Source organism: Allofournierella sp. CML151, from assembly GCF_027853465.1.
GTDB lineage: Bacteria > Bacillota > Clostridia > Oscillospirales > Ruminococcaceae > Allofournierella.
Window position 1 is genome coordinate 1 of sequence record NZ_JAPNNW010000023.1, and the last position, 49,673, is coordinate 49,673.

The 49,673-nt window shown below is 61.6% G+C and carries 49 protein-coding genes and 1 other RNA gene; 24 read left to right on the top strand and 26 right to left on the bottom strand.

Translation table 11 applies throughout. The features are described 5' to 3' along the window. The first annotated feature begins 169 nt into the window (after positions 1–169). A complete protein-coding gene (locus tag PH256_RS13215) occupies positions 170–2,440 on the top strand; it encodes a serine/threonine-protein phosphatase (RefSeq protein WP_270914545.1) in 2,271 nt (756 codons plus the stop codon). A gap of 67 nt (positions 2,441–2,507) precedes the next feature. Here PH256_RS13215 and PH256_RS13220 read toward each other — a convergent pair whose 3' ends face one another. Next, positions 2,508–2,822 carry a hypothetical protein gene (locus tag PH256_RS13220; protein WP_270914546.1) on the bottom strand — a complete coding sequence of 105 codons (315 nt, stop codon included), beginning with the start codon at positions 2,820–2,822 and terminating at the stop codon, positions 2,508–2,510. Positions 2,823–3,148: 326 nt separating this feature from the next. On the opposite strand from PH256_RS13220, the gene PH256_RS13225 reads away from it, so the two are divergent. From PH256_RS13225 to PH256_RS13240, 4 genes are all read left to right on the top strand, one after another. Further along, positions 3,149–3,505: a BlaI/MecI/CopY family transcriptional regulator gene (locus tag PH256_RS13225; RefSeq protein ID WP_087291973.1), complete on the top strand. Its 357-nt coding sequence runs from the start codon at positions 3,149–3,151 to the stop codon at positions 3,503–3,505. Between the two features lie 9 nt (positions 3,506–3,514). Further along, positions 3,515–5,344, top strand: coding sequence for a M23/M56 family metallopeptidase (locus PH256_RS13230; RefSeq protein ID WP_270914547.1), 1,830 nt, complete (start codon positions 3,515–3,517; stop codon positions 5,342–5,344). 128 nt (positions 5,345–5,472) lie between these two features. Then, positions 5,473–6,486: an ArsR/SmtB family transcription factor gene (locus PH256_RS13235; RefSeq protein WP_270914548.1), complete on the top strand. Its 1,014-nt coding sequence runs from the start codon at positions 5,473–5,475 to the stop codon at positions 6,484–6,486. Between the two features lie 174 nt (positions 6,487–6,660). Next, entirely contained in the window at positions 6,661–7,887 is a 1,227-nt protein-coding gene (locus PH256_RS13240) for an MFS transporter (RefSeq protein ID WP_270914549.1), read from the top strand. Positions 7,888–7,944: 57 nt separating this feature from the next. On the opposite strand, the gene PH256_RS13245 is transcribed toward PH256_RS13240, so the two are convergent. The 5 genes from PH256_RS13245 to PH256_RS13265 all read right to left on the bottom strand — a co-directional run bounded on the left by PH256_RS13245 (position 7,945) and on the right by PH256_RS13265 (position 12,093). Next, positions 7,945–8,721 (bottom strand): hypothetical protein, encoded by a 777-nt coding sequence (locus PH256_RS13245; RefSeq protein WP_270914550.1) that lies wholly within the window; start codon positions 8,719–8,721, stop codon positions 7,945–7,947. Continuing rightward, complete coding sequence (locus tag PH256_RS13250) at positions 8,718–9,260, bottom strand: RNA polymerase sigma factor (RefSeq protein ID WP_270914551.1); 543 nt, start codon at positions 9,258–9,260, stop codon at positions 8,718–8,720. Before PH256_RS13250 ends, PH256_RS13245 begins: the two co-directional genes overlap by 4 nt. Positions 9,261–9,385: 125 nt before the next feature. Beyond that, on the bottom strand, positions 9,386–10,132 hold the full coding sequence (locus PH256_RS13255) for a 4Fe-4S binding protein (protein ID WP_270914552.1): 747 nt from the start codon (positions 10,130–10,132) through the stop codon (positions 9,386–9,388). A 134-nt stretch (positions 10,133–10,266) separates the two neighbouring features. Continuing rightward, positions 10,267–11,130, bottom strand: a complete 864-nt coding sequence (gene fba, locus PH256_RS13260; RefSeq protein WP_058963812.1) for a class II fructose-1,6-bisphosphate aldolase — start codon at positions 11,128–11,130, stop codon at positions 10,267–10,269. Positions 11,131–11,247: 117 nt separating this feature from the next. Beyond that, entirely contained in the window at positions 11,248–12,093 is an 846-nt protein-coding gene (locus PH256_RS13265; protein WP_242956185.1) for a DNA-3-methyladenine glycosylase family protein, read from the bottom strand. Positions 12,094–12,611: 518 nt separating this feature from the next. Between PH256_RS13265 and rlmB the strand changes: the two genes are divergently transcribed. The 10 genes from rlmB to PH256_RS13315 all read left to right on the top strand — a co-directional run bounded on the left by rlmB (position 12,612) and on the right by PH256_RS13315 (position 26,164). Beyond that, complete coding sequence (gene rlmB / locus PH256_RS13270) at positions 12,612–13,472, top strand: 23S rRNA (guanosine(2251)-2'-O)-methyltransferase RlmB (RefSeq protein ID WP_270914553.1); 861 nt, start codon at positions 12,612–12,614, stop codon at positions 13,470–13,472. Between the two features lie 44 nt (positions 13,473–13,516). Beyond that, complete coding sequence (locus PH256_RS13275; protein ID WP_270914554.1) at positions 13,517–16,492, top strand: hypothetical protein; 2,976 nt, start codon at positions 13,517–13,519, stop codon at positions 16,490–16,492. Between the two features lie 260 nt (positions 16,493–16,752). Continuing rightward, positions 16,753–18,837, top strand: coding sequence for an elongation factor G (fusA, locus tag PH256_RS13280; protein ID WP_087185010.1), 2,085 nt, complete (start codon positions 16,753–16,755; stop codon positions 18,835–18,837). A gap of 298 nt (positions 18,838–19,135) precedes the next feature. Then, on the top strand, positions 19,136–19,624 hold the full coding sequence (gene greA / locus PH256_RS13285; protein ID WP_087185009.1) for a transcription elongation factor GreA: 489 nt from the start codon (positions 19,136–19,138) through the stop codon (positions 19,622–19,624). A 150-nt stretch (positions 19,625–19,774) separates the two neighbouring features. Next, positions 19,775–21,772 (top strand): lysine--tRNA ligase, encoded by a 1,998-nt coding sequence (lysS, locus tag PH256_RS13290; RefSeq protein WP_270914555.1) that lies wholly within the window; start codon positions 19,775–19,777, stop codon positions 21,770–21,772. Positions 21,773–21,852: 80 nt separating this feature from the next. Then, positions 21,853–22,281: a Holliday junction resolvase RuvX gene (ruvX, locus tag PH256_RS13295; protein WP_058963683.1), complete on the top strand. Its 429-nt coding sequence runs from the start codon at positions 21,853–21,855 to the stop codon at positions 22,279–22,281. Positions 22,282–22,464: 183 nt separating this feature from the next. Further along, positions 22,465–23,157 (top strand): VanR-ABDEGLN family response regulator transcription factor, encoded by a 693-nt coding sequence (gene vanR / locus PH256_RS13300; RefSeq protein ID WP_270914556.1) that lies wholly within the window; start codon positions 22,465–22,467, stop codon positions 23,155–23,157. Next, on the top strand, positions 23,150–24,259 hold the full coding sequence (locus PH256_RS13305) for a sensor histidine kinase (RefSeq protein WP_270914557.1): 1,110 nt from the start codon (positions 23,150–23,152) through the stop codon (positions 24,257–24,259). Before vanR ends, PH256_RS13305 begins: the two co-directional genes overlap by 8 nt. A gap of 176 nt (positions 24,260–24,435) precedes the next feature. Continuing rightward, on the top strand, positions 24,436–24,861 hold the full coding sequence (locus PH256_RS13310; protein ID WP_270914558.1) for a MarR family winged helix-turn-helix transcriptional regulator: 426 nt from the start codon (positions 24,436–24,438) through the stop codon (positions 24,859–24,861). A gap of 7 nt (positions 24,862–24,868) precedes the next feature. Next, positions 24,869–26,164: a cytidylate kinase family protein gene (locus tag PH256_RS13315; RefSeq protein ID WP_270914559.1), complete on the top strand. Its 1,296-nt coding sequence runs from the start codon at positions 24,869–24,871 to the stop codon at positions 26,162–26,164. Between the two features lie 52 nt (positions 26,165–26,216). Here PH256_RS13315 and PH256_RS13320 read toward each other — a convergent pair whose 3' ends face one another. Next, positions 26,217–27,494, bottom strand: coding sequence for a chloride channel protein (locus PH256_RS13320; RefSeq protein ID WP_087185003.1), 1,278 nt, complete (start codon positions 27,492–27,494; stop codon positions 26,217–26,219). Positions 27,495–27,646: 152 nt separating this feature from the next. Here PH256_RS13320 and PH256_RS13325 point away from each other — a divergent pair, with 152 nt between their 5' ends. Both PH256_RS13325 and PH256_RS13330 read left to right on the top strand, forming a co-directional pair. After that, positions 27,647–28,189, top strand: coding sequence for a DUF1836 domain-containing protein (locus tag PH256_RS13325; RefSeq protein ID WP_270914560.1), 543 nt, complete (start codon positions 27,647–27,649; stop codon positions 28,187–28,189). 13 nt (positions 28,190–28,202) lie between these two features. Continuing rightward, entirely contained in the window at positions 28,203–28,988 is a 786-nt protein-coding gene (locus PH256_RS13330; protein ID WP_270914561.1) for a 4Fe-4S binding protein, read from the top strand. A gap of 74 nt (positions 28,989–29,062) precedes the next feature. Here the strand turns inward: PH256_RS13330 and PH256_RS13335 are convergent, their stop codons facing one another. From PH256_RS13335 to PH256_RS13350, 4 genes are all read right to left on the bottom strand, one after another. Continuing rightward, complete coding sequence (locus PH256_RS13335) at positions 29,063–29,221, bottom strand: rubredoxin (RefSeq protein WP_087180730.1); 159 nt, start codon at positions 29,219–29,221, stop codon at positions 29,063–29,065. 119 nt (positions 29,222–29,340) lie between these two features. Then, positions 29,341–29,745 carry a DUF3842 family protein gene (locus tag PH256_RS13340; protein WP_270914562.1) on the bottom strand — a complete coding sequence of 135 codons (405 nt, stop codon included), beginning with the start codon at positions 29,743–29,745 and terminating at the stop codon, positions 29,341–29,343. A gap of 22 nt (positions 29,746–29,767) precedes the next feature. Next, positions 29,768–31,333 carry a cardiolipin synthase gene (gene cls / locus PH256_RS13345; RefSeq protein ID WP_270914563.1) on the bottom strand — a complete coding sequence of 522 codons (1,566 nt, stop codon included), beginning with the start codon at positions 31,331–31,333 and terminating at the stop codon, positions 29,768–29,770. A 223-nt stretch (positions 31,334–31,556) separates the two neighbouring features. Continuing rightward, complete coding sequence (locus PH256_RS13350) at positions 31,557–32,390, bottom strand: peptidylprolyl isomerase (protein ID WP_270914564.1); 834 nt, start codon at positions 32,388–32,390, stop codon at positions 31,557–31,559. Between the two features lie 213 nt (positions 32,391–32,603). Here PH256_RS13350 and PH256_RS13355 point away from each other — a divergent pair, with 213 nt between their 5' ends. The 3 genes from PH256_RS13355 (at position 32,604) to PH256_RS13365 (ending at position 33,434) form a co-directional block, all read left to right on the top strand. Then, positions 32,604–32,927, top strand: a complete 324-nt coding sequence (locus PH256_RS13355; protein WP_058963670.1) for a DUF1292 domain-containing protein — start codon at positions 32,604–32,606, stop codon at positions 32,925–32,927. 21 nt (positions 32,928–32,948) lie between these two features. Next, a non-coding RNA gene (ssrS, locus tag PH256_RS13360) (6S RNA) lies at positions 32,949–33,149 on the top strand. 78 nt (positions 33,150–33,227) lie between these two features. Further along, entirely contained in the window at positions 33,228–33,434 is a 207-nt protein-coding gene (locus tag PH256_RS13365; RefSeq protein WP_087184998.1) for a hypothetical protein, read from the top strand. Between the two features lie 60 nt (positions 33,435–33,494). On the opposite strand, the gene PH256_RS13370 is transcribed toward PH256_RS13365, so the two are convergent. Further along, entirely contained in the window at positions 33,495–34,130 is a 636-nt protein-coding gene (locus PH256_RS13370) for a lactate utilization protein (protein WP_087184997.1), read from the bottom strand. A gap of 280 nt (positions 34,131–34,410) precedes the next feature. Here PH256_RS13370 and PH256_RS13375 point away from each other — a divergent pair, with 280 nt between their 5' ends. Further along, positions 34,411–35,382: a redoxin domain-containing protein gene (locus PH256_RS13375; RefSeq protein ID WP_270914565.1), complete on the top strand. Its 972-nt coding sequence runs from the start codon at positions 34,411–34,413 to the stop codon at positions 35,380–35,382. Positions 35,383–35,464: 82 nt separating this feature from the next. On the opposite strand, the gene PH256_RS13380 is transcribed toward PH256_RS13375, so the two are convergent. The 6 genes from PH256_RS13380 to PH256_RS13405 form a co-directional block, all read right to left on the bottom strand. Next, positions 35,465–36,064: a lysine exporter LysO family protein gene (locus PH256_RS13380; RefSeq protein ID WP_270914566.1), complete on the bottom strand. Its 600-nt coding sequence runs from the start codon at positions 36,062–36,064 to the stop codon at positions 35,465–35,467. 7 nt (positions 36,065–36,071) lie between these two features. Beyond that, positions 36,072–36,359: a hypothetical protein gene (locus PH256_RS13385; protein WP_270914567.1), complete on the bottom strand. Its 288-nt coding sequence runs from the start codon at positions 36,357–36,359 to the stop codon at positions 36,072–36,074. Between the two features lie 87 nt (positions 36,360–36,446). Continuing rightward, entirely contained in the window at positions 36,447–37,514 is a 1,068-nt protein-coding gene (locus PH256_RS13390) for a CPBP family intramembrane glutamic endopeptidase (protein ID WP_270914568.1), read from the bottom strand. Positions 37,515–37,542: 28 nt separating this feature from the next. Then, positions 37,543–38,304, bottom strand: a complete 762-nt coding sequence (locus PH256_RS13395) for a DUF3169 family protein (protein WP_270914569.1) — start codon at positions 38,302–38,304, stop codon at positions 37,543–37,545. After that, positions 38,301–38,513 (bottom strand): helix-turn-helix transcriptional regulator, encoded by a 213-nt coding sequence (locus PH256_RS13400; protein ID WP_270914570.1) that lies wholly within the window; start codon positions 38,511–38,513, stop codon positions 38,301–38,303. Before PH256_RS13400 ends, PH256_RS13395 begins: the two co-directional genes overlap by 4 nt. A 181-nt stretch (positions 38,514–38,694) precedes the next feature. After that, positions 38,695–39,684 carry a glycosyltransferase family 2 protein gene (locus PH256_RS13405; protein WP_270914571.1) on the bottom strand — a complete coding sequence of 330 codons (990 nt, stop codon included), beginning with the start codon at positions 39,682–39,684 and terminating at the stop codon, positions 38,695–38,697. 151 nt (positions 39,685–39,835) lie between these two features. Here PH256_RS13405 and PH256_RS13410 point away from each other — a divergent pair, with 151 nt between their 5' ends. Beyond that, entirely contained in the window at positions 39,836–39,997 is a 162-nt protein-coding gene (locus PH256_RS13410) for a hypothetical protein (RefSeq protein WP_270914572.1), read from the top strand. A 70-nt stretch (positions 39,998–40,067) separates the two neighbouring features. On the opposite strand, the gene PH256_RS13415 is transcribed toward PH256_RS13410, so the two are convergent. From PH256_RS13415 to PH256_RS13430, 4 genes are all read right to left on the bottom strand, one after another. Next, positions 40,068–40,622 (bottom strand): DUF4358 domain-containing protein, encoded by a 555-nt coding sequence (locus PH256_RS13415; RefSeq protein ID WP_270914573.1) that lies wholly within the window; start codon positions 40,620–40,622, stop codon positions 40,068–40,070. Between the two features lie 124 nt (positions 40,623–40,746). Then, on the bottom strand, positions 40,747–41,187 hold the full coding sequence (locus tag PH256_RS13420) for an Lrp/AsnC family transcriptional regulator (protein ID WP_270914574.1): 441 nt from the start codon (positions 41,185–41,187) through the stop codon (positions 40,747–40,749). Between the two features lie 322 nt (positions 41,188–41,509). Next, positions 41,510–42,772, bottom strand: coding sequence for a GTPase HflX (gene hflX, locus PH256_RS13425; protein WP_270914575.1), 1,263 nt, complete (start codon positions 42,770–42,772; stop codon positions 41,510–41,512). Between the two features lie 33 nt (positions 42,773–42,805). Beyond that, positions 42,806–43,390 (bottom strand): GNAT family N-acetyltransferase, encoded by a 585-nt coding sequence (locus PH256_RS13430; protein WP_270914576.1) that lies wholly within the window; start codon positions 43,388–43,390, stop codon positions 42,806–42,808. Between the two features lie 233 nt (positions 43,391–43,623). On the opposite strand from PH256_RS13430, the gene PH256_RS13435 reads away from it, so the two are divergent. Next, complete coding sequence (locus PH256_RS13435; protein WP_058963656.1) at positions 43,624–44,175, top strand: hypothetical protein; 552 nt, start codon at positions 43,624–43,626, stop codon at positions 44,173–44,175. A 78-nt stretch (positions 44,176–44,253) separates the two neighbouring features. On the opposite strand, the gene PH256_RS13440 is transcribed toward PH256_RS13435, so the two are convergent. The 4 genes from PH256_RS13440 to PH256_RS13455 form a co-directional block, all read right to left on the bottom strand. Beyond that, on the bottom strand, positions 44,254–45,015 hold the full coding sequence (locus PH256_RS13440) for a hypothetical protein (RefSeq protein ID WP_270914577.1): 762 nt from the start codon (positions 45,013–45,015) through the stop codon (positions 44,254–44,256). Between the two features lie 13 nt (positions 45,016–45,028). Beyond that, positions 45,029–45,814, bottom strand: a complete 786-nt coding sequence (locus PH256_RS13445; RefSeq protein ID WP_270914578.1) for a hypothetical protein — start codon at positions 45,812–45,814, stop codon at positions 45,029–45,031. Between the two features lie 112 nt (positions 45,815–45,926). Continuing rightward, positions 45,927–47,342, bottom strand: coding sequence for a sensor histidine kinase (locus tag PH256_RS13450; RefSeq protein ID WP_270914579.1), 1,416 nt, complete (start codon positions 47,340–47,342; stop codon positions 45,927–45,929). Between the two features lie 13 nt (positions 47,343–47,355). Further along, the gene (locus PH256_RS13455) at positions 47,356–48,009 is read right to left on the bottom strand and encodes a response regulator transcription factor (protein WP_270914580.1); all 654 of its coding nucleotides are present in this window, start codon (positions 48,007–48,009) and stop codon (positions 47,356–47,358) included. A gap of 231 nt (positions 48,010–48,240) precedes the next feature. Here PH256_RS13455 and PH256_RS13460 point away from each other — a divergent pair, with 231 nt between their 5' ends. Further along, positions 48,241–49,620: an MATE family efflux transporter gene (locus PH256_RS13460; protein WP_270914581.1), complete on the top strand. Its 1,380-nt coding sequence runs from the start codon at positions 48,241–48,243 to the stop codon at positions 49,618–49,620. The last annotated feature ends 53 nt before the right edge of the window (positions 49,621–49,673 follow it).

Consider the following 49,673-nt stretch of genomic DNA (forward strand, 5'->3'; position numbering starts at 1 on the left):
TGCCCGCTTTCCCTTTGGAAAGCGGGCTTTTTGTTTGTTTCTGCCCTTTTTTGCAAAAGCAAGGCCCTGCGGCATTTTTTGCCGCAGGGCCTTTTTATACTGATTTTATGCAGGCACGGGGCGGATTATGCCCCGGCGGCAAAAATCAGAAAAAACGAGGTGGAATGTTATGGGTGAAAAATTGCGGCTTTTGCCCCTGCGGCAGCTGGCCGGCTGGAGGCCTGGGCTGCAGCAGCTGGCCAGTGGTGCGCTGGGCGCGCTGATGGCCGCGGGCAGTGTGTTCGGGGGGCTGCATCCCTTTGGCCTGGCGCTGCTCATGGGGGCGGGCACGGCCCGGCTGTGGGCGGCGGGCGCGGGCGTGCTGGCCGGGTATCTGATCTTCCTGCCTCTGGCCGACGGGCTGCGCTATCTGGCGGCGGCCGCGGTGGTGCTGGCCGGGCGGGCCATGTTTCCAAAACAGTTCTGGCCCGCCGCCGCGGGGGGCTGCGGCACCCTGCTGGCTGTGCAGCTGATGCTGGCGGTGAGCGGCCTGGCGGGCCCGCCCCAGTCGGTGGCGGCAGTGGGTGACGCGGCCCTGGCTGCCGCCTGGGGCTGGGGGCTGTTCCGGGCGGGAGCAAAAGCAAGGCGGGGCGGGCCGCTGGGGGCCGAGAGCCTGCTGCTTTGCTGCGCAGGGCTTTGCGGCCTGCAGCGGCTGCCCGCCATGGGGCTGCAGCCCGGTGTGGTGGTGCTGGCGGCGGGCGGGCTGGCCCTGGCCTTCCGGGGCAGGCTGCGGGACTGCGCCATCTTCTGTCTGTGCGGGGCGGGAGCGCTGGCCGCGGCGGACCCGGACCTCTGCTTTGCCGGGCTGGCGGTGGCGGTGGGCTGCCTGGCGGCGGCCTACTTCACCCCCGGGGAGCGGCTGGGCTGCGCCACCCTGTTTTTGGCGGGTGGGCTGCTGGGGGTGCTGGCCGCGCCGCAAAGCAGCCTGGCGGTGGGCTTTCTGGGGAGCGCCGCACTGGGCGAGGCGGCTTTCTTCGCACTGCCTGCCCGGCTGCTGGCCGCACTGCCCGGTCAGACCGATCCCGCCGCCGCTCAGCGGCCCCGGGTGGCCGGAGCGGTAAGCCAGCTGGAAAGTGTGGCCAACGCCCTCACCGGCATTGCCGATACCGTGAACCAGGTGTATGAGACCCTGCCCCGGCGGGGGGAGAGCTACAACTGGGTGGTAGACTATGTGGCTGAGGAGCTCTGCCGCACCTGCGGCAGCCGGGAGCGCTGCTGGGTGCAGGACTACAGCACCACCATGGACGGCTTCTACCGGCTAAAACCGATTCTGGAGCAGCAGGGGCGGGCGGCGCTGGAGCAGCTGCCCGGGCAGTTCTGCCGCTGCATCCATCCCACCGAGCTGTGTAGCTGCTCCAGCCGGGGGTATGCGCTGTACCGGGGCAGGCGAGAGAGCCGGGTCAAGGCCGGAGCCATGCGGGCGGCCCTCACCGAACAGTACAGCGCCATGGCCCAGGCCCTGAGCCAGATGGCCGGGCAGCTGGGCCAAAGCATTGTGCCGGATGTGGGCAAGACCGAGCAGCTGGGGAGACTGTTTGCCTCCATCGGGCTGGAGCCGCTGGAATGCCAGGCAGGCTTCGACGCGGCGGGTCGCCTGCGGGCAGGGGTCACGGTGAGCCGCACCCCCTTCAGTCAGCAGGAGCTGAGCGAGATCACCGAGGAGGCCCAGCGCATTTTGCACCGGCCACTCACCCTGCCCCGGGTGGACCACTGCAGGGCGGTGACCACCATCACCTTCAGCGAACAGCCGCTGTATTTTCCCCGGTACGGGCTGGCGGCCCGTCCGGCCAAGGCGGGGGCCTGCGGCGACGCGGTGGAGCAGTTCTGCGACTGCTTCGGCAACGCCCATCTGCTGCTCTGCGACGGAATGGGTGTGGGCCGCCCCGCCGCCATTGACGGAACCCTGGCAGCCACGCTGGCGGCAAGGCTGTTGAAGGCGGGCTTCGGGGCGCAGAGCGCCGCCCGGCTGGTGAATGTGGCCCTGGCGCTGAAAAGCGATGAGGAGAGCGCCGCCACCATGGATCTGGTCACGGTGGACCTTTACACCGGCCGGGCCAGCCTGTTCAAGGCAGGGGCCTGCCCCACCCTGCTTTTGCGGGGCGGCAAGGCCCAGGCGCTGGAGGGCAGCAGCCTGCCGGTGGGCATTCTGGAACAGGTGGTGGGCCAGCAGGATTCTGTGGCCCTGAACGAGGGCGACTGGGTGGTGCTGGTCAGCGACGGCGCACTCACCGACGGCAGCGGCTGGCTGTGCCAGCAGCTGGAGCTGTGCGCCGCCAGCGGCAACACGCCCCAGCAGACCGCAGAGCTGCTGGCGGACATGGCTCTGAAACGGGCAGAGGGCCGCCGCAGGCCGGACGACATTTCGGTGGCAGTGCTGCGGCTGGAACGGGCGGTGGACTGAACTGTGGGCCTTGAGCAACAAAAAAACGCCCAGCCGGATGGCTGGGCGTTTTGCTGTTTCAGATCGATTAGGCCTCGGCAGAAGCAGAAGCAGCCTCGCTGGAAGCAGCCTCAGAAGAAGCGGCCTCGGAAGCAGCAGCCTCGCTGGAAGCAGCCTCAGAGGAAGCGGCCTCGGAAGAAGCAGCCTCGCTGGAAGCGGCCTCAGAGGAAGCAGCCTCGGAAGAAGCGGCCTCGCTGGAAGCAGCCTCAGAAGAAGCAGCAGTGCTGGTAGAAGCAGCAGCGCTGGAAGCGGTGCTGGTGGTCTCGCTGCCACCGCAGGCAACCAGAGACAGGGCCAGAGCGGCCACGCAAGCAACGGCGATGATCTTAGAAGACAGTTTCATGATGTCATTCTCCTTTTCGTTTTGATTCGGAAAATCGCCCCATAAACCAAAGGGCGCCGTATCGTTCCGGTGGGCACGTTTGCGCCACTGCCTCGGAACGTTTTCCTATCATACCCTCAATATATGAACAATCTATGAAGAAACAACATCAAAAAAGTAACAAAATATACAAAAAACCAAGGAAGTTTTGTAACAAAATGGCTACAGAGCGGTAACAAGTATGGGGTACAAGGGCTTGCGGCTTTGCTCTACATCTGTTAGAATAAAAGCGAAACTACAAATTGTAGAAAGAAAATTTGCCTCAAAAAAGGGAAGGAGCGCTTGTTATGCGACTGTCGGAAGCGGAACTGGAGATCATGGAGCAGATCTGGAAGCTGGGGCGGCCGGTCACAGCTGCCGAGCTGGCCGGTCCGCTGCAGCAAAAGGGCTGGAAGCCCACCACCTTGCTTACCTTTCTGGCCCGTATGGCGGCCAAGGGGGCGCTGAAGGTGGAGAAGCGGGGCAAACAAAATGTGTATACCGCCTGTGTGAGCAGTGAGCAGTACCGGGCTGCCGAGGCGCAGGAGCTGCTGACCAAGCTGTACAGCGGCAGCGTGAAAAGTATGGTGGCCGCCCTTTACGACGGCAAGGCCCTTTCCGGCGACCAGCTGGACGAGCTGCGGGACTGGCTGGAAACGAGGTGAGCGGAGCCGATGTATGAATTGTTCTACACCTGGCTGCTGCCCACCAGCCTGGCAGGCGCGGTGGCAGCGCTGCTGGGGTGCGCCCTTACTCCGCTGCTGAAGCGGCTGAGCTGGCGCGGGCAGCGGCGGGCGCTGGGGTGCATCACGGGCTTTTTTCTGCTGCCGCTGGGGCCGTTGCTGGCCCTTGCGCCGGGCTTGAAGCGTTCCACCGGGCTGGAACCGGTGGGGCAGGCGCTGGAGCAGGCAGCCCAGGCGGCGGTGCACACGGTGAACATCAGCACTCAACCGGTAATGACCGCCCCGCTGGCCCAGCCGGTGGAGCCGGTGCAGCCTCAACTGGCGGGTCAGCTGCTGGCGGTGCTGCCCTGGCTGTGGGCACTGGGGGCCGTGCTGTTCACTCTGTGGCAGCTGGCTGGGTACTGGCGTTTTTGCCGGGCGCTGCGCCGGATGCGCGGCCCGCTGAGCGAAGCGGAACAGAGCCTGCTGCGCCGGGTCAGCCTGGAAAGCGGGCACATCGCTCCGCCCAAGGCCTGGGTGTGCCCGGGCATGAGCACTCCGCTGCTGGCGGGAGTGCTGCGGCCGGTGCTGTATCTGCCCCAGGGCATGGACGAGCAGGCGCTGGAGCTGGCGCTGCGCCACGAGCTCGCCCATCTGAACAGTGGCGATCTGTGGGGCAAGGCCGCGCTGCGGCTGGCCTGCCGCATCCACTGGTTCAACCCGCTCTGCCACTGGCAGGCCGCCCGAATGGAGCGTCTGTGCGAGCTGGCCTGCGACGAGGCTGCGGTGCGCGGCTTGAATACCGAGCAGCGCAAGGCTTACGGTCGGGTGCTGCTGGCGGCCGCGGCGGGACCGCTGCCCGCCGGAGCCTCGGGCATGAGTGCCGGGCCGGAGAATCTGAAAGCACGGCTGTTTGCCCTGTTTGAGCAACGCAAGGCCAACCGCCGCCAGATGCTGGCCGCTGCGGCGGGGGTGCTGGCTGCCGTCTGCCTGACCGCCTGCGCAGCGGCAGGTCTGTCGGCGGGGGTATCTGCCGAGCCGGAAAGCCTGGCCGCAAACGGGCTGGAGCAACTGAGCTTTTTGCAGCAGCAATCCCAGCCGGCCACACGGGAGGCGGTGCCCGCACCCATGCCGGAGCCGGAGGAAAAGCCCGCCCTGGCTGAGGGGCAGGCCAGCGTGCAATGGGTGCGCGAGGAACAGAGCGTGGCCGGAGAATATGAATATGAACAGGATGAGAGTCTGGCCGACGGGCAGTACGTGATCGAGCGCAGCGCGGCGGACGGACTGGACGAGGTGAGCGGCTGGGCCTTTTACGACGAGCAGGACATTCTGATGGATTACCAGGAGGTAGACCGCATCACCCTGCAGGCCCCGGTAAAGGGCATTGTGCGGTACAACGGCGATTTGAACTTGGTCAGAAGTGCGGTGGAGAGCAGTGAGGCCGGGCAGCAGAATGCAGTGGACAGCGAGACGCAGGTGTCGCTGATCTGGCCGGTGCCCGGCTACACCTACGTGAGCCGCTGGATGAGCGACTACCACAAGGGCGCGGATGTGATCGCCCCCAGTGGGACTCAGGTATGCGCCATGGCGGCCGGTATGGTGACCGCCGCAGGCTACCATTATAGCTACGGCAATTATGTGATCATCGACCATGAGGGGGGCGTGCGCACTCTGTATTCCCATCTGAACGACCTGAACGTGGGCGCAGACACCCAGGTGAAGCAGGGCGCGGTGATCGGTACCGTGGGCAGCACCGGAAACTCCACCGGAAACCATTGTCATGTGGAGATCTACGTGAACGGTGAGCGCCGCAGCCTGCGGGAGTGGTTCCCGGAGTATTGATCGGAAAAAGACAGAGATTTGCAGGGGCGGCACTTCGGAGCCGCCCCGTTTTTGTTGCGCCCGGGCAGAAAAACGGCTATACTGAAAGCAGGATTTGACCAGGGTCGAACATGCGAGGAGGAGAACGGATGAACGCGGCAAAGGCATTGAACCCGATATTCGAGATCATCGGCCTGCTGGCTCTGCGCAGCTTCGGGCAAAAAAGCATGGAGCCCAGCTGCCGGGCGCTGCGGGAGCACGGGGTGGATGAGGAAACGCTGTGGCGGTTGTGTGAGCCGGTGCACAGCCGCTATCTGGCCGCCTTCGCCAAGGCGGCACCCGCGCCGGATGCGGAATGCTGCGAGATGTTTTTCTCCGAGCCGGACCAGGATTTTCTTTTGCTGGTGCAGACGGTGTGCGCCGAGCATCCCGAATGGTTTTCCGGCTGCGCCCCCGAAGAACAGGCCGTCCGGCTGGCTTTTGGTCAGGCCATTGCCGAGCGGGTGTTTGACCAGGCCCCGGATCTTGCCCGGCTGGTGGAGACTCTGCAGGATGCAGGCCTTTCTTCCAGTGCCTGCTGGCGATTCATCCGGCTGCTGGAGCGCCCTTCGGAATGGATTGGCCGGTTGGCAGAGGCAGTGCGGAACAGTGAACATGCCTATCAAAAGGCACTGGAGGCGGTGCAGCGGCAGCTGCCCGGTCTGCTGGAGGAGTTTGCCTGTGGCGAATGCCTGAGTGCCGGGCTTTCCCCCGAGGCCCCGGTGCAGCCGGTTCTGGTATACCCCATGGTGGAAATCGTTTCCACCGGCCCCTCGGCGCCAAGCGGCTATGCGGGGCTTTACATCCGGCAGGCTTACCGGCTGCTGGAGCAGCAAAAGGCCAGCGAAGGAGAGCTGATGGCCTGTTTGAAGGCGCTGGGGGATGCCAGCAAGTTCCAGATCCTCACCCGACTGCGGGAGGGGGACAAATACAATCTGGAGCTGGCACAGGAGCTGGGACTTTCCGCCGCGACCATGAGCCACCACATGAGCGCGCTGCTCACCTGCGGTCTGGTTCGTCTGACAAAACGGGAGGGCCGGGTTTACTACAGCCTGGAGCGGCAGGCGGTGCGCCGGATGCTCGCCACACTGGAACAACACTTTTTGCAGGAACAATTTGATTGAGATCAAACACCGCCGGACAGCTGAATCTGCTGTCCGGCGGTGTTTTTTGTGTATTTTGGGGCTTAAAATTCCGTTGACAGGGGGAAAAGACTATGCTATATATTAGATATACATCGAATATAAGCGTTCTAAATTTGATGAATAACGAATACACAAAGGGGGGTCAGGAGGACGATGAAACAAAGGAGCTTTGATAGAAACCTTGCACTGCTGGCGGCAGGGCAGGGAGTGTCGCTGCTGGGAAACAGCGTGCTGGATCTGGCGCTGTCCATGTATGTTTTGGAGTGCACCGGCTCGGCTGCGGTTTACGGGAGCATGCTGGCGGCCGCGATGCTTCTGGCGGTTCTGCTGGCTCCGCTGGGAGGCGTGCTGGCCGACCGGGTGGACCGGAAAAAGCTGATGATATGGCTGGATCTGCTGAACGGCTGCACTGTGCTGCTTGCCATTCCTTTTCTGCGAGGGGAGGGTGGCATTTGGGCAGCAGGGGTGCTGATGGTGGCGCTGGGCATAGTGGGAGCGGTGGAAACGCCGGTGGTGCAGGCCGCCTTGCCTCAGGCTGTGGCGCCCGGCGCGCTGGAACATGCCAATGCGGTGGTGCTGCAGATCAGTATGCTCAGTGCCATGGCGGGTCCGGCACTGGGCGGGGTGATGTTTGGTATGTTTGGCGCTGCGCCCATGCTGCTTGTATGCGGTCTTTGCTTTCTGGCCACTGCCGGACTGGAGCGCCTGATTCGGCTGGACCCGGTGGAGCAGCCTCCGGCTGCCGGAGGAGTGCTCCGAACGCTCCGGCAGGATCTGGCCGCAGGTGTCCGTTTTTTGTGCCGGGAGCAGCCTGCGCTGCTGGGGCTGGTGGGGCTGACGGCTGTGCTGGTGATGCTCTGCAATGGTGTGGCGGGCGTGGGTGCGCCCTTTTTGATCCGGACCCGCCTGGCGCTGGATGCGGGCTGGTATGGAGCAGCCGGCAGCGCGCTGGGAGCGTTTGGAATCCTGGGCAGTCTGACCGCAGGCCTGCTGGCAGGCAAGCTGCGAGGCCGTCTCCACTGGGTGATGGCGGCCATGGGTGTTTGTCTGCTGCCTGCCGGAGCTGCCTTTCTGGCGGATGCCGGGCAACTGGCCTGTTATGGGGCGCTGGTGGCGGCATTCTGCGGGATGCAGCTGTGTGCGGTGGTCTTTTCGGTGTTTGCCCGCAGCGAGATGCAGCGCCGGGTGCCGGGGCAGATGCTGGGCAAGCTGATGGCGCTGGGCGCTGCACTGGAAACCTGCGGCCAGCCGGCAGGCCAGCTGCTTTATGGCTGTTTGTTCGATGTCTGTCCGGCCGGTTGGGTACTGCTCTGTACCGGTCTGCTGGTGCTGGCGCTGGGCCTTGCGGGCCGCCGCAGCCTGGCCCGGCTGGGACTGTGAATGCAATAAAAAAAGGCGGGGCCATATGGCCTCGCCTTTTTTTGGGATAAAACGATTTTAACTCGTGACTGCCGCGTCCTCGATCACAATCGGCCCGGCGGAGAAGTTTTGTACATAAAAATATATCTCTCCAGCCTCGCTTGCGGTGTAGATATACTCCAGATTCTTCTCCTTGCCGCAGGTGAGCTCGCAGGGGATTCCGTCCACGATCACACCCAGCGCAAGACGGTCACCTCCGGGGCTGGCCTGGGGATTGTCTTTCGTATTCTGCCGCAGCGAGAGGGTGAGGGAGCTGCCTTCTTCCAGGACCCAGCCGCTGCCGTCCTCCTTTGTGAGAATGGCAATTTCGCCGTTGTCGAACACAAAGGCCGGAAATTCCATGCCGTCGCTGTTCGCTACGCCGCAAACCGTGCCCACCTCGTCGAAAAAGAGTACGTCGCTTTTCTCCAGCCAGTCCACATCCAGAATTTCTGCGCTGAACCCGGCAAGCAGCCGTTCGCCCGATTCCTCACCCGGCTGGCTGGCACTGGTGCTTACGGCGTACAGGGGCTTTTGCAGCTGCTGCTTTTCCTGCCGGTCAAACAGCCGGACGCCCCAGACCCGGGCCGAAACCGCACAGGTGCAGGCGGCCAGCCCCACGGCCAGTACCGCTGCCAGTCCGGTGAGAAAAAATTTGCGGGGGAGCCGGTGCACCGGCCGTTCTCCCCGGTCCCCAAGAGCGAGCTGTTCCAGCGTCCGTTTTTGAATCGTCTGCGCATCCGCGCCTTTGGGGTCGATCTGCCGTACATCGTCCAGTGCTGCAAAAAGTTCGTGCAGTTCCATGGGCTCCTTCATTGCGGCTCCTCTCCTTCCAGACTTTTCTTCAGCTGTGCCCGCAGCCGGAACAGGCGAACCCGCACGGCACCGGGGCTGATTGCAAGCTCCCGGGCGATGGCGGCGGTGCGCTGGTTGTAATAGTAGAAGCGAAGCAGCAGCTCCCGGTCCTCAGGGGACAGCGCCGCCAGATGCTCGTTCAGCCTGCGCACCGCTTCCTTTTGCTCCAGCCGGGTCTCCAGTGGGGTCTCCTGCTCCAGAATCTCCTCCACAAGCGGCAGGCAGTCCGATTTCCGGCTGCGCAGGGTGTCCACCGCCAGGTTTCGGGCGATCCTCACCAGGTAGCCCTTCAGCGAACGCTCCGGGTCCAGGTCCTGCCGGTGGTGCCAAAGGCGGACAAAGGCATCGGAGACGATCTCCTCCACGTCCTGCGGGGTGAGCGGCGGAACCGCCAGATTTGCCGCAACGGTGCACAGATAGGGAGTGTAGAGCGCCATGAGCTCCTGCAGTGCTTTGCTGTCGCTCTGTTTGAGCCGCCGGACCAATTGCTCCTGTTCCATGGATCATCCACCTTTTCGATCGATCTTACCTTTTCCATACGGAAGCCGGCAGTTTTTGTTACAAAAAAATATCGCCAGCTTTCCCGAATCGGCACACGGGAAAGCTGGCGATCAAATTGCGCCGCTCACAGATACAGTTCGTTCTCCTTGCGGTCCGCGCAGACCTTGGCCAGCTTGTTGCTCAGAACCTCCAGCATTTCCGGGGGCAGCTGCCGGGCGGCATGGGGACACACCGCGATGCAGCGCATGCAGGAGATGCAGGCATCCTTGTTCACTTTGCTCACGTCCTGCGGGTCAATGGCCTGCGCCGGGCATTCCCTTGCACACACGCCGCAGGAAACGCAGCCGCCGGTGGGGGCGGGGAGCATGGGCAGAACGCCGAAGGTCTTGTAGGGGCGGTTGCCGGGCAGCTCCGGCTCGGTCAGCTCGCCGCGGTCCAGCTTTGCCCGGATCGCTTCGCCGAATGCCGAAAGCTGGTCCAGGTCCTGTGCATCCGGCCGCCCGGCGGCAAACTGGCGCGCAATGGAATGTTCCGCAATGGCCGCGGCAGCCGCCACCACTCGGAATCCGGCCTCGACGGCCAGGTCATGCAGCTCCACCAGGGTGTCTTCGTAGGCGCGGTTACCGTACACGCAGAGCAGCACCGCGGGGGTTCCACCGCCCTGCAGCTGGCGGATGCGCTGTGCGGCCAGAGGGGGCACCCGCCCGCCAAAGGAGGGCACAGCGATCACGGCGGCGTCGGCGGGGGCCGCCTGGGCCGGGTGGACCGTCAGGTCGATGCAGACGGTCTCGCCGCCCAGTGCACCGGCCAGATGCTGCGCGGCCTTTTTGGTGCCGCCGGTGGGGCTGAAATAGAACACATTGATCTTCATGGTGCAGGTTCCTCCTTTATGGATTGCATCGCAGCGGCTCCGGCCGCCGCGGGTACAAAAAAACGATGGCAGGCGCGGCGGCCTGCCATCGTTTGCATTCTGCGGGAAAAAGCCCGTGGAAAAGGGGAAAAGGCTTAGGCCTTGTTCACGCTGCCGAACAGCTCCATCTTCTCCTTAACGGTGGCCTTGATGGCCTCGAAGCCGGGGGCCAGCAGCTTGCGGGGGTCGAAGCCCTTGCCTTCCAGATCCTTGCCAGCCTCGATGTACTTACGGGTGGCGTCGGCGAAGGACAGCTGGCACTCGGTGTTCACGTTGATCTTGGAAACGCCCAGGCTGATGGCCTTCTTGATCATGTCGGCGGGGATGCCGGTGCCGCCATGCAGAACCAGAGGAATGCCGTTGGTGGCCTCGTGGATCTTCTCCAGAGCCTCGAAGTCCAGACCCTTCCAGTTGGCGGGGTACTTGCCGTGGATGTTGCCGATGCCGGCAGCCAGGAAGTCAACGCCCAGGTCGGCGATCTTCTTGCACTCAGCGGGGTCAGCGATCTCGCCGGCGCCGATCACGCCGTCTTCCTCGCCGCCGATGGAGCCAACCTCGGCCTCGATGGACAGACCCTTGGAGTGAGCCAGCTCAACCAGCTCGGTGGTCTTGGCAACGTTCTCGTCGATGGCGTAGTGGCTGCCGTCGAACATGATGCTGGAGAAGCCAGCCTCGATGCAGGCCTTGGCGCCCTCGTAGCTGCCGTGGTCCAGGTGCAGGGCAACGGGAACGGTGATGTTCAGGGTCTCGATCATGGCCTTAACCATAGCGGCCACGGTCTTGTAGCCGGTCATGTACTTGCCGGCGCCCTCAGACACACCCAGGATAACAGGGCTGTTCAGCTCCTGCGCGGTGAGCAGGATGGCCTTGGTCCACTCCAGGTTGTTGATGTTGAACTGGCCAACGGCATAGTGGCCGTCGCGGGCTTTGTTGAGCATTTCGGTTGCGCTTACCAGCATGATAATGATACCTCCATTTTCTCTCTTAAAAAACCGCACCGTGAGCGGTGCGGGGGAATAAAAACATGATGTTAAGTTTTTATCCTGCCAACAGTATAACCCAACTTGGCCGCAAAATCAATTCCCGCTTGATTGTTTGGCATGCATTTTTCGTGCGGATTTTTGTTTTTGGCCGCTGGGCAGATGGTGACGGGCATAGTCGAAGATGAATTGCTGGGCAATTCCCTCGTGGCCGCGGCAGCTCACCGGCACCCCGCGGGGGAACAGCTGGCACATGGCTTTTTTCATCCACACGTCCATGGGGAAGGCCTTCCAGAAGGAAAGGCTGTACAACAGCACGCAGTCCGCCACCTTGGGCCCCACCCCCTTTATGGTGCACAGAACGGCCCGGGCGTTTTCCATGGGCATGGCGCGCAGGGCGGTTTCGTCGATCTGGCCCCCGGCTACCCGGCGGGCCGCGTCGATCAGGTATTCCGCCCGCCAGCCCGCCCGCAGAAAGGCCAGGTCCTCCGGCTCCAGCGCCGCCAGCGTTTCAGCGCTGGGAAAGCCGTAGCCGCCGCCCTCCAGCGGCTGGCCCAGCCCGGTGCAAAGCCGCTCCACAATGGCCTTGATGCGGGGAATGTTGTTGTTCTGACTGATGATGAAGGTGCACAGCGTCTCAAAGAAGGGCTGGCGCAGCACCCGGATGCCCGGGTTCCACCGCACGCACTCGGCCAGCCGTTTGTTGCCGGAACAGAATTTTTCCAGCAGGGCGGGGTAGTCCACATCCAGCGCAAAATAGTGCACCCAGAAATCCCGGTCGGTCTCCGACGCGCCCTCTAAAATCAGCGCGTCGCCCTCCATCCGGGCGGTGACGGAGCGGTTTTCCACAATGCCGTGCCAGGCCGCTCCATCGGCCTGCCATCGGAATGCCTGGCCGCAGTCCAGGGTGGCGGCCAGGTCCATGCCGCCGCAGTTTTCCACAATAATCAACGGGTTCCCTCCTGACGGGTAAGAATTTTGCGGCTTTTGGCCGCTTTCTGGTAAAAAAAGAGAAAAAATCCGGCCTCATCCACCGGGTTTTGTCGAAAAAGAGTAGGACAAATTTCATGTTCAACAGCCTGTTAAGAAGAAAACTTTCCACTGCGATGTTGAAAACCCGTTGGGAATTGTGAGAAAATGGCTCAAAACAGCCACTTGTCAACACTTTCAACAGGGTTTTCAACATGTGGAAATCTTTTTGCGGTTTACAACTGGTATAACCGGCGAAAAAGAACATGTGAAAAAATTCCCCTTGCATTTTACCGCGTTTTGTGCGTTTGGAAAAGCCCCGCTCCGCCCAAACTCCAGCGGGAAGGGGGACTGTTCGTGCCGAAAAACTTGGCGTCAAACAGTGGCAAAAAACGCAGTATAGTGTTATACTTTAATTTACATGCGGGAAAAAACGCAAAGAATAGCGATAACACGGCCCGGTCCACGGGCTTTGACAAAGGAGACGGCCCATGCCTCAGAAGTTTGATAAAAAGTTCAGCCCCAACGCCCAGCGCCCCGCCCGGCGGCCCGGTCCGGCCCGCCCCGAAGGCGAGCGGCGCGCCCCCCGCGCGGAGGCTGAGGAGCCCTCGTCCAGCCTGGTCTACGGCAAAAACCCGGTGACCGAGCTGCTGAAAAGCGGCGCGGGCGTGGATACGGTGCTGCTGGCCGACACCCTGCCCGAGGCGGTGGCCGCCTATTACACTGCTCTGGCCAAGGAGGCCGGTGCGGTGGCCAAGCGGGTGCACGCCAACAAGCTGCGCCTGACCTGCGGCACCGACAGCCACCAGGGCGTGGCTGCTTTTGCCAGCGCGGTGGAATACGCCAGCCTGGAGCAGCTGCTGGACCTGGCCAAAGAGAAGGGCGAGCCTCCCTTCCTGGTTCTGTGCGACGGCGTGGAGGACCCCCACAACCTGGGTGCGATCATCCGGTCGGCGCTGCTGTGCGGCGCTCACGGTGTGGTGATCCCCAAGCGGGGCGGTGCGGCCATCACCCCCACGGTGCTGAAGAGCAGCGCCGGCGCGGCGGCCCGCCTGCCGGTGGCCCGGGTGGCCAACATCGGCGAGAGCATTCGCCGCCTGAAGGACCAGGGAGTCTTCGTCTACTGTGCAGACATGGACGGTGTGCCCCTGCACCAGAATAATCTGACCGGTCCGGTGGCCCTGGTCATGGGCAGCGAGGGCCGGGGCGTGAGCCCGCTGGTGAAGAAGCTGTGCGACGGTGTGGTCAGCCTTTCCATGGCGGCCCGCGGCACCGGGGTGGACAGCTTCAACGTGAGTGTGGCGGCGGGCATCATCCTGTATGAGATCGCCCGCCAGCGCGGCCAGGGCTGAACAGTGCGCCCGGCCAGCAACTAGCATACGGAGGAACAAAGAGCATGGCGGATCAAAGAAATTCCAGCTCGGTGGATGATATCCTGGAGACCTTGAAGCAGGGGCAGAGCGCCCCTGCGGCAGGCGGCTCAGTGGAGGACATCCTGGCGGATCTGGGGCTGGAGCAGAAGAAGACGGCTCCGGCAGCGCAGGAGGAGCCGGAGACTCCGGCCGCCCCGACGCACCGGACGGTCCAGAGCTTCTGGCAGGAGCCGACGCCGGAGCCTCAGAAGCAGCGCAGCCAGAGCCGGGCAAAGCAAAAGCCCGCCAAGGCGGCGCCCCCGCCCCAGCAGGAGGAGCCCAAGGCGCCCCGCCTGTCCGACACCATCCAGATGGACAGCGACTTCCAGAAGTTCTTCAGCGAGAGCGTGGCAGTTATTCCCGACCTGGAGCAGGAGCAGCATCCCGGCTTTTTCGCCCGGTTCGTGGGCCGCAAAAAAAACGCGGAGTTCCAGGACGATGAGGAGGGCGTGGACGCGGAGGATTACTCCACCGAACTGAACGCGGAGGAGGACGAGCCGGAGGAGCGGGCGCCCAAACGCCGCCGCTTCGGCTTCTGGCATAAATGGAACGAAGACGACGAGGACGAGGCCGAAGAAGAGACCGGCGAAGAGCCGGAGGATGGCGGCCCGGAAGAGGACGAGGAACCGCCGGCCCGGGAGCATGAACCATTCCGTCTGTTTCACCGGGAGCGCAGGGCCGAGCCTCAGGAGGAACCGGCCTCCGGTACGGTTGAGCTGCCGCTGCCGGACCAGACCCCGGCCCGCCCGATGGTCGAGTCCGCAAAGCCCGCCCGGCCCCAGCCGGTGGGCGCGGTGAAGATCGAGCCGGTGGAGAGCCCCACGGTGGAGGCAGAGCCCGCAAAGCCCGCCCGGCCCCAGCCGGTGGGTACGGTGAAGATTGAGCCGGTGGAAAGCCCCACACTGGAGGCAGAACCGGTAAAATCCGCCCGGCAGCCGGAGGCGCCCGCGGTGGACGATGCGCCCACCCGGCCTGCTCCGGAGCCTGAAAAGAAATCCAGGTCCGCAGAAGCGGATCAGCCGACCATGGTGCTCCGGCCCGAAGAACTGGAGCTGGAGGAGCATCCCACCGGTTCGGTGCAGCTGGATGTGGAATGGGAAAACGAGCCCGGCCCGGATGCCACCCGGGTGATGGAGAAAGACGATGCGGACCAGGGCGGCGCGCCCCGTCTGCTGGGCGATGAAGTGCCCGGCGAACCCTTTGCGGAGGAGCCCGGTCCGGAATATGTGGAGGATTACGAAAACCCGGCGGACGCGCCGATTGTCCAGCAGGATCTGGACCGGCTGCGCCTGACCACTGCCATCCGCACCGGCGTTAGTGCCGCGGCGGGCCTGGTGCTGCTGTATCTGGGCCTGGCGGTGGGCGACAGTCCGCTGCCTGCCATCGGCGCGGTGGACCCGGCGGTGGCGCCCATGGCTTATCTGGCGGTGAACTTGATGCTGTTGGCTGTGGCCTGCGCTGTGAACTGGCGGGCGTTCTGGAACGGCATCCGCGGCCTGTGGGGCGCCCCCACGCCGGACAGCGTGCTGGCGCTGGCGGGTGTGGGCGGACTGGCTCAGCTGCTGGTGCTGATGATGAAGGCTGACTCTTTTGAGGCCGACAAGATTACCCTGTTTGCTGCCCCGGCGGCGCTGCTGCTCTGCTTCGGCGCGCTGGGCAAATACCTGATGAGCGGTGTGATCAGCCGCAACTTCGCGCTGGTCAGCACCGGAAACGAGCATGTGGCCGCCTTCCGGCTGGACGATGAGGAGCTCTGCACCCGCCTGGCCGAGGGCCTGGGCGAGCCGGAGCCCTGCCTGGTAGCCAGCCGCCCCACCACCCTGGTGGAGGGCTTTTTGCGCCGCAGCTTCTCGGTGCGCGCCAGTGACCGGATGCTTCAGCGCATGAGCTGGGTGCTGGCCGGTGCGGCGCTGCTCACCGCGCTGATCGCCCTGTTCTCCAAACAGGGGCTGGCCATGGCCTTCACCGCCTTCGCGGGCACTTTGTGCCTGGGCGGCCCGGCCAGCGCCACCCTGCTGGCAGCGGTGCCCGGCATGCTGATGCAGAAGAGTGCCGCTCGTGTGGGCGCGGTTGTACCCGGCTGGAGCTCCATCGAGGAGCTGAGCGGCGCCAACATGATCGTAGTGGGCGCGAAGGATCTGTTCCCCGCCAAAAGCGTGCGGCTGCACGGTATCAAGACCTTCGAAAAGGAGCGCATTGACCTGGCCATCCTGTACGCCGCATCGGTGCTCATCGCAGGCTGCGATACCCTGCGGGATGTGTTCATGAACATCATCCAGGGCAAGACCAATATCCTGTTCCCGGTGGAAAGCCTGGAAAATGATCCCGGCTTCGGCTTCACCGCCTGGGTGGGCGACAAGCGGGTCATCATCGGCAACCGGGCCATGATGGAAAAGCAGGGAGTGGAGATTCCCTCCCTGGACTACGAAAACCGCTACACCAAGGGCAAAAAGCAGGCCATCTATCTGGCGGTGAGCGGCCGGCTGTTCGGCATGTTCCTGGTCAGCTACAAGGCCGACGAACAGGCCGCCCATGTGCTGGAGGCTCTGAACCGTCAGGGTGTGTCGGTGCTGGTGAAGAGCGACGACTTCTCGCTGACCACCGAGCTGATCAGTCAGATCTACGGCCTGGAGGAGGGCAGCATAAAGGTGCTCAGCGGCGCCGAGCGGCATGCCCTGGCCCCGGCCACCGAATACCGTCAGTACAGCCCCGGCTGCATGGCCCACATCGGCAGCTTCACCTCCTTTGTGGGTGGTCTGCTGGCGGCGGCGGGCGCAGCCTCGGCCGAGCGCACCTCCTCTCTGGTGCAGGCGGCGGGCATTCTGGTCAGCGTGGTGCTGGCGTTGCTGCTGGCCTTCACCGGCGGCATGGCGGCGCTGGCCTTGCCCGCGCTGGTGCTCTACCAGGCGGCCTGGGCGGTGCTCACCCTCATGATCCCCATGCTCAAGCGATACGAGTAATAGAACGCGTTTTAAAAACTACCAAAAGGCGTGTCCCAGGCGGGCGCGCCTTTTGTGCGTTTTGGTGCAAAAGTGTGGCTGCTTTTTCCGTCAATAGGCAATCTGCACAAAGCTTACAGTGGATTTTGTGCAGGGAAACCAGGCTTTTTTTAGAACATTATCTTTAAAAAGCTCATGGATTGTGATAAGATTTTTGTATAGATTGCTGCCGCTGCAATTTCTCGTGGCAAAACAGGCGGCAGAAGAGAGGGTATTAACTTATGAATTACGCCAACAAAGACATCCGAAACATCCTGGTAGCCGGTCACGCCGGCTGCGGCAAGACCACCCTGATCGAAGCACTGCTGTTCAGCACCGATTCTGAGATGCAGCGCGCCGGTACCGTGCAGGACGGCAACACCGTGTGCGACTTTGATCCCGAGGAGCAGAAGCGCCACGCCAGCCTGGCAGCGGCCGTTGCCCCCGTGGAGTACGACGGTGTGAAGCTGAATTTCATCGACGCCCCCGGCCTGTTTGATTTTGAGCTGGGAATGTACGAGGGCATTCAGGCGGCAGAGAGCGTTCTGATCACTGTGTCGGCCCGTTCGGGTGTGACCGTTGGCGCGGAAAAGGCCTTCCATCTGGCCGAAAAGCACGGCAAGAGCAAGATCGTGTTTGTGAACAAGACCGATCTGGAAAATGCCAATTACTACAAGATCCTGGAAAACCTGAAGACCAAGTTCGGCCCCAGCATCTGCCCCTGCGTTGTGCCTGTGCGGCAGGACGACGGCACCATTCTGTATGTGAACCTGTTCAGCCAGAAGGCCTTCAAGTATGAGAGCGGCAAGCAGGTTCAGGTGGAGCTGCCCGAGATGGGCCACCGCCTGGAGGGCCTGGTCGCCGCCATGAGCGAGGCCGTGGCCGAGACCGACGACGAGCTGATGGAGAAGTTCTTCTCCGGCGAGCCCTTCACCACCGAAGAGATCGTGAACGGCCTGGCCAAGGGCTGCCGTACCGGCGCCATCACCCCCGTGTTCTGCGGCAGCGCCGTGAACCAGCAGGGTCTGGACATGCTGCTCTACAACCTGAAGGTCCTGCTGCCCAGCCCGGCGGACGTACCCGCTGTTGTGGCCGAGGATGCCGCCGGTGAGCCGGTGGAGGTTACCTGTGACGAGGCCGGCCCCCTGGCTGCCTATGTATTCAAGACAGTGGCCGATCCCTTTGTGGGCAAGCTGTCCTACGTGAAGGTGGCCAGCGGCACCCTGAAGAGCGACAGCGCCTTGGTGAATGCCCGCACCGGCGAGGCCGAGCGCATGGGCAAGCTGCTCTATGTGAAGGGCAAAAAGCAGACCGATACCACCGCCATCGGCGCGGGCGACATCGGCGCAGTGACCAAGCTGCCCACCGCCCAGACCGGCGATACCCTGTGTGAGGCTGGCCGCGTGGTCAAGCTGCCCGCCCCCACCTTCCCCACGCCCACCCTGTCCATGGCCATCCGTGTGGCCAAGAAGGGCGACGAGGGCAAGATCGGCGCGGCTCTGGCCCGCCTGATGGAAGAGGACCCCACCCTGACCTACCGTATGGATACCGAGACCGGCCAGCAGATCATCAGCGGCCTGGGCGAGCAGCATCTGGACGTGGTGGTTGCCAAGCTGAAGGCAAAGTTCGGCGTGGACGTGGAGCTCACCGTGCCCAGAGTGGCCTATCGCGAGTCCGTGCGCAAGAAGTGCAAGGCCCAGGGCCGTCACAAGAAGCAGACCGGCGGCCACGGCCAGTTCGGTGACGTGTGGATCGAGTTCGAGCCCTGCGACAGCGAGGAGCTGGTCTTTGAGGAGAAGGTGTTTGGCGGCAGCGTGCCCAAGAACTACTTCCCCGCAGTGGAAAAGGGCCTGCGCCAGGCAGCCGAGCACGGCGTGCTGGCAGGTTACCCGGTGGTTGGCCTGAAGGCCACCCTGCTGGACGGCAGCTACCATCCGGTGGACTCCAGCGAAATGGCCTTCATCATGGCCGCCAAGCTGGCCTATAAGGCCGCTCTGCCTGAGGCAGGTCCCATGATTCTGGAGCCTGTGGGCACCCTGAAGGCCCACGTTCCCGCCGACAACACCGGCGATGTGATGGGCGATGTGACCAAGCGTCGCGGCCGTGTTCTGGGCATGAACCCGGACGAGGACGGCCTGCAGGAGGTTGTAGCCGAGGTGCCCATGGCCGAGATGCAGGACTTCACCACCTTTATGCGCCAGCTGACCCAGGGCCGCGGCCACTTCACTCTGGAGTTTGCCCGCTATGAGCCTCTGCCCTCCAACCTGGAAGGTAAGGTCATCGAGGAAGCCAAGAAGCTGCGCGGCAACACCGACGACGAGGAATAAATCCGTTGCCCCTGGCATAACAATGAATTGAAAACGGGACCCGCGGAAAGCCCCCTTTCCGCGGGCCCCGTTCCGTTTGCCAAAAAGAAAGAGAGTTTTTTGGTCATTCAGCCAAAAAAAGGGGGTTCGGTTGACAAATCCCCCAGAACTCGTTATACTATCAAAATTAAATGGAAGCAAACCGCGGCCCATTGTGAGTTGTGAACAAGCATACCCCCCTTGGGCACCGCCGGCCTCACAGGACCGGCAGGGCATTTGGCGGCCGCGGCTTCCCACAGATTAAGGAGTAAACAGAACCATGAGCAATGCAAAAGAAGTTGTTGTGACCGTCGCCGGCCTGAAGGCCCTGGAGGACGAGCTGGAGGAACTGAAGACCGTCCGCCGCAAGGACGTTGCGGAGAAGATCAAGGTGGCCCGTGGCTTCGGCGACCTGTCTGAGAACAGCGAGTACGATGAGGCCAAGAACGAGCAGGCCTTCATCGAGAGCCGCATCGCCCAGCTGGAGGCTATGCTGAAGAACGCCCGCGTGATCGATAACGACGAGCTGAACCTGGACACCGTCTCCGTGGGCACCCATGTGAAGATTGAGGATGAGGACGGCGAGGTGGAGGAGTACGACATCACCGGCTCCACCGAGGCGGACCCCCTGAACGGCAAGATCAGCGACGAGAGCCCCGTGGGCGCTGCCCTGATGGGCCAGAAGGTCGGCCAGACCGTAACCGTGAGCCTGCCCAACGGCGGCACCATCGATTTCAAGATCCTGGAGATCAGCCGCGCTGCCCTGTGATCGGCAAAAATCGCAAAAAAGAAGATCGTTTTTCCGCAAAAAGAGGTGCCACGGCGCCTCTTTTTGTGCTATAATAAGGCAGTATGCCCGCCGTGTGCGGGCCAAACTATCATATCCGCGCCAATCGGCGCGTTTTTTGGAGGGAATAGCATGGAGCTGAACGAGAACAAGAACCCCAACCCCCAGCAGGATCAGGAGCTCAGCGAAAAGGCTTACAACGAGCTGGTCGCTGTGCGCCGCGACAAGCTGAAAGCCCTGCAGGAAGCGGGCAACGACCCCTTCCAAAAAACCAAATATCCGCAGGACGCTTTCGCCGCGGACATCAAAAAGGAATACGACTACCTGGCCGCTGAGGAAGAGACCGACCGCATGGTCTGCATGGCCGGCCGCATGATGAGCAAGCGCGTGATGGGCAAGGCCAGCTTTGCCGACCTGCGTGATGCCTCCGGCAACATCCAGCTGTACGTTCGCCGCGATGTGATCGGCGAGGAGGAATACGCCGGCTTCAAGAAGTTCGACATCGGCGACGTGATCGGCATCAAGGGCCAGGTGTTCCGCACCAAAATGGGCGAGATCAGCATCCGCTGCACCGAGGTGGTGCTGTTGGCCAAGAGCCTGCTGCCCCTGCCCGAGAAGTTCCACGGCCTGAAGGACCAGGAGCTGCGTTACCGCCAGCGTTACGTGGACCTGATCATGAATCCCGAGGTGCGCCGCACCTTCGAGATTCGCTCCCGCTTCATCCGCTTTATGCGCGCCTACCTGGATCAGCGCAACTACATGGAAGTGGAGACCCCGGTGCTGAACACCATCGCCGGCGGCGCGGCGGCCCGCCCCTTCATCACCCATCACAACACCCTGGATCTGGACATGTACATGCGCATCGCCACCGAGCTGCCCCTGAAGCGGCTGATCGTGGGCGGCATCGACCGGGTGTATGAGATCGGCCGTATCTTCCGCAACGAGGGCATGGACCCCAAGCACAACCCCGAGTTCACCACCGTGGAGCTGTACCAGGCCTACGCCGACTTCCACGACATGATGGACATCGCCGAGGGCATTCTGTCCGGCGCCGCCAAGGAGATCTTGGGCAGCTACCAGGTGAAGTGGCAGGGCGAGGACATCGACCTGACCCCCGGCTGGCGCCGCCTGACCATGGTGGACGCCGTGAAGGAGTACACCGGCGTGGACTTCGGCGCTATCACCGATGACGCTGAGGCTGTGGCTGCTGCCAAGGCCATCGGCGTGGAGCTGGCCGACACCGCCGACAAGACCTGGGGCAACGCTCTGTACGCCTGCTTCGATCAAAAGGTTGAGGAGCAGCTGATCCAGCCCACCTTCATCACCATGTACCCGGTGGAGGTCTCCCCGCTGACCAAGCGCAGCCCCGAAGATCCCCGCCTGACCGAGCGCTTCGAGCTGTTCATCTGCCACAGCGAGCTGGCCAACGCCTACTCCGAGCTGAACGATCCCATCGACCAGCGCGCCCGCTTCGAGAAGCAGCTGGAGCTGCGCGACCGGGGCGACGACGAGACCGAGATGATGGACGAGGACTTCCTGACCGCTCTGGAGTACGGCATGCCTCCCACGGGCGGCATGGGCATGGGCATCGACCGCTGCGTCATGATGCTCACCGGCTCCGACACCATCCGTGAGGTCATCCTGTTCCCCACCATGAAGCCGCTGGATACGCCCAAGAAGCAGGAGAAGGCTGCCGCCAAGGCTGAGCCCGCTGCTGCTGTGGCTGAGCCTGCCGCTGCCGTGGCCGAGCCCATCGACTTCTCCAAGGTGGAGATCGAGCCCCTGTTCGCCGATATGGTGGACTTCGAGACCTTTGCCAAGTCCGACTTCCGCGCGGTGAAGGTGAAGGAATGCACCGCCGTGCCCAAGAGCAAGAAGCTGCTCAAGTTCGTGCTGGACGACGGTACCGGTGTGGACCGCGTGATCCTGAGCGGCATCCATGACACCTACGAGCCCGAGGAGCTGCTGGGCAAGACCCTGATCGCCATCACCAACCTGCCTCCCCGCAAGATGATGGGCATCGATTCCTGCGGCATGATCATCTCCGCCGTACACCACGAGGAGGGCGTGGAGAAGCTCCACTGCCTGATGGTGGACGAGCACATCCCTGCGGGCGCGAAGCTGTATTGATTTCGCGAAACTGAAATGACCGATAAGCCCCGACTTTTCGCTAAAGTTGGGGCTTATTTTGAACAAGGAAAGGAAGACCCATGAAGATCCTAGCTGTGGACTACGGCGACGCCCGCACCGGCCTTGCCATCAGCGATGCCAGCGAGCTGCTGGCCACCCCTCTGCCCCAGATCGAGGAAAAGAGCATGAACAAGGCGGCCGCCGCCATTCTGGAGGCCGCCCGCGCCCAGAAGGCCGAGATGATCGTGGTGGGCCTGCCCCGCAATATGGACGGCACCGAGGGCTCCCGCGCCCAGAAGACCCGCAAGATGGCGGCCATTCTGGAACGGGACGGCCAGCTGCCGGTTCGCTTTTGCGACGAGCGCCGCACCACCGTCACCGCTGCCGCCCAGCTCAGCGAGGTGGGCACCTTCGGTAAAAAGCGCAAGGAGATCCTGGACTCGGTGAGCGCCGCGGTCATTCTGGAAAGCTTTCTGGCCTGGCGCAAGCATCACCCGGAGGAGGCTTAACGCTCGGAGGGCTTTGTGAGAAAATCGTAAGATTTCCGCAAGCAAAAAGAAAGGCACATCCGCGCCCTGTTCTGGTAGGATAATACCGGAGCAGGGCGCTTTTTTTGCGGGCGCTTGCGCCGGATGGAGGTTTGCCGTATCATAAAAGGCGAAGCCAAAAAGGAAAAAGGGGGATGGGCAGGAATGAGTGCGAAAATCCTGCTGGTGGATGACGAGGCCGCCATTGCGGACCTGGTGGAGGTTTATCTGACCAACGAGGGCTACACGGTATACAAATGCGAAAACGCCGCCCAGGCGCTGGAATGTGTGGCCCAAAAGCCGGTGGACCTGGCCATTCTGGACGTGATGCTGCCGGACCTGAGCGGCTTTGAGCTGTGCCGCCGCATCCGGCAAAAACACCTGTGGCCCATCCTGATGCTCACCGCCCGGGTGGAGGATCTGGACAAGATTCAGGGCCTGATGCTGGGGGCGGACGACTACATCACCAAGCCCTTCAACCCGCTGGAGCTGCTGGCAAGGGTCAAGACCCAGCTGCGCCGGTATACCCAGTATAACCAGTCCGCCCAGCCGGAAAAGAGCGGGGAATATGAGTTCAACGGCCTGTGCATCAGCGAGGTCACCCACAAGTGTACCTTGTATGGCGAGGAACTGGCCCTCACGCCGCTGGAATTCTCGATTTTGTGGTATCTGTGCAGCCACCGGGGGCAGGTGGTGCCCAGCGAGCAGCTGTTCCAGGAGGTGTGGGGCGAAAAATACATCGACGGCAACAACACCGTGATGACCCACATCGCCCGGCTGCGGGAGAAGATGCACGAAAAGAGCCGTCAGCCGAAATTTATCAAAACTGTCTGGGGAGTGGGGTATACCATTGAGTGAACTGCGTAAAAACTGGGCCCACCGGCGCACCGCTCTGCGCTTTACCCTGCAGCTGGCGGTGACACTGGCGGCGTTCTGGGCTCTGAGCTGGCTGCTGCAGGAACTGGTGTTCTTTGTGTATTTCAGCCTGGACCTGGACTGCTTCTGGTGGATTTTTCTGTTCAAGGAGATTTTCAAGCATTTTATCCCGGCGCTGCAGGTGCTGTGGCTCGGGGTGGGCACGGTGCTCATCACCGGCTGGGTCTTCTGCAAGCCGCTGCGCTATCTGGACGAGGTGACCGAGGCTGCCGGCCGGCTGGCCCGCCCGGGAGAGGACCCCATCCGGCTGCGGCCCCAGCTGAAAACCGTGCAGGACCAGCTGAACCAGGCCCGGGAGCAGGGGCTGCGGGCAGCGGCTGCCCTGCGCCAGGAGGAGCAGCGGAAAAACGACCTGATTGTCTATCTGGCCCACGATTTGAAAACCCCACTCACCAGCGTGATCGGCTATCTGAACCTGCTGGTGGACGAGCCCAACATCAGCCCGGCCACCCGGGCCCGCTACACCGGCATCGCCCTGGAAAAGGCGCTGCGGCTGGAGGAGCTGGTGAATGAGTTCTTCGAGATCACCCGGTTCAGCCTGAGCCATCTGGAGCTAGAGCTATCCCGGGTGGATCTTTCGCTGATGCTGCGCCAGATGGTCAGCGAGTTTGCGCCGGAGCTGGCAGCAAAGCGGCTGGACTGCCGGGCAGACCTGCCGCCCGAGCTGCCCGTTCGCTGCGACCCGGCCAAGCTGGCCCGGGTATTCGATAACCTGCTGCGCAACGCGGTGAGCTACAGCGACCCCGGCACCACTCTGCGGGTGCAGGGCAGGCTGGAGGGGGAGACGGTGGTGCTGCAGTTTGTGAACCAGGGCCGCACCATTCCGCCGGAAAAGCTGGCCCGCATCTTTGAAAAGTTTTTCCGGGCGGACGAATCCCGTGCCAGCGCCAGCGGCAACGCCGGTCTGGGCCTGGCCATTGCCAAACAGATCGTGGAGCAGCACGGGGGCACCATCGCCGCCGCCAGCGCCGACGACCGGGTGGTGTTCACCCTGCGGCTGCCCCGGAACGGCCCTCAAAATTGACTGATACCAGATTTGAAAAAGAGCTCTGTGCGCTGCACAGGGCTCTTTTTTGGCCCTCTCCGGGCATTCCGCCCTTGACAGAGCGGAGCAAAAACGCCTATAATACAAAAGTTAGTTTACTAATTATTAGAATCCTAATGAATTGGAACGCCGAAAACGGGAAAGGGATCACCGCAATGGAACACAGCTTTCACTATCTGCTTTTAGCAAATCAAGCCATGGTGCACCGGCAGCTGCTGGCAAAACTGAAGGACACCGGCCTGACCCTGGGCCAGCCCAAGGTGCTGGACTATCTGCAGGACCACGACGGGGCCAACCAGGCCGAGATCGCCCGCGCCTGCCAAATCGAGCCCGCCTCCCTCACCTCGGTGCTGAACCGGATGGAGGAGAAGGCGCTGGTGGAGCGGCGCACCCAGAAGGGGGACCGGCGCAGCTTTGCGGTCTATCTCACCGGGCAGGGCCATTCGATGGCGCTGCGGGTCCGGCAGGCCTTCGAGGAGCTGGAGGAGCAGGCCTTTGCGGGGGTAAGCGAAGCGGAGCGGGAACCGTTCCTTGCGGTGTTCCGCTGCGTTTACGGCAATCTGAAAGAGGGGGAGCGTTAATTATCTTATGGAAAAAGCAAAGCGGTATCTGGTGTTTTTGTTCGGGCTGTTCATCAGCTCCTTTGGCGTGAGCCTCATCACCAAGGCAAATCTGGGCACCTCGCCCATCTCGGCCATTCCCTATGTGCTCAGTCTGAACTTTCCCTTCACGCTGGGCCAGTTCACCATTGCGTTCAGCCTGTTTCTGGTTCTGATGCAGCTGTTCATCCTGCGGCGGAACTTCAAGGCCGAGCATCTGTTGCAAATTCCCATCTCGGTGGTCTTCGGCTATTTCATCGACCTGACCATGGTTATGCTGGGGTTTGTGGCCCCCGGCAGCTATCCGGTCAAGCTGGTGGCCCTGCTGATCGGCTGTGTGATCCTGGGCTTCGGTGTGTATCTGGAGGTCATCGCCGATGTGGCCATGCTGCCCGGCGAGTCTTTCGTGCGTGCGGTCACCCAGACCTGGAAAACCGACTTCGGCACCACCAAGGTCTGCTTTGATGTGTCCATGACCGTGATCGCCGCGATCACCTCGCTGGTGCTTGCCCATACGCTGTATGGTGTGCGTGAGGGCACCGTGATCGCCGCTCTGCTGGTGGGCTTCATCGCCCGTCTGTTCGGCCGTCTTCTGCCCTTTGTGCCCGATCTGCTGTTCGGCAAAAAGGCGGAGAGCGAAGCCGTCGAAGCAGTAGAAAACGGCAAGGGCGGCTGGGTGATCGCCATCGGCCGCCAGTACGGCAGCGGCGGACGGGTCATCGGCCAGAAGCTGGCCCAGCAGCTGGGCTATGAGTTCTACGACGATGCCATCGTGCAGATGGCTGCCGGTACCACCGGCTACACGCCCCAGTTTGTACGCCAGCGGGAAGAGAACATGACCAACAGCTTTTTGTACGATCTGGTGAACCAGATGTACGCCTACGCTCCGGAGGAGGAATCCCCCAAGGACAGCGTTTTCCTGGCGGAGAAAAAGGCCATTGAGGAGATCGCCGCCAAGGGCCGCTGTGTGATCGTGGGCCGCTGCGCGGACTATCTGCTGCGGGACGATCCCCACTGCCTGCGGGTCTGGCTGCATGCGGACAAGGCCCGGCGGGTAAAGCGGATCATGGAACTGGAGCAGCTGGACGAGGCGGCGGCAAAGACCCGCATTGCCCAGGAGGACCGGCGGCGGGCCACCAACTACCAGTACTACACCCGGCGGGTGTGGGGTCTGGGCAAAAACTACCACCTGACGCTGGACACCGGCCTGGGTGAGGAGTATGTGCAGATCTGCATCGAGGCCGCGCTGAAGGCTCTGGAGGCCGGTCAGAAGACCACCGTATAAACAAAAAACAGCACCGGCAGATGCGTTGCCGGTGCTGTTTTTCGTATATAAGTCAGTGGGCGGGCTTGTCCACCTTCTCGTTGTTGATCTTGGAATACATGATCTGCTGGCCGGAATACAGGCTGTACTGGCCGCTGAGCAGGTAGCTCACCGCGCAGGCCAGCGCGAACAGCAGCATGGACTCGGCCCCGAACAGCTCCACTCCCAGCACGATGCTGGCGAAGGGGCAGTTGGTCACGGCACAGAAGGTGGCCACCAGTGCCACCGCCGCCGCCAGGCCCGGGTCCAGCCCCAGCAGCGGCCCCACCAGGCAGCCGAAGGTGGAGCCCACAAAGAAGGTGGGCACGATTTCGCCGCCCCGGAAGCCGCAGCCCAGGGTGATGGCGGTGAGCAGCAGCTTGAACAGGAAGGCCAGCGGATGGGCCAGCACGCCCTCGGTGATGGCCTGCTCGATCACCTGCATGCCTGCGCCGTTGTAATCCCGGGTGCCCAGCAGCAGGGTGCAGACGATGATCAGCGCCGAGCCGGCCAGGATGCGCAGATACTGGTTGGGCAGCCAGGTCTGGTACAGATGGCTGGCGGTGTGCATCACGATGCACAGCAGCATGCCCACCAGCGCGCAGCCCACGCCCAGAATCACCACACGCCAGGAATTGCCCCAGCCAAGGCTGCTGGCTTTGTGAATCACAAACTGCTCCGGCACGGCCCCCAGCGCCCGGGAAACGCCGTAGGCCACCAGGCTGGACATGGTGCAGGGCAGCAGCGCCGCATGGTATACCACGCCCACACTGATTACCTCGATGCTGAAGATGGTGGCGGTGAGGGGCGTGCCGAACAGGGCGCTGAACACCGCACTCATGCCGCACAGCACCATGAAGTGTTGGCTGGGCTGATTGAGCCGCAGCTTTTCCCCCAGCCAGCCGCCCATGCTGCCGCCGATCTGCAGCGCCGCGCCCTCGCGTCCGGCACTGCCGCCCAGAAGGTGGGTGATGAAGGTGGCGAAGATGATCAGCGGGGTCATGCGCAGTGGCGCACGCTTACCGCTTCGGGCGCTCTCAATCACCTGGTTGGTGCCCCGCTCGGTGCTCATACCGCACAGCTGATACACCGCCACAATGGCCAGGCCGCCCACCGGCAGCAGCCATAACAGCTCCGGATGAGCCGCCCGCACCCGGTTGGCCCAGCTCACCATGTGATAGAATACCGCGCCCACCGCGCCGCCCGCAAGGCCCATCAGCCCGGAGCAGATCATCCACATCAGAAAGGTTTCGCTGTAGGGGAACAGCCCCTCCGCGATATTGGTCAGCGCCTCTTTGCGCCGCAGATTCATGCTACCGCCTCCCACCGGCCCGCCCGGGCCGTTTTTACACATTGATACCGGCTCATATTATAGCAAATCTCCGGAAAAATTTGAAGACGATACCCTTTTGTGCTATGATAGAAACCAGCGAAAACTGCAACAGGAAACGGAGTGTGACACCAATGAAACAGGGCTTTGAAAACAGCAGCCTTTCCCAGGAGGTACTAAGCTTTCACTGCCCCCGCTGGGCGGAGCTGCCGGGCATCGCGCTGTATATGGATCAGGTCACCGGCTATATCAACGAGATTTTTGCCCCCATCGCCCCGCAGGAGCAGCAGATCACCCTGACCAAGGCGATGGTGAATAACTACGTGAAGCAGCGGGTGATGAGCCCGCCGGTGAACAAAAAATACGACCGGGCACACATGGCTTATCTGGTCACCATCTGCGCCCTTAAGCAGGTGTTCAGCATCCCGGAGATCGGCAGCATGATCCGCGCCCAGATGGACCACTGCCCGGTGGAGCAGGCCTACGATTGCTTCTGTGAGGAGCTGGAGAGCGCACTGCGGGCGGTGTTCCTGGGCCAGGCAGCCCCCACCCAGATCCGCAACGAGCAGGACCCGGCGGCAATCACCCTGCTGCGGGGCGCGGTGCAGGCCTATGCCAGCAAGGTGTATGTGCAAAAGCGGCTGGCCTTTGCCGAGCAGACAGCACAGCAGGAATGAGGAGAAAAGGCCAGTGAAGATTGAACGGATACAACTGATTTATTTTTCCGCCACCGGAACTACCCGGGCGGTGGGGCAGGCGGTGGCAAAGGGGACCGGCCTGCCGGTGGAGGAATGGGACTGCACGCCTCAGCGGGCAAAGGCGCCCTTCCAGTCGGACGGGCAGACCCTGACGATTCTGGCCGTGCCGTCCTTTGGCGGCCGGGCACCCGCACCTGTGGCAGAACGGTTGGAACAGCTGAAGGGCTGTGGCCCGGCGGTGCTGCTGAGCGTTTACGGCGCCCGCGCCAGCGAGGACACGCTGGCTGAGCTGTATGATCTGGCAGAGCGGGCAGGCTACCGGCCCATAGCGGCCGGGGAATTTGTGGCCCGGCATTCCATGGCCACCCGGATTGCGGCGGAACGCCCGAACGGGGCCGATCTTTCCCAGGCCGCGGCGCTGGGAAAGCAGGCGTTGGAGCTGGCTGAAAATCATCTGCCGGAGCAAGAGCTGCGGCTGGAGCTGCCGGGCAACCGGCCCTACCGGGAATTCAGCGGCGTGCCGTTTCACCCGAAGGCCAGCAAAAAATGTGTGGAATGCGGCCGCTGCGCCGACCAGTGCCCCGTTGGGGCAATCCCGGCCGGGACGCCAAACAGGACCGATAGTAAGGTGTGCATCACCTGTATGCGCTGTGTGGCGGTGTGCCCGGTAAAGGCCAGAAGCCTTGGCAAGCTGCCGGAGCTGGCAGTCACGGCCAAGCTGCGCAAGGTGTGCGACGATCACCGGGAAAACCGGGTCTGGCTGGCCGGACTTGAATAAAGAAAAACGAAAAAGGCCCGCGTCTGGACAATTCCAGGCGCGGGCCTTTTGCTTGCTTATGGGGGATTGAGGAATTACTCCTGGCTGAACTGGTCCTTGCCAACGCCGCACAGGGGGCACTCGAAATCCTCGGGAACATCGGCCCACAGGGTGCCGGGGGCGATGCCGCCGTCCTCGTAGCCCTCAGCCTCGTCGTAAACCCAGCCGCACACGTCACATACAAAACGGTTCATAATGAATACTCCTTTTTCGCTCTATTTGGAAGGAAATGAATTTTTTGGGAGGGACCGTTTGGTCCATGGCTATAGTATATGCGGCAGAATGAAAAAATCATGTTGCCACGGCAACAAAATTATACCAGGCTCAAGATTCGGCGTGCGGCGTCCGCAATGTATTCGGAAAGAGGCAGCTCGGGCAGGCCGCCGATCTGCACACCGCACTTGCTCACCGGGATCAGCACCTTGCGGGCGGCGGAGTCCGCCACGGCCAATGCCATGGCGGGGCTGCATTCGCCCATCATGCTGTTGGCAATCACAATGCCCATGGGCCCGGCAATCACGTCCGCCCGGCGGGCGTTCACGATCACCGCGTTCTCGCCGGTGGCGCCGGCACTGGCGCCTGCCTTCATCATGGCGCTGGTGGCGGCGGCGTTGGTGCCCACCGCCAGGATCTCGCCGGTGTAGCCCCCGGCCCGAAGCTTTTCAATCAGGGTGCGGCCGAAGCCACCGCCCTGGCCGTCAATTACAACGATTCTCATGCAAAAACCTCGCTTTTCTTTGTCACAGCAGCGGTGCGAACAGGCGGAGCACCAGCTGAGCCACCCGCTTGGGCAGCGGGGTCTTATAGGTGTCCTCCAGGAACACCTCGTTGCTCACGCTCATGCACTCCTCCAGGTCAGCCCGCACGTCCTGCACCATCTGCCCGCCATAGAAGGCACAGCAGTTCTCAAAATGCAGGTACAGGCTGCGGTAGTCCATGTTGGCGCTGCCCACGATGGCGGTCTTGTCGTCCGACACATACATCTTGGCGTGGATGAAGCCGGGGGTGTATTCAAAGATACGCACGCCCGCCTCCAGCAGCACCCGGTAGTAGCTTTGGGTAACCCAGTACACGTACCACTTATCCGGGATACCGGGGGTGATGATCCGCACGTCCACGCCGCTTTTGGCAATCAGGGTCAGGGTGGTGATCATCTCGTTGTCCACCACCAGATAGGGCGTGGCGATATACACATAATTGGTGGCCTGCTGCAGCACGTTGAAGTAGGCGTTTTCGGCCACGTTCTCCTCGTCCAGCGGGCTGTCGCCGTAGGACTGCACAAAGCCCCGGGCGGAGTAGCGCAGGGTGGGAGCGTAGTCCTTCGGGTCGCTCACGCTGCCGGTGGTGAAATCCCACATTTCCAGGAACAGCGCCGTCAGCGACTGCACGCCGCTGCCCTTGAGCATCAGGCCGGTATCCTTCCAGATGCCGAAGCGCTTTTTCCGGTTGATGTATTCGTCGGAAAAATTCAGTCCGCCGGTGAAGCCCACATTGCCGTCGATCACAGTGATTTTGCGGTGATCCCGGTGGTTGAGCATGGTGTAGTCCGAGATCCGGCCGGACAGCCGGGGCGGCGCGAAGGGATAGCACTTGATGCCCTTGCGCCGTAAAAATTCATCGTAGTTTTCCGGCAGGGTGAACATGCAGCCGAAGGCGTCGAACAAAAGGCGTACATCCACGCCCTCGGCAGCCTTCTGGGTGAGAATCTCCAGGGTGGTGTCCCACATGTAGCCGGGCTTGATGATGAAGTACTCCATGAAGATGAAGTGCTTGGCGCCCTTCAGCTCCTCCAGAAAGCGGGGGAAGAAGTCCTGGCCCCAGGCGTAGTATTCGCTCTGGGTGTCGCCGTAGAGGGGCGCGCCCGCGCACTGGGAAAGATAGGTGGCACTGCGGGCCAGGTTTTTGTCCTTCACCTGCAGGCGGCGCATGGGCTCCGGGTCCTGCGTAAGAGATTGGGTCCCCCGCTCGGAGATAGTTTCCAGCCGTTTGGCGTGGCGGTTGCCGGTATTCCGGTGGCCCCAGAACAGATAGAACAGGGTGCCGGTGGGCGGCATGACAAGGATCAAAATCAGCCACATGATTTTATAGACCGGGTTCACCTTGTCCTTATCCAGCAGTGTGAGCACCGCCAGGGCGCTGAGCAGCATCAGAAACAGATAGAAATACGGGAAAAACCTGCCCAGCTCAACGGCGATGCCAACCACCAGGGTGATTTGCAGCAGCAGCAAAACCGCGAAGAAAAAACTGCGGGACAACAGGCCCCGGCCCAGTTTTTTGCGGGCTTTGCGTACCTTCTTTATTTCCATAATAATAAAATGCCTCCTGCATGAAAAGAAAAAAGCCAAAGGGAATAGCCTTTGTGGGATATTATATCACAGATTTCTCACGAAATCGACGCTAAGGCAGTCCCGCATCGCCCCAGGCAGCAAAGCAGACCATTTGATGCGTTCGCCGTGAGCTGCGCAAAGCGGCTTCAGACCCCGGAAAAGAAACAGAGCGCACGGGCAAACCGTACGCTCTGAATGGGCTTTATTCCGCCTGGCTGGTGCTCTGGGAAGTGCTTTCGGCGGTACTCTGCGCCGCACTGGAGGCCTGGGAAGCGGAGGAGGATGCCTCGCCGCTGCTGCTGGCCGGGTCGGGGTCCGCCGCGCCGTAGGTGCTGATGGTCACACTGTTGAGCAGCACGTCCTCCACAGGCTTGCCGTTCTCGTCCACCTCGCTCTGGGCCAGAGTGTCCACCACATCCATGCCCTCATAGACCTGGCCGAACACGGTATCGGTGTAATCCAGATAGGGCAGGCCGCCCGCAGCATCGTAGGCCTCGATCACTTCGGTACGAACGCCCGCCTCTTCCATCTGGGTACGCAGGCTGTCGTCCAGCTTTTCGGGCAGCGACTGTACAAAGTAGAACTGGCTCAGGCCGGAGACGTCCTCATCCGGGCTGAAGGCAGCGCACAGCGCACCGGAATAATGGTGCAGCTGGTCCGAGATTTCCTTGGGGTAGGGGTTGTTGTTCCAGATGGTGGAACCGGTGGTGCCGGTGCCGGAGGCGTCGCCCCCCTGAACCACAAAGCCGGAAACAATCCGGTGGAAGCTGGTGCCGTCGTAGTAGCCCTCCTGGGCCAGGCGGGTGAAGTTTTCCACCGCCATGGGCGCCACGTCCGGATAAAGCACGGCACGCACCTCACCGGCGCTGGTGTTGAAGATGGCAATGGGATCGCCCTCAGCGGGGGTCTGGAACTGAAGCTCCTCGCTTTCCACCTGGGGGCGTTTGATGGAGCTGCCGGTGATGCCGCCGCCGCAGCCCGCCAGCAGGCCTGCGGCCAGCACGGCGGCCGCCGCCAAAGCAATGAATCTGCGCAAGGAAGAAGCCCTCCTGTAATCTTGATAGAAGTAATACATATTATACCACAAAGCCGGGAAAAATAAAAACCGATCGCTCCAAGTATTTTATAAAACTTTCACAGCGGGTTTTGTTGCGTTTTTCTATTGACGCAAGGGGCAAAAAAGGGTAAACTTTATCTAGCAGATCACACAGGCGAGGCCTTCGAGCCCCGCCCGAAAAAGGAGAGCAACATGGCTGAGAACAACACCCCTGTCACCGAGCAGGAAGAAGATTACACCCCCGACCTGGTGACCCTGGAGGACGAGGAAGGCAAAGAGCACACCTTTGAGGTGATCGACGCGGCCGACCATAAGGGCGTTCACTACATGGCTCTGGTTCCCTACGTGGAGAACGAGGAGGAGCTGGAAGACGCCGACCTGGATCTGATCCTGATGAAGGTGGGCCAGGACGCGGAGGGCGAATACCTGGATATCGTGGAGGACGACGAGGAGCTTTACGAAGTGAGCAATATGTTCGAAAAGCGCCTGCGCGAATTCTTCGACATCGAGCAGTAAGCCTGCCGCCCAAACACGCTTAGCATCCTGCCTTGTGCGATTTGTTGCAGCTTTAAATAATCCTACTAATCAAATTCAGGGAGCCCGGAGTTGACCACCGGACCGCAGACCTCCCGCCCCTTCAAGGGGAGTTCGGAAGAAGGGAGTGGAAAAGTGGCCACAGGGCACCCACCTGCCATCCGGTAGGTTTTGATTGGCTGCAGACGGCAAGGCGGGGCTATTTGAAAACAAAAGCGCTCCCAGTCCTTTCAAAGAACCGGGAGCTTTTTTGTATCCCGCAGCAAAAGGAGGAAAGCCCCCATGGGAAAGGGCGATTACCACGGCGCGAGCCACATCTATGGCAGCCGTGCGGGTACCAGCCCCCGCGCCGAATACCGGGAATTCGATTTTGAGCCCGGCCGCGAGGCGGAAAAGGACGAGCTGCTGCGCAAGGTGCGCCGCCCGGAGCTGACCATTCAGGCGGGCTATCTGCGCAGGCCTGCCCGGAAGGCTGCAAGCAAGAAATAAAACAGCGCCGCCCCCGGTATGAAGCCGGGGGCGGCGCATTTTGTTCTGTGATCAGAAAAATCAGAAGCCCAGGGATTCACCCACCAGCAGCACCTTGATGCGGCCGGGAATCCGCTGATAGCGGTGAATGGTGGTAGTGCAGCAGATGCGGGCGGGGCTGTGGCAGTCCGAGCAGGTGCCGGTCACGGCGCAGGGAGTTTTGCAGCCCAGCCGGTCGGTGTTGGCGGGGGCGGCAATTTCCTTTACACGGCGGGCAGCGGCGTGAATATCTTTTACAATCTTGTTGCAGCCCACCACCAGCAGCACATTTTGGGGGCCGAAGGTCATGGCGGCCACCCGGTTGGCGTTGCCGTCCACGTTGTAAAGCTCGCCGGCCTCGGTTACCGCGTTGGTGCTGGCCAGATACCAGTCGGCGCTGAACACCTGGCGGTACAGTGCGGCCAGCTCCTCACCGCTCACCTTGCTGCGGTCCAGATACTGGTAGCGGCCGCTGGCCAGCAGGTCCATCACGCCGGTTTCGGCCAGGCTCACACTGCCGCCGTTGGAAACCACGGCGCCCTCGGGAATCATCTTTTCCACAAAGGGGCGTACCTCGGCGGCGGTCTTCACGTAGTAGGCCTCCATGTTGTTGGCGCGCAGAGCTTCCATGGTGCGCTGGATGCGGCGTTCGGTGTTTTGAATCACTGCTTCATGCATGAGAATTCCTCCTTCAACAGCTTGCCCAAAGCCGGCGTCGTTTTGCGTTGCACCGGCCAATGGGCTTGAACAGTTTTTCTTTATTATAGCACATCTTTTCCCTTGCGGCGCTGCGGGCAGAGCTCCACACAAAAGTTTTACAGGTGCCCGGCAGAGCCTGCCATTGCAGGAGCCGGGGCGGTTGTGCTACAATAGTTTAAAGCGGCAGCGCGTGGGCGTTGCTGCATCTTTGTGATTTTGCACCGGCCTTGGTGCCGGATGTTGAAGGAGTATGACTTGCATGGCCAAGCGTTTAAAGGCCGGTGATAAGATCCCGGCGTTTTCCTACGATACCCCTTATGAACCGCAGAAAAGCTTCTACGGTTTTCTGCAGGGGGACAAGCCGGTGGTACTGGTGTTTCTGCCCAACTTCGGGCACCCCATCACCCGGCATTTCATCACCCAGTATCTGGAGACCATTTACGCGCTGCGCAGCGTTCGGCTGGCTTGCGTGGTGCGCTCCCGGCCGGAGACCATTGCCAAGGCCGCGCCAAAGGGGTCGCTTCCCTTTGAACTGATCTGCGACGCAGAGGGTGCACTGTACGATTATTTCCAGATTCCCCAGAAGCATGGTATGCTGCGCTGCTATTCGCTGGATGGTATGCGCATCATCAAGCAGGCCCGCCAGCAGGGGTACTCCCCGGCCAAGAACGAGCTGAATCAGCTGCCCCTCACCCTGGTGTTGAGCGAGAGCGGCCAGGTGCTGTTTGCCCACTATGGCCACAGCATGACAGACCTTCCGGCGGATTGCTCGGCTATGGAACGGGTGGCCCAGGAGTTGCCTCTGCCCGCCCAGGCGCAGCCGGAAGAGCCGGAAGTGGCAGAGCCGCAGCCGGAGACCTTCGGCGGCTTTGAGCAGCCGGATCAGGGGGCGCTCACCGAAGAAGAGCTGATGGCCGCGCTGGAGGAGAACAAGGCCTTTGAGGCCCGGCAGGCGGCGCAGGAGGAGACTGGCGAACCGGAACCGGACCGGCAGCCTGCGCCCCAGGCGGACGAGCCACAGCCGGAGCAGGCCTGGACCGCCGCGCCGGAAAGCAGCGCCTATCCGCCTCAGGAAGCGCCGCAGGAACCGCAGGAACCCACCGAAGCGCCGCAGGAGCCGGTGGAACCGCTGCCTGCGTCGGTCTGGCGGGGCAAGATGATCTATTCGCCGGATCATGTGCCGGTGAAGGTGGATTTTTCCGCCCTGGGCTTTGGCGGCGACAAGAACTGAACATACAAAAACCGGGCCGAAACGCATGGGCAACTGCCAGCGTTCCGGCCCGGTTTTTTGTTTCAATTGCAAAAGAGACTGCTCACAAAAGCGCCGCACACAGCGAGATCAGCGGCGGCACCGCGGCCGAGCAGACCACCCCGTTGAACACCGAGAGCACCACGGTTTCCTCGTCGGTGAAGCGGATCATCATCGAGAGGGTGGTGTCCTCACTTGTGGCGGCAGCGGGGGCGATGCAGGTGTAGTAGTTCAGCTTGCGGGAGATGGGCGGGATCACGAAAAAGGAGAAGATCTCCCGCATCAGGTTGCTCAAAAAGGCAATACTGCCCAGCTGCGCCCCGGCCAGATTGCCCACGGTTACACCGGCCAGGCTGTACCAGCCCAGACCGCTGGCCACCATAGTGCTCTGGCCCAGCGAAAAGCCCAGCAGCGGTGCGCACACCGCGCCGCCCACCAGCGAGCCAACAATGATGCCGATGGGGATGAGAAAGGCCTTGATGTGGTATTGCTTGATCTTTGCCCAGATGCCCTCGTGCAGGCCGATGCTGATGCCCACCAGGAACATGAGCAGATACAGCACCAGGTCCGAGTGACCGGTAAGCAGGGTCAGCAGGGGGAACTCCAGGCCGGAAAGCCCGTAAAGAACGCCGCCCACCAGGGCGATTACTGCCAGAATCACCATAAGCCGGTCACCTCCGTTTGTTGCGCTTTTCCCGCCCGTTCATGAAACGGCAGGTGAGCAGATACACAAAAAGAACCGAAAAGGCCACCGGCACCAGGCAGAACACCAGGCTTTGCAGCCCCAGCTGGCCCAGCTCCTGCAAAAAGCCCGGCCGCTGCCCCAGCATGACGCCCATGCAGAAGATCAGCGCCAGGGTACACACCACCTGCAGCCGCTCGCAAAGCTTTTTGTGCTGCTTCGGAAAAAAACGGCTGCCCACCAGCACGCCCAGACACATGATCAGGATCACATCCACAAAGAGTCCCCTCCATCCCGCGAAACTTCTCCCTATTATAGCAAAAAAGCGCTGGGGTGGCAATGCACCCCAGCGGGAAAAACGGCGTTATTGTGCAGGTTCGGCAGGTTGCTCGGAGATGGCGGGCTGTGCCTCTGCGGGGCGGGGCAGTTCCACCACCGGGCCGGTGCGGAATACCCTGGAGGCGAAAAAGGGCAGATACAGCACCGCCAGCACCACAAAGCCCAGCAGCACGCTGGTCCAGTCCAGCACCTGATTCTGGATGGCGCTGGGATCGGTGAACAGGGTGATGGCGTTGTTGTTGAAGAAGTGGATCAGCACCGGCGCCCAGATGCTTTTGGTCTTCATGTAGGCAAAGCCGAAGAAAACGCTGTAGCAGATGCAGAGTACGATCTGGTTCACTACGCTCAGACCCCAGGTGGCAGGGCTGTAGAAAAAGATGTTGATGGGCAGGTGCCACAGCCCCCAGGCCACGCCCAGCACCAGAATGCCGCCCCGCAGGCCGAAACGCTTTTGCAAAAGAGGCTGCAAAAAGCCGCGCCAGCCGTACTCCTCCCCGAAAAAGGCGGTGTATACCAGCAGGAAGTTCAGCGGCATACTCACCAGCATGATGGTGAAATAGAGCGGGTCAACGGAAGTGGATTCTGCTTTTGCCAGAGTAGGGTCCACCAAAATCATCAGCCCGCTGAGCAGGACGATCCGGACAAAGTAGAGAACCGCAAACACCGCAAACACCGCAAATACCCAGCGGTTGAGCCGCATGCCCCAGGCGGTGCGGCGTGCCTTGCCGTCGAGAAAATAAAAGACCCAGCACAACACGCTGCCCACCATGATGACCCCGTTGCTTGCCGCCGCCCAGGGCAGGGCGGGGGCAATAGCGCTGGCAAGGGCGCACAGAGCCATGAGGACGGTCACCAGCAGGAAACAGATGTAAAATTTGCGGGGGATGGTTTTGTCCTCCCGGCGGGTGAGAAGAATGGCAAGGATAGCGCCGGCGGCAGGGTAGAACATCTGGGCCGAGGGAAAGGCGCTCACGTCGCTGCCTGCGTGGTAGGCAAGGCCCATGGGGATGCCCAACAGATAGGGCAGCACAAAAGCGACCAGTCCGAAGATAATCAGCTGCCGTTTTTCCACGGCGGTCCAGTTGGTTTTCATGACAGATTCCTCCTTTTCGTGTTTGAAGTCAACGGTTGGGTTTTACATGTTGCAGCCAGTAGTTACGCAACTGGTAGGTGAGGGTCTGCGTCATCCACAGACCGCCCAGCAGAACAAACCACAGGGCGTTGATGGACCAGGCGCTGCCCACCATAAGCAGTACCAACAGGACGAAGGGGTAGACGAAATTCATAATCTGGAAGGTAAAGTAGCTGCAATCGCCGATGGTCTTCTGCTCCGCCTCATCGCAGCTGGCATACCAGTCCTTCTGGAACTTGGTGTCGAACACGTTGCCCCGCTTTTCCGGATACAGCTTTTTGGTGGCTCCGATGACCAAAGCCTGCAGTACAGTAAGCCAGACAAGCTGAAGAATCAGCAGCCCGAACCCGAAGCCGGCAAGCGAGATTGATTCCGCCCGAATGGTCCGCCCAAAGGCTAGCCCCGCAGTCAGCATGAACCAGGGGAAGCCCAGGGTGGTCAGAATCATGGAAAGGCAGAGCAGCCGGTTGGCTTTTTCGTAGGCGTCGTCGTCCTCGTTGGCCCGGGCCATGGGCTTTTTCGCCGCCAGATACAGGGCGGTAGCTGCCACAGACAGCAGCAGACCCAAAGCCATCAGCGCAACACCTGCCCGGTAAAGCCCCTGGCTGACCGCATCACTCATGCTGGAAAGATCGTCAAAGCCTGACCCGATGAGCATGCTGCAGCCTGCGCCCAGCAGGCCGCACACCACAAGGATGATCGCAAACTTCACATAGACCCAGGTGGATTTCTTTTCCGTTTTCGGTTTCATTGTTCTTCCTCCCCCGTCAGATAAAATACCTCTTCCACAGGCGTTTCAAACACCTGTGCGATGCGCAGCGCCAGCGTGATGGAGGGGTTGTAGTCCCCACGCTCGATCAGGCTGATGGTCTGGCGGGACGCCCCCACCAGCTGCCCCAGCTGCTGCTGATTCAGCGACCTGGCAGCGCGAAGCTCCTTGAGCCGGTTTTCCAGCGGCATAGGCTCGACCTCCTTCTGCTGCAAAAGTTCCTTGTCATGATGACAAGTATCCTTGTCATCATCAGGATAACATTGACAAGGATTTTTGTCAACTGGTTTTGACAAAGATTTTTGGCATTTTTCCGGCAGGCGGAAACAGGACAAAAAAATCCCCCCGTCTGAATGACAGGGGGAAAAGTGATTATTGAATGTGAAATGCCCGCTGCACCCGGTAGACGATGTAGCGGAAGGTGTCTGCAATCAGCCAGAGCTCGATGAGGATGTAGTTGGGGAGGTTCTTCAGCCGGAACCTGGGCTTTTCCAGCTTGCCCATCACCTTCAGGGCTTCTTTGAAGCCCTGGCCGTAGGCCGGGCCGAAGCCCCGCAGCCGGAACATGGCAGCCTTGAGCAGATAGCCCGCCGTCAGGGGCAGAATGTTCAGGAGGAACATCAGGATGGGCATGTTCTTGTAGGGCAGAAGAATGCTGTTGCGCCCGCTCTGAATGCTCTTGAAGGGGTTGTAGCGCACCGCGCCGGTAGTGGCGCCGCAGATGTGGTAGCACTTGGCGGTGGGGCAGTAAACATTCTTGTAGCCCAGGCTGTTGGCCCGCCAGCTGATGTCCACGTCCTCATAGTAGGCGAAGAAGTTCTCGTCAAACAGGCCGATCTTGTCCAGAATGCTCTTGCGATAGAGCGCCGCGCCGCCGCAGGCGGAGAACACCCGGCAGGGCTTTGCGTAACGGCTGGCCTTCATACCGTCGCCCCGCTTGCAGGCAAAGCCCAGAATGGTCACGTAGTCGCCCGCGTCGTCCGCCAGCTCCCGCTCGAAGTGGCGGATCATCAGGCTGCTCACCGCAAAGATGCGCTCGTCGGCCTCGGCGGCGCGGATCAGATTTTCCAGCCAGTCCGGCTCGGCGAAGGCGTCGTTGTTGAACAGGGCCACGAACTCACTCTTTGCGGCCCGGATGCCCTGGTTCACCGCGTAGGAAAACCCGGTGTTATGGTCATTTTCAATGAGGGTATAGTTTTTGCGGCCCACATAGCTGCGGGCGATCTCCAGACTCTCGTCGGTGGAGGCGTTGTCGATCACGATCAGTTCAAAATCCCGCATGGTCTGGGCCCAGACGGATTCAATGGAATCCCGCAGCCAGCCGGCCCCGTTCAGGTTGGGGATCACCACAGTGGCTTTCATTGGCGAAAACCGCCTTTCTCTTTTGTATTTTTGATCCATCTGCCATTATAGCAAACTTTTGCCCGGCGGGCAATGCGGGCTTTCGTTCTTTATCGCTTTATGGTATCATAAAGAAAACGGCGGTTTGGAAAACGGAAAGGGGGAAGCGAATGTGAGTAGTGTGTTTGGAATCACGGCGGTATTCAGCTGGCTGATGCTGCTGGTGAATCTGGCGCTGGTGGTGCTGGGGGTGGCGGTGCTGGTGCTGAGCATCAAAGCATTGCTGCTGCTGATTCAGGCGCTGCGCATTTATATCCAGAAAAACAGCGGCTGAGCGGCAAACAAAAGGCTCCGGCCCGCACCCTCTGAGAAGAGGCGCGGGGCCGGAGCCTTTTTTGCGCGGGTTATTTCAGCGCGGTCTCGATGCTCTGGAACACCTGGTCCTGGTTTTCGCACATCACCAGAACCACCTCGCCGCTTTTCAGGGTCTCCAGCTTGGCAGCCTTGGCGATGGCGTACTGGTCCGCCAGGTAATTCTCCTGGGCGGATTTCTGGGACTCGATGAAGCCGGAGAGGGCTTCCTTCACCGCGTCGGTCTTGCCCTCTGCGGGCTTTACAATGGCCACGCCGTAGGCCTTCACATTCATCAGCGATACGCTGTAGGCGGCACTCTCCACGTCCTCGGTGGACAGGCCCAGCACGTCAAGGCTCATCTGGCCCTGGCTGGCAATGGCCTCCGAGTCCAGATGCTCGGCGTACCCCTTGCTGGCGGTGTAGCCGCCGTTCTCCAGGGTGAAGATGGTGTAGTTGCTGTTGTCCTCCTCGGTGCGGCTGTCCGCCAGAGCGGCGGTGTAATCTGCGGGGGTATGGCTGGCGGCGGAATCCGTGCCGGAGGAGGCGCAGCCCACCAGACTGGCGGCCAGAACACCGGCCAGCAGAATAGAAAATAAACGTTTCATAAAAACACTCCTTTGTCAATGGGCAGTCCCGCCGGCGGCGGGAGAAAACGGCCCTTTGCTGCAAGTATGCCCAAAACAGCCGTAAGTTTGCCCCTGTGACTGGAATACGAAACAGACCCCCGGATTATTGCGCCGGGCTGAAAAAAGACCCCCGCTCCACCGGGGTGGAAAGAATGATCTGGGTGCTGGTGGGGCCCATGCGCTGGAACCGGGTGATCAGCTGCTCCAGCTGCTGCATGCCCTCACAGCTCACCTTTACGATAAAGCTATGGCTGCCGGTCACGTGGAAGCACTGGCGCACCTGGGTATCCGCCCGGGCCAGAGTGAGGAACTCATCCCGGTCCGCCGGTGCGATGGACACGCTGATCAGTGCGTCAACACTGCTCTGGCGCTGGGGGTCACGCAGCAGGGCGGTGTACCCTGCAATCACGCCCTGCTCCTCCAGCCGCCGGATTCGGCTGGACACCGCCGGGCTGGTAAGGGCCACCTGGCGGGCAATATCCTTCACAGGCATACGGGCATTTTGTTCCAAAAGCATCAGAATCTTTTTGTCTAAATCGTCCAAAAAAACAGCTCCTTTCCCACAGATATCAAAATGACATAAAAAGTTGACAAAGTTAAGAAAAAATATAGAGAAATTATACAATCAAAAGAGATGAAAAGAATTTTGCGGGTTCACTTAATTATATAAAGCAAAAACGCAAAAGTAAAGGGAATCAGGAAAGAAAAAACCGGCATTTCAATTTGACATATTAAGAAAAATGGGTATACTAAAGACAGTGCCACACAGGTACTCCTGAATTTGATAACTTCTCACTTATTATACTTTCCCACCCCTCTATGCAGAAAGGCCCGCCGGTTTTCCGGCGGGCCTTTCTGCTTTTTGTTCAGTTTTCCAAAAGATAGGGCAGATAAATATGCAGGTCGCTGCTCTTCACAAAGCCCTCGAAGTAGACTCCGTTTTCCCGGTAGTCCTCCACCGAAACGCTGCCCCGGCTGCGCATGGCTTCGGCCAGCCCCAGCTTATCGTAGGGGAGCACCAGCTTCACCGCCCGCACCCGGTCCGAGAGGGCGGCATCCAGCGCGGCCAGCAGATCGTCCAGACCCTGGCCGGTCTTGGCGCTGGTCAGGATCACCGCCGGGTCGAAGGGAGTGGCACCGGCCTTGTCGCACTTGTTGTACACGGTCAGCTGGGGGATGCTCTCGCAGCCCAGCTCCGCCAGCACCTGATCGGTGATGGTCAACTGTTCCTCCCGCTCCTCGTCGGCGGCGTCCGCCACCTTCACGATCACGTCAGAATAGGCGGCCTCCTCCAGGGTGCTCTTGAAGGCCTCCACCAGCTTGTGGGGCAGTCGGCTCACAAAGCCTACGGTATCCACCGCGATTACGTTCAAACCACTGGGCAGAGTCAGCTTGCGGGCGGTGGGGTCCAGGGTGGCGAACAGCATGTCCGCCTCCATCACCTCGGCCCCGCACAGGGCGTTCAACAGGCTGGATTTGCCCACGTTGGTGTAGCCCACCAGGCTGATCACCGGAGTTCCTGCCTTCTGGCGGGCCCGGCGGTTCTCGCCGCGGCGTTTTTCCAGCTCGGTGAGCTTCTGCTCCAGCGCCTCGATGCGCCGGTGAATGTGCCGCCGGTCGTATTCCAGCTTGCTTTCGCCTGCGCCGCGCCGGGCACCGCCGCCGCCACCGCCGCCGCCGCCCTGGCGGGACAGGCTTTCGCCCAGACCCTGCAGCCGGGGCAGCCGGTAGCGCAGCATAGCCAGCTCGGTCTGCACCTTGCCTTCATTGGTCACGGCCCGGCTGCGGAAAATTTCCAGAATCAGCATGGTGCGGTCCAGCACCTCCACGTCCAGCCGCTCAGACAGGTTGCGGATCTGACTGCCGGAAAGCTCGCCGTCAAAGATGGCCGCCTCCGCCCCCAGGTTCTGGCAGTAGAGCTTGGCCTCCTCCAGCTTGCCCTCGCCCAGCAGGGTGCCCGCCTCGGGGGCGGCGCGCCGCTGCACGATCTGAGCCACCGCCTCCATGCCGTTGGCCTCGCACAGAGCGCTCAGCTCGTCCATGCTCCGGTCCGCGTCAAACTGGCCCAGATCCAGCCCCAGCAGGACAACCTTCACCGGCTCCTTGTCTTGAATCATCAGTTCACTCATATAAGCTCCTTTTATCGCTGTCAAATTATCACGTCAGAAATTCGGGTTTCGGTTCACATAGCATCGGCAGGCCACCGGAGTGCCGTCGAATTTGTGGTAAAGGCTGTCGTGGTCCCACACCCATCCGGCCTTTTCCATCACCCGGCCGCTGGCGGGGTTTTCTGTGGCATGGCAGCAGGCCAGCCAGGGCCCGCCCACTTCCTTGAACCAGAAATCCCGCACGGCGCATAAAGCCTCGGTGGCGTAGCCCTTGCCCCAGAAGGCCCGGCCGTAGCAGTAGCCTACCTCCCAAACCCCGGCGGAATGGTCCAGGCCGGGGGCATGCCACAGAGAGGAGTCCTGTTCCTCGCCCTCCATCACACTGATGCTGCCGAAGGGCGCATCCGATCCGCGCAGGCAGACGGCCCACTGGTAGTAGTCCGGGTTCTGGTAAAGGGACTCCCAGGCGGCCAGCAGCTGGGCGGTCTCCAGCCAGTCCCTGTGAGGTTCCCAGCGCAGAAAGCGGGTCACCTGCGGGTCGTTTGCCCAGGTTTCGAACATGGGAATGGCGTCGCCGGTGGTCATCGGCCGCAGAATCAGCCGCTCGGTTTCCAGGACCTGTGTGCCCAGATGGCGCATGGAAATCTCCCTCCTCATCGCCCCGCTGCCCGGGGAAAGTGCTTTTATTATAGGTGCAAGCGGGCGGTGTGTCAATTTTTTTGAAAAAAGATGAAGAACCGGCGGATGCAGGCTCGTTGTATGAGCAAAGGGAAACCTACCGAACCAGTAGGAAGTGCCCGACTATGCGTACCGCCCGCCCGGCGAGGGGAAAATACCGCCCGCAGAGGGCCGCGGCGAAAGGAGCCAGAATCATGCCGAATGTTTACTTATTGTTATCCCGCACCGATACCCTGTTTGCCCGGGCCATGCACGGCCTGACCGGCAACCGATATACCCATGTAAGCCTGGCGCTGGACCGGGACCTGGAGCAGATGTACAGCTTTGCCCGCCGCTACGAGATCGCACCTTTGCCTGCCGGGTTCATCCGGGAGAACCTGTACGATGGGGTTTACGGCCGCAGCGGTACAGCGGACAGCCTGGTGCTGGAGCTGCCGGTGAGCCAGAAGGCCTACGACCGCATCGCCCGCCGGCTGGAAAAGATGGAGCGCCGCCAGCTGGACTACGGTTATGACGTGCTGGGCCTGGCGCTGGCCTGGCTGGGCATTGCCCACCAGCGGCGGAATAAATTCGTGTGCAGCCAGTTTGTGGCCCAGACCCTGCAGGAGGCCGGTGCGCTGGAGTTGCCGGACCACCCCAGCCTGGTGCGGCCGGAGGATTTTGCCTATCTGGAGCCGCTGCGGGTGGTGTACCAGGGGCCGCTGGCCTGGGCAGGCCGTGTGGGCCGCCGGGCAATGGCCGCCTGACCGATGAAAGATGAAAAAAGTAAGCAAAACAAACGCAGCCCGCCATGGTGCAAACGCCATGGCGGGCTGTGTTGCTGTTCAGGAATACGCGCCGTCCAGCACAAGATAAGAGATGTGGAACTCGGATTCCGAGCCGTAGCAGGCAACCCAGTAGTTGCCGGATGCGGTGGTTACCCAGAACCGGCGGGCGTCGTATTCGTTGGTCTTTTCCTCTACCTGCTCTACTGCGGGCAGGTCCATCTCATCAAACAGGGCAGGCAGCTGCCGGATGAATTCCTTCTTTGCGGTATCGGAAGTCTCGGTGGGGTCCGAGTAGACGAAGGGGTGGCCGGTCATTTTCAAAAGCTGGCCGGTGATGGCGTCCAGCTCAACCTGGAAGTGAAAGCTGGATTCATCGGTGTCGTCCGGGGCTTCCCAGGAATCCACAACCCAGATGTAGCGCTCGTTGTTTTGGTATTGGCTGGTGCGGAAGGAATAAACGGTCAGTTCGTAAGGGGTAAGGTCTACCCCGTGGGCGGCTTCCATCAGCTTTGCACCCAGGTTTGCTGCCTGCTGCGCATTCATGCAGGCAGCGTCCGGGGCTTCAAAGGTTTTGGAGTAGGGGGTGCCGTCCGGATTCTCGGCCTCGGCCGTGGGGCCGGAACGTTCCTCAATCCATTCCTGGGTGTAATCGTGGTAGGCGTAGTCGAAGGAATCCAGCGCGGCGCTCACCGGGTCCGGCGCGGGGCTGGAGGAGGCGCTCACCGGGTCGCTCACCGCTACCGGGGTCTGCCCGGGAGCAGAGCAGGCGGAAAAAAGCAGCGCGGCGCAGAGGGTGGCGGCGAGAACAGAAAGTTTCATGATGAATCCCTCCTCAGCGGTCAACAGCATCTTTTTGGTGCAGAGCATCCACCCGCGCCTGCCCGCCGGTGGCGGTCACGTTCTCAAAGGAAGTGAGGGTGTTGCCGGTGGAAAACTGGAACAGGGCGGTGTCGCCGTTTTCCAGAACTGCCCAGAGCCAGTCCTGGTAAGCACTGTCTTCATCCGTAAACTCGGTGCTCTGGATTTGCCCCAGGCTTGCCGCGGTGCAGAAGTCCTGTGCCAGCTGGGGCCAGGTATCCTTTTGGGGCTGCTCCGGGTCGGTGCAGCCCTGCCCCGGATAAAGGGAATAGCTGAACAGCTCACCGGTCACAGGGTCCATGCGCAGCCACACCTCGGCGGCACGTTGGAAGAGCGGATTTTCCTGGCTGCTGGGAATGGGCACGCTGGCCTCTACCACTGACTGGGTGCGGGAAAGGTTCGGGTCCTCCATATAGCACAGAGCAATCAGCTGGGAGGAAAGGTCCATCCCCAGGGCAGACTGGCCCAGCTCGCCCACCTTTTTGGCGATGTCCTGAGTGGGCAGGAATTCCGGTCGGGGCAGGGCAGGCGTGGGGTGTCCTTCGGTATAGTCGTAGGTTTTGTACTCCTCGATCTTCTCGGCAGTTCGGTCGATAAAACGGAAGTCATAATCCTCCACGATCTGCCCGGCGGTATTTACGGCCGCACTCACCGGGTCGCTCACCGCTACCGGGGTCTGCCCGGGAGCAGAGCAGGCGGAAAAGCCGGTCAGGGCCAGGGCGGCCGCCAGGCTGAAAGCAATGGGGCGAAGATTCATCATAACATCCTCCTTGGCGCAGCCGGGGGTGGAAGGCCCCGGCCTGTTTTCTGGCTTTAGTCTACTTCCCGTCTGTTGCCGCAAAAGGTGCGGGGTGTTGCGAAGCGGTAAAAACTTATTGCGAAGTTGTAAAAGTCACCGTGGCCCGGGTGCCCCGGCCCGGCTGACTCTCAAATTCCAGCTGGGCGCCGTGGCGGCGGGCGATGGCAAAGCAGAGCGAAAGCCCCAGTCCGGCCCCGCCCTCGGCCCGGCTGCGGGCCTTGTCCGCCCGGTAAAAGGGCTCGCCCAGGTGGGCCAGTGTCTCCCGGTCCATGCCCCGGCCGTCGTCGGTCACCACAAACATCACCCGGCCCGGCACACGGTGGGCCAGCAGCCGCACCCGGCCCCCGGCGGCGCAGGCTTTCACACCGTTATCGCACAGATTCACCAGCAGACTTTCCAGCAGTACCTCATCGGCCGAAAGCTCCAACGGCCCGTCGGGCGGCAGCACCGCGAAGTCCACCTGCCGGGCCCGGGCCTTGGGGCCGATGGTCCGCTCTACCCGGCGCAGCAGGTCTGCCGCATCCACCGGGACCAGCTCCAGCGGCTCGCTGCGCAGCACGCTCAGCTTCAAAAGCTGCTGGCTCAGCGCCAGTACCCGGCGGCTCTCGAACAGAATGGTATCGGTGGCCTCCAGCAGCTCCTCCGGGTCCATCTGGGCCCGCTGCATGGTTTCGGCCCAGCCGCCGATGGCGGTGAGCGGGGTGCGCATCTCGTGGGCAAGATTATCGATCAGCTGTTGCTTCTGGCTGGCGGCGGTCTCCAGCTCGTCGATCTTGTGCTGCACCTGGCCCGCCATCTGATTCATTGCCCGGCCCAGCTCGCCTACCTCGTCCTGACGCTTGTCCGGCGCACGGGCGGCAAGGTCACCCGCCGCAATGGCCCGAGCGGTGCCGGTCACCTGGGCCAACGGCCGGTACATCCGGGCAAGCACAAGATATAAAGCAATGGCAAACACCCCGCTCACCACCCCGCCGATGATGAGAAACAGCAGCCGGATGCGGGCCCACTCCTGATAAAATCCCTCCATGGGGAAGGCGCAGGTGACGATAGTATCCGGCGAGACGGTGGCAAGCCGGGAGGAGACAAACAGCTGCCGCCCCTCCTCGGTGGGCAGCACCAGATAGACCCGCTGCCCCTGGGGGACCTCCGGCCGGGTGCGTTCGCCCTCCACGGTGGGCAAGGTGGAGTAGAGCACCGTGTCCTTTTCCGTCACCTCCAGCGGGATGCCGCCGCCCGCGTACTGGGTGGCGTAGTATTCATACAGATTGGGCAGCGCCGCCGGGCGGGAGGCCGCCACGGCCTGAGCGTCCTGCACGAGGCTCTGCATCAGGTATTGCTGCTGGGCCAGGGCCTCGTTCACGGTGGAGGAAAAATTCTGCCGCTGCCCCAGGCTGAACACCGCCCCGATGCTGCCCGCAAGGCAGCACAGAAACAGCGCCAGCGTGGCCAGATAGGTTTTCTGCCAGTATTTCAGGGTGATCTTTTTCATGAAAACGCCTCGTTCAGCGGGTGCTGAGCCGGTAGCCCAGCTTGTAGACGGTCTGGATGCGGTTTTCCAGCTCCAGCTTTTTGCGCAGTCGCTGGATGTGGGCATCCACGGTGCGGCTCTCGCCCTCGTAGTCGTAGCCCCAGGCCAGGTTCAGCAGCTTTTCCCGGCTGAGCGCCAGGTTCCGGTTGGTGATGAGCACCTCCAGCAGGCTGTATTCCTGGGGCGTGAGGGGGACTTCTTCCTCCCGCAGAAAGACACGGTGGGCGTCCAGGTCCACCCGCAGCCCGTCCAGCGTGAAGGTACGGGCGGATTTGCCGCCCCGCCGCAGCACGATCTCCACCCGGGCCAGCAGCTCCAGCACCTCAAAGGGCTTCACAATGTAGTCCTCCGCGCCAAGGCCCAGTCCCTGCAGCTTGTCCGACAGGCTGGTCTTTGCGGTCACGAAAATCACCGGCAGCCCGGCGGGCAGCTTGGCCTTCACGGCAAAGCCGTCCAGTCCGGGGAGCATCACGTCCAGCAGCACCAGATCAAAGGTCTGGCTCTGGGCCAGCTCCAGCGCCTCGGGCCCGGTGAAGGCCTGGGCGCAGCTGTGGCCCACCAGCTTCAAATTGGAGCGGATCAGATTGTTGATGGCGGTTTCGTCTTCGGCGATGAGAATGTGTGCCATGGAGGGGGTCTTCCTTTCTGCGCACGGCTGAGAGCGTGGATATTCTGCTTTTATATTATAAAGAAGTTGTTGCGAACTTGTCATGGCTTTGGGCAAATTACCGAATTTGTGCCAAACAAATAACGATGGTCGACACGGCGGTGCAATCGTGCTATACTGTTCTGGCTTTCAAGTGTTTTTATGAGGGCCGCGGCCCCCGGGAGTGAATTTCAGAAAAGAGGTTTTTGTGATATGTCGCGTTCCGTCAGCGCGGAAAACCAGATCACCCAGGGCGTGATCTGGAAGCAGATCCTGGTGTTCTTTTTCCCCATTCTGTTCGGTACCTTCTTCCAGCAGCTTTACAACACCTTCGACGCCATCATTGTGGGTCAGTTCGTGGGCAAGCAGGCGCTGGCCGCGGTGGGCGGCGGCACCAGCAACCTGGTGAACATTGTGGTCAACCTGTTCACCGGCGTGGCGGCCGGTACCACCGTGGTGGTGGCTCAGGGCGTGGGCGCACGGGACCCGGAGCGGGTGAGCAAGACCGTGCACACCTCGGCGGCTATGTCGCTGGTGGGCGGCCTGGTGTTCACCGTGGTGGGCGTGCTGGCAGCCCGGCCGGCCCTGCTGGCCATGGGCACACCGGACGACGTGATGGGGTACGCGGTGCAGTACCTGATTGCTTACTGCCTGGGTATGATCCCTTCCTTCTTTTACAACGTGGGCGCGGGTATTCTGCGCGCGGTGGGCGACACCAAACGCCCGCTGTACTTCTTGATCGTGGCTTGTCTGGTGAACATCGTGCTGGACATTCTGTTTGTGGCGGTGATGGGTCTGGGCGCACTGGGTGCGGGCCTTGCCACCATGATTTCCCAGTGGGTGAGCGCCGCTCTGGTATACATCTCGCTGACGGGCACCTCAGCCATCTACCGGCTGGACAAAACCCAGCTGTGCTTCGACAAGGCCAGCCTGAGCCGGGTGCTGCAGGTGGGCATCCCGGCGGGCATTCAGGGCAACATGTATGCTATCTCCAACGTGATCCTGCAAAGCTGCATCAACTCCTTCGGCACCGATACGGTGGCCGCCTGGACCAGCTTTTCCAAGGTGGATGGCTTCTTCTGGATGGTCAGCGGTGCTTACGGCATTGCCATCACCACCTTTGCGGGCCAGAACTACGGCGCGGGACTGTACAGCCGAGTGCGCAAGAGCGTGCATGTCTGCCTTGCCATGTGCGCGGGCACCGCGGTGGCCATGAGTGTATTGATGGTCAGCTGCTCGGGGATCTTCCTGCGCATGTTTACACAGGATGAAGCGGTGTTGGAGATCGGCACCGTGATGGTTCATCACCTGATGCCCTACTACGTGACCTTCGTGTGCATTGAGATTCTGTCCGGTGCCATCCGCGGCTGCGGCCAGGCGCTGATCCCCATGATTCTTACCGGCAGCGGCGTGTGCGGCCTGCGTATTTTGTGGGTCTTCCTGGTGGTTCCCCTGAAAAAGGATATCCTCACTGTTCTGGCCAGCTATCCCATCAGCTGGGTCATTACCAGCATCTGCTTTGTGATCTATTACAAGTGCGGCAAATGGCTGTCCAAGGAGGACCGCCAGCCCGCGGTCTCCGCTGAGGCCTGATTGCCTGATTGTAAAAGCAAATAAAAAAGAGGAAGCCCATGCGGGCTTCCTCT

Excerpts from the sequence above, each read along its gene's own strand:
- greA (WP_087185009.1), top strand. The coding sequence starts at position 19,136 with ATGAGCAATGCAAAAGAAGTTGTTGTGACCGTCGCCGGCCTGAAGGCC.
- PH256_RS13455 (WP_270914580.1), bottom strand. The coding sequence starts at position 48,009 with ATGGCACACATTCTCATCGCCGAAGACGAAACCGCCATCAACAATCTG.
- cls (WP_270914563.1), bottom strand. The coding sequence starts at position 31,333 with ATGGAAATAAAGAAGGTACGCAAAGCCCGCAAAAAACTGGGCCGGGGC.
- PH256_RS13430 (WP_270914576.1), bottom strand. The coding sequence starts at position 43,390 with ATGCGCCATCTGGGCACACAGGTCCTGGAAACCGAGCGGCTGATTCTG.
- PH256_RS13315 (WP_270914559.1), top strand. The coding sequence starts at position 24,869 with ATGGAAAAAGCAAAGCGGTATCTGGTGTTTTTGTTCGGGCTGTTCATC.
- PH256_RS13215 (WP_270914545.1), top strand. The coding sequence starts at position 170 with ATGGGTGAAAAATTGCGGCTTTTGCCCCTGCGGCAGCTGGCCGGCTGG.
- PH256_RS13275 (WP_270914554.1), top strand. The coding sequence starts at position 13,517 with ATGGCGGATCAAAGAAATTCCAGCTCGGTGGATGATATCCTGGAGACC.
- PH256_RS13220 (WP_270914546.1), bottom strand. The coding sequence starts at position 2,822 with ATGAAACTGTCTTCTAAGATCATCGCCGTTGCTTGCGTGGCCGCTCTG.
- PH256_RS13250 (WP_270914551.1), bottom strand. The coding sequence starts at position 9,260 with ATGGAACAGGAGCAATTGGTCCGGCGGCTCAAACAGAGCGACAGCAAA.
- PH256_RS13255 (WP_270914552.1), bottom strand. The coding sequence starts at position 10,132 with ATGAAGATCAATGTGTTCTATTTCAGCCCCACCGGCGGCACCAAAAAG.
- hflX (WP_270914575.1), bottom strand. The coding sequence starts at position 42,772 with ATGAGTGAACTGATGATTCAAGACAAGGAGCCGGTGAAGGTTGTCCTG.
- PH256_RS13395 (WP_270914569.1), bottom strand. The coding sequence starts at position 38,304 with ATGAAACCGAAAACGGAAAAGAAATCCACCTGGGTCTATGTGAAGTTT.
- PH256_RS13340 (WP_270914562.1), bottom strand. The coding sequence starts at position 29,745 with ATGAGAATCGTTGTAATTGACGGCCAGGGCGGTGGCTTCGGCCGCACC.
- PH256_RS13325 (WP_270914560.1), top strand. The coding sequence starts at position 27,647 with ATGAAACAGGGCTTTGAAAACAGCAGCCTTTCCCAGGAGGTACTAAGC.
- PH256_RS13440 (WP_270914577.1), bottom strand. The coding sequence starts at position 45,015 with ATGAAACTTTCTGTTCTCGCCGCCACCCTCTGCGCCGCGCTGCTTTTT.
- PH256_RS13335 (WP_087180730.1), bottom strand. The coding sequence starts at position 29,221 with ATGAACCGTTTTGTATGTGACGTGTGCGGCTGGGTTTACGACGAGGCT.
- PH256_RS13370 (WP_087184997.1), bottom strand. The coding sequence starts at position 34,130 with ATGCATGAAGCAGTGATTCAAAACACCGAACGCCGCATCCAGCGCACC.
- fusA (WP_087185010.1), top strand. The coding sequence starts at position 16,753 with ATGAATTACGCCAACAAAGACATCCGAAACATCCTGGTAGCCGGTCAC.
- PH256_RS13400 (WP_270914570.1), bottom strand. The coding sequence starts at position 38,513 with ATGCCGCTGGAAAACCGGCTCAAGGAGCTTCGCGCTGCCAGGTCGCTG.
- PH256_RS13355 (WP_058963670.1), top strand. The coding sequence starts at position 32,604 with ATGGCTGAGAACAACACCCCTGTCACCGAGCAGGAAGAAGATTACACC.
- PH256_RS13380 (WP_270914566.1), bottom strand. The coding sequence starts at position 36,064 with ATGGTGATTCTGGCAGTAATCGCCCTGGTGGGCGGCGTTCTTTACGGG.
- lysS (WP_270914555.1), top strand. The coding sequence starts at position 19,775 with ATGGAGCTGAACGAGAACAAGAACCCCAACCCCCAGCAGGATCAGGAG.
- PH256_RS13235 (WP_270914548.1), top strand. The coding sequence starts at position 5,473 with ATGAACGCGGCAAAGGCATTGAACCCGATATTCGAGATCATCGGCCTG.
- PH256_RS13225 (WP_087291973.1), top strand. The coding sequence starts at position 3,149 with ATGCGACTGTCGGAAGCGGAACTGGAGATCATGGAGCAGATCTGGAAG.
- PH256_RS13450 (WP_270914579.1), bottom strand. The coding sequence starts at position 47,342 with ATGAAAAAGATCACCCTGAAATACTGGCAGAAAACCTATCTGGCCACG.
- PH256_RS13310 (WP_270914558.1), top strand. The coding sequence starts at position 24,436 with ATGGAACACAGCTTTCACTATCTGCTTTTAGCAAATCAAGCCATGGTG.
- PH256_RS13240 (WP_270914549.1), top strand. The coding sequence starts at position 6,661 with ATGAAACAAAGGAGCTTTGATAGAAACCTTGCACTGCTGGCGGCAGGG.
- PH256_RS13390 (WP_270914568.1), bottom strand. The coding sequence starts at position 37,514 with ATGAAAACCAACTGGACCGCCGTGGAAAAACGGCAGCTGATTATCTTC.
- ruvX (WP_058963683.1), top strand. The coding sequence starts at position 21,853 with ATGAAGATCCTAGCTGTGGACTACGGCGACGCCCGCACCGGCCTTGCC.
- PH256_RS13245 (WP_270914550.1), bottom strand. The coding sequence starts at position 8,721 with ATGAAGGAGCCCATGGAACTGCACGAACTTTTTGCAGCACTGGACGAT.
- PH256_RS13320 (WP_087185003.1), bottom strand. The coding sequence starts at position 27,494 with ATGAATCTGCGGCGCAAAGAGGCGCTGACCAATATCGCGGAGGGGCTG.
- vanR (WP_270914556.1), top strand. The coding sequence starts at position 22,465 with ATGAGTGCGAAAATCCTGCTGGTGGATGACGAGGCCGCCATTGCGGAC.
- PH256_RS13365 (WP_087184998.1), top strand. The coding sequence starts at position 33,228 with ATGGGAAAGGGCGATTACCACGGCGCGAGCCACATCTATGGCAGCCGT.
- fba (WP_058963812.1), bottom strand. The coding sequence starts at position 11,130 with ATGCTGGTAAGCGCAACCGAAATGCTCAACAAAGCCCGCGACGGCCAC.
- PH256_RS13415 (WP_270914573.1), bottom strand. The coding sequence starts at position 40,622 with ATGAAACGTTTATTTTCTATTCTGCTGGCCGGTGTTCTGGCCGCCAGT.
- PH256_RS13445 (WP_270914578.1), bottom strand. The coding sequence starts at position 45,814 with ATGATGAATCTTCGCCCCATTGCTTTCAGCCTGGCGGCCGCCCTGGCC.
- rlmB (WP_270914553.1), top strand. The coding sequence starts at position 12,612 with ATGCCTCAGAAGTTTGATAAAAAGTTCAGCCCCAACGCCCAGCGCCCC.
- PH256_RS13405 (WP_270914571.1), bottom strand. The coding sequence starts at position 39,684 with ATGAAAGCCACTGTGGTGATCCCCAACCTGAACGGGGCCGGCTGGCTG.
- PH256_RS13375 (WP_270914565.1), top strand. The coding sequence starts at position 34,411 with ATGGCCAAGCGTTTAAAGGCCGGTGATAAGATCCCGGCGTTTTCCTAC.
- PH256_RS13230 (WP_270914547.1), top strand. The coding sequence starts at position 3,515 with ATGTATGAATTGTTCTACACCTGGCTGCTGCCCACCAGCCTGGCAGGC.
- PH256_RS13460 (WP_270914581.1), top strand. The coding sequence starts at position 48,241 with ATGTCGCGTTCCGTCAGCGCGGAAAACCAGATCACCCAGGGCGTGATC.
- PH256_RS13435 (WP_058963656.1), top strand. The coding sequence starts at position 43,624 with ATGCCGAATGTTTACTTATTGTTATCCCGCACCGATACCCTGTTTGCC.